40 protein-coding genes (2 of these 40 only partly in view) are annotated in these 57,671 nt (G+C 73.3%); 26 read left to right on the top strand and 14 right to left on the bottom strand.

Annotation, left to right across the window (positions count from 1 at the left end; all coding sequences use genetic code 11):
• From OG335_RS03420 to sucB, 3 genes are all read left to right on the top strand, one after another.
• On the top strand, positions 1–1,507 hold the 3' portion of the coding sequence (locus OG335_RS03420; RefSeq protein ID WP_405009472.1) for a transketolase-like TK C-terminal-containing protein. Its footprint begins 836 nt before the window's first position; only the last 1,507 of its 2,343 coding nucleotides appear in the window; its start codon lies beyond the left edge, outside the window; the stop codon is at positions 1,505–1,507.
• A 28-nt stretch (positions 1,508–1,535) separates the two neighbouring features.
• Positions 1,536–2,924 carry a dihydrolipoyl dehydrogenase gene (lpdA, locus tag OG335_RS03415; protein WP_405009471.1) on the top strand — a complete coding sequence of 463 codons (1,389 nt, stop codon included), beginning with the start codon at positions 1,536–1,538 and terminating at the stop codon, positions 2,922–2,924.
• Between the two features lie 63 nt (positions 2,925–2,987).
• The gene (gene sucB / locus OG335_RS03410) at positions 2,988–4,364 is read left to right on the top strand and encodes a 2-oxoglutarate dehydrogenase, E2 component, dihydrolipoamide succinyltransferase (RefSeq protein ID WP_405009470.1); all 1,377 of its coding nucleotides are present in this window, start codon (positions 2,988–2,990) and stop codon (positions 4,362–4,364) included.
• 108 nt (positions 4,365–4,472) lie between these two features.
• Here sucB and OG335_RS03405 read toward each other — a convergent pair whose 3' ends face one another.
• From OG335_RS03405 to OG335_RS03395, 3 genes are all read right to left on the bottom strand, one after another.
• Positions 4,473–5,579: a hypothetical protein gene (locus OG335_RS03405; RefSeq protein WP_405009469.1), complete on the bottom strand. Its 1,107-nt coding sequence runs from the start codon at positions 5,577–5,579 to the stop codon at positions 4,473–4,475.
• 484 nt (positions 5,580–6,063) lie between these two features.
• Positions 6,064–6,444, bottom strand: coding sequence for a hypothetical protein (locus OG335_RS03400; protein WP_405009468.1), 381 nt, complete (start codon positions 6,442–6,444; stop codon positions 6,064–6,066).
• A 176-nt stretch (positions 6,445–6,620) separates the two neighbouring features.
• On the bottom strand, positions 6,621–7,133 hold the full coding sequence (locus OG335_RS03395; protein ID WP_405009467.1) for an EndoU domain-containing protein: 513 nt from the start codon (positions 7,131–7,133) through the stop codon (positions 6,621–6,623).
• A gap of 54 nt (positions 7,134–7,187) precedes the next feature.
• On the opposite strand from OG335_RS03395, the gene OG335_RS03390 reads away from it, so the two are divergent.
• Positions 7,188–8,225 carry a hypothetical protein gene (locus OG335_RS03390; RefSeq protein WP_405009466.1) on the top strand — a complete coding sequence of 346 codons (1,038 nt, stop codon included), beginning with the start codon at positions 7,188–7,190 and terminating at the stop codon, positions 8,223–8,225.
• Positions 8,226–8,309: 84 nt separating this feature from the next.
• Here the strand turns inward: OG335_RS03390 and OG335_RS03385 are convergent, their stop codons facing one another.
• Positions 8,310–8,906, bottom strand: coding sequence for a TetR/AcrR family transcriptional regulator (locus OG335_RS03385; RefSeq protein ID WP_405009465.1), 597 nt, complete (start codon positions 8,904–8,906; stop codon positions 8,310–8,312).
• A gap of 181 nt (positions 8,907–9,087) precedes the next feature.
• On the opposite strand from OG335_RS03385, the gene OG335_RS03380 reads away from it, so the two are divergent.
• Positions 9,088–10,026 (top strand): SDR family NAD(P)-dependent oxidoreductase, encoded by a 939-nt coding sequence (locus OG335_RS03380; RefSeq protein WP_405009464.1) that lies wholly within the window; start codon positions 9,088–9,090, stop codon positions 10,024–10,026.
• 118 nt (positions 10,027–10,144) lie between these two features.
• Here OG335_RS03380 and OG335_RS03375 read toward each other — a convergent pair whose 3' ends face one another.
• From OG335_RS03375 to OG335_RS03365, 3 genes are all read right to left on the bottom strand, one after another.
• Positions 10,145–12,742: an alpha-amylase family glycosyl hydrolase gene (locus OG335_RS03375; protein WP_405009463.1), complete on the bottom strand. Its 2,598-nt coding sequence runs from the start codon at positions 12,740–12,742 to the stop codon at positions 10,145–10,147.
• Between the two features lie 861 nt (positions 12,743–13,603).
• Entirely contained in the window at positions 13,604–14,182 is a 579-nt protein-coding gene (locus tag OG335_RS03370; RefSeq protein ID WP_405009462.1) for a TetR/AcrR family transcriptional regulator, read from the bottom strand.
• Positions 14,183–14,191: 9 nt separating this feature from the next.
• Positions 14,192–15,082 carry an SDR family NAD(P)-dependent oxidoreductase gene (locus tag OG335_RS03365; protein ID WP_405009461.1) on the bottom strand — a complete coding sequence of 297 codons (891 nt, stop codon included), beginning with the start codon at positions 15,080–15,082 and terminating at the stop codon, positions 14,192–14,194.
• Between the two features lie 362 nt (positions 15,083–15,444).
• Here OG335_RS03365 and OG335_RS03360 point away from each other — a divergent pair, with 362 nt between their 5' ends.
• From OG335_RS03360 to pulA, 6 genes are all read left to right on the top strand, one after another.
• Positions 15,445–16,539, top strand: coding sequence for a LacI family DNA-binding transcriptional regulator (locus OG335_RS03360; protein WP_405009460.1), 1,095 nt, complete (start codon positions 15,445–15,447; stop codon positions 16,537–16,539).
• A 466-nt stretch (positions 16,540–17,005) separates the two neighbouring features.
• On the top strand, positions 17,006–18,283 hold the full coding sequence (locus OG335_RS03355; RefSeq protein ID WP_405009459.1) for an extracellular solute-binding protein: 1,278 nt from the start codon (positions 17,006–17,008) through the stop codon (positions 18,281–18,283).
• Positions 18,284–18,435: 152 nt separating this feature from the next.
• Positions 18,436–19,422 (top strand): carbohydrate ABC transporter permease, encoded by a 987-nt coding sequence (locus OG335_RS03350; RefSeq protein WP_405009458.1) that lies wholly within the window; start codon positions 18,436–18,438, stop codon positions 19,420–19,422.
• Complete coding sequence (locus OG335_RS03345; protein ID WP_405009457.1) at positions 19,419–20,360, top strand: sugar ABC transporter permease; 942 nt, start codon at positions 19,419–19,421, stop codon at positions 20,358–20,360. Before OG335_RS03350 ends, OG335_RS03345 begins: the two co-directional genes overlap by 4 nt.
• A gap of 91 nt (positions 20,361–20,451) precedes the next feature.
• Positions 20,452–22,191 (top strand): glycoside hydrolase family 13 protein, encoded by a 1,740-nt coding sequence (locus OG335_RS03340; RefSeq protein ID WP_405009456.1) that lies wholly within the window; start codon positions 20,452–20,454, stop codon positions 22,189–22,191.
• A 70-nt stretch (positions 22,192–22,261) separates the two neighbouring features.
• Positions 22,262–25,609, top strand: a complete 3,348-nt coding sequence (pulA, locus tag OG335_RS03335; RefSeq protein WP_405009455.1) for a pullulanase-type alpha-1,6-glucosidase — start codon at positions 22,262–22,264, stop codon at positions 25,607–25,609.
• 127 nt (positions 25,610–25,736) lie between these two features.
• Here pulA and OG335_RS03330 read toward each other — a convergent pair whose 3' ends face one another.
• Complete coding sequence (locus OG335_RS03330) at positions 25,737–27,143, bottom strand: AbfB domain-containing protein (RefSeq protein ID WP_405009454.1); 1,407 nt, start codon at positions 27,141–27,143, stop codon at positions 25,737–25,739.
• Between the two features lie 816 nt (positions 27,144–27,959).
• On the opposite strand from OG335_RS03330, the gene OG335_RS03325 reads away from it, so the two are divergent.
• From OG335_RS03325 to OG335_RS03305, 5 genes are all read left to right on the top strand, one after another.
• Positions 27,960–29,300, top strand: a complete 1,341-nt coding sequence (locus OG335_RS03325; RefSeq protein WP_405009453.1) for a glycoside hydrolase family 43 protein — start codon at positions 27,960–27,962, stop codon at positions 29,298–29,300.
• Positions 29,301–29,551: 251 nt separating this feature from the next.
• On the top strand, positions 29,552–30,136 hold the full coding sequence (locus tag OG335_RS03320) for an HdeD family acid-resistance protein (RefSeq protein WP_405009452.1): 585 nt from the start codon (positions 29,552–29,554) through the stop codon (positions 30,134–30,136).
• Positions 30,137–30,294: 158 nt separating this feature from the next.
• Entirely contained in the window at positions 30,295–31,299 is a 1,005-nt protein-coding gene (locus tag OG335_RS03315) for a 2-hydroxyacid dehydrogenase (protein ID WP_405009451.1), read from the top strand.
• A gap of 295 nt (positions 31,300–31,594) precedes the next feature.
• Entirely contained in the window at positions 31,595–33,400 is a 1,806-nt protein-coding gene (locus tag OG335_RS03310; protein ID WP_405009450.1) for a cation:proton antiporter, read from the top strand.
• A gap of 25 nt (positions 33,401–33,425) precedes the next feature.
• A complete protein-coding gene (locus OG335_RS03305) occupies positions 33,426–34,391 on the top strand; it encodes a DUF389 domain-containing protein (protein WP_405009449.1) in 966 nt (321 codons plus the stop codon).
• Here OG335_RS03305 and OG335_RS03300 read toward each other — a convergent pair.
• Positions 34,381–35,583 (bottom strand): hypothetical protein, encoded by a 1,203-nt coding sequence (locus OG335_RS03300; protein WP_405009448.1) that lies wholly within the window; start codon positions 35,581–35,583, stop codon positions 34,381–34,383. The genes OG335_RS03305 and OG335_RS03300 overlap by 11 nt on opposite strands.
• Positions 35,584–36,300: 717 nt before the next feature.
• On the opposite strand from OG335_RS03300, the gene OG335_RS03295 reads away from it, so the two are divergent.
• Both OG335_RS03295 and OG335_RS03290 read left to right on the top strand, forming a co-directional pair.
• Positions 36,301–37,734, top strand: coding sequence for a DUF2252 domain-containing protein (locus OG335_RS03295; RefSeq protein WP_405009447.1), 1,434 nt, complete (start codon positions 36,301–36,303; stop codon positions 37,732–37,734).
• Positions 37,735–37,946: 212 nt separating this feature from the next.
• Entirely contained in the window at positions 37,947–39,284 is a 1,338-nt protein-coding gene (locus tag OG335_RS03290; protein WP_405009446.1) for a chloride channel protein, read from the top strand.
• A gap of 196 nt (positions 39,285–39,480) precedes the next feature.
• Here OG335_RS03290 and OG335_RS03285 read toward each other — a convergent pair whose 3' ends face one another.
• Positions 39,481–39,864 (bottom strand): VOC family protein, encoded by a 384-nt coding sequence (locus OG335_RS03285; protein ID WP_405009445.1) that lies wholly within the window; start codon positions 39,862–39,864, stop codon positions 39,481–39,483.
• Positions 39,865–40,095: 231 nt separating this feature from the next.
• On the opposite strand from OG335_RS03285, the gene OG335_RS03280 reads away from it, so the two are divergent.
• The 5 genes from OG335_RS03280 to OG335_RS03260 all read left to right on the top strand — a co-directional run bounded on the left by OG335_RS03280 (position 40,096) and on the right by OG335_RS03260 (position 49,508).
• Positions 40,096–40,728 carry a hypothetical protein gene (locus OG335_RS03280; protein ID WP_405009444.1) on the top strand — a complete coding sequence of 211 codons (633 nt, stop codon included), beginning with the start codon at positions 40,096–40,098 and terminating at the stop codon, positions 40,726–40,728.
• Between the two features lie 139 nt (positions 40,729–40,867).
• Entirely contained in the window at positions 40,868–42,376 is a 1,509-nt protein-coding gene (locus tag OG335_RS03275; protein ID WP_405009443.1) for an MFS transporter, read from the top strand.
• A 450-nt stretch (positions 42,377–42,826) separates the two neighbouring features.
• Positions 42,827–44,242: a sulfatase gene (locus OG335_RS03270; protein WP_405009442.1), complete on the top strand. Its 1,416-nt coding sequence runs from the start codon at positions 42,827–42,829 to the stop codon at positions 44,240–44,242.
• Between the two features lie 161 nt (positions 44,243–44,403).
• Positions 44,404–45,456 carry a formylglycine-generating enzyme family protein gene (locus OG335_RS03265; protein WP_405009441.1) on the top strand — a complete coding sequence of 351 codons (1,053 nt, stop codon included), beginning with the start codon at positions 44,404–44,406 and terminating at the stop codon, positions 45,454–45,456.
• A 671-nt stretch (positions 45,457–46,127) separates the two neighbouring features.
• A complete protein-coding gene (locus OG335_RS03260; RefSeq protein ID WP_405009440.1) occupies positions 46,128–49,508 on the top strand; it encodes a glycoside hydrolase family 3 C-terminal domain-containing protein in 3,381 nt (1,126 codons plus the stop codon).
• A gap of 344 nt (positions 49,509–49,852) precedes the next feature.
• On the opposite strand, the gene OG335_RS03255 is transcribed toward OG335_RS03260, so the two are convergent.
• Positions 49,853–50,248 carry a transglycosylase family protein gene (locus OG335_RS03255; protein WP_405009439.1) on the bottom strand — a complete coding sequence of 132 codons (396 nt, stop codon included), beginning with the start codon at positions 50,246–50,248 and terminating at the stop codon, positions 49,853–49,855.
• Positions 50,249–50,653: 405 nt separating this feature from the next.
• Positions 50,654–51,796, bottom strand: coding sequence for an MFS transporter (locus OG335_RS03250; RefSeq protein ID WP_405009438.1), 1,143 nt, complete (start codon positions 51,794–51,796; stop codon positions 50,654–50,656).
• A gap of 238 nt (positions 51,797–52,034) precedes the next feature.
• On the opposite strand from OG335_RS03250, the gene OG335_RS03245 reads away from it, so the two are divergent.
• Positions 52,035–52,937, top strand: coding sequence for a helix-turn-helix domain-containing protein (locus OG335_RS03245; RefSeq protein WP_405009437.1), 903 nt, complete (start codon positions 52,035–52,037; stop codon positions 52,935–52,937).
• Here OG335_RS03245 and OG335_RS03240 read toward each other — a convergent pair.
• Positions 52,897–53,193 carry a hypothetical protein gene (locus OG335_RS03240; RefSeq protein ID WP_405009436.1) on the bottom strand — a complete coding sequence of 99 codons (297 nt, stop codon included), beginning with the start codon at positions 53,191–53,193 and terminating at the stop codon, positions 52,897–52,899. The genes OG335_RS03245 and OG335_RS03240 overlap by 41 nt on opposite strands.
• A 784-nt stretch (positions 53,194–53,977) precedes the next feature.
• Here OG335_RS03240 and OG335_RS03235 point away from each other — a divergent pair.
• The gene (locus OG335_RS03235; RefSeq protein ID WP_405009435.1) at positions 53,978–56,728 is read left to right on the top strand and encodes a beta-L-arabinofuranosidase domain-containing protein; all 2,751 of its coding nucleotides are present in this window, start codon (positions 53,978–53,980) and stop codon (positions 56,726–56,728) included.
• 106 nt (positions 56,729–56,834) lie between these two features.
• On the opposite strand, the gene OG335_RS03230 is transcribed toward OG335_RS03235, so the two are convergent.
• Complete coding sequence (locus OG335_RS03230) at positions 56,835–57,377, bottom strand: cupin domain-containing protein (RefSeq protein ID WP_405009434.1); 543 nt, start codon at positions 57,375–57,377, stop codon at positions 56,835–56,837.
• A gap of 233 nt (positions 57,378–57,610) precedes the next feature.
• Between OG335_RS03230 and OG335_RS03225 the strand changes: the two genes are divergently transcribed.
• On the top strand, positions 57,611–57,671 hold the beginning of the coding sequence (locus tag OG335_RS03225; protein ID WP_405009433.1) for an RrF2 family transcriptional regulator. The gene runs 380 nt beyond the window's last position; the window shows 61 of its 441 coding nt (coding positions 1–61); the start codon lies at positions 57,611–57,613; its stop codon lies beyond the right edge, outside the window.

The following is a 57,671-nucleotide window of genomic DNA, read 5'->3' as shown; positions in this document are numbered from 1 at the left end:
CGGCTCGACCCGCGAGCCGATCGGCCGCCTCGTCGCGGACCTGGACGACACCGAACTGCACACCGCGGTGCGCAACCTGGGCGGCCACGACCTCGGAGCGCTGCTGGACGCCTACGACGCCATCGACGACACGCGGCCGACCGTCATCTTCGCCTACACGGTCAAGGGCCGCGGGCTCGCCAACGAGGGCCACCCGCAGAACCACTCCTCCCTGCTGACCGAAGGACAGATGCGGGAGCTGGCCGCCCGCGTGGGGACGGACCTCGACGCCCCCTGGGGCCGCTTCCCGGACGGCAGTGCCGAAGCCGCACTGTGCCTCCGCGCGGCCGACCGGCTCCGGCGCGCAGACCTCCCCGCGCAGCCGTCCCCGTCCGTGCCCGCCGACATCGGACGCACCCCGTCCGGTACCGGCACCACCCAGCAGGCCCTCGGCAGGGTCCTGCTCGACCTCACCCGGCAGGCGCCCGAGGCGGCGGCGCGGATCGTGACCGTCAGCCCGGACGTCAGCTCCTCGACCAACCTGGGCGGCTGGATCAACAAGGTCGGCATCTGGTCGGCGGCCGAGCGCACCGACTGGTTCGCCGACGACGCGGAGACGATCCTGCACTGGCGGGAGCGCCCCACCGGCCAGCACCTCGAACTCGGCATCGCCGAGACCAACCTGGTCGGACTCCTCGGCGAGCTCGGCGCCACGTGGAGCCGCTGGGGACAGCCGCTGCTGCCCATCGGCGTCGTCTACGACCCGTTCGTCAACCGCGCCCTGGAGCCCTGGTCGTTCGGCATCTACGCCGGCGGCCGGTCCATCCTGGTCGGCACCCCGTCGGGCGTCACCCTCGCCCCGGAGGGCGGGGCCCACCAGTCGATCACCACCCCGTCCCTCGGCATCGAGCAGCCGGGCGTCACCAGCTACGAACCGGCCTTCGCCCTGGACACCGAGTGGTGCCTCCTGGAGGCCATGAACAGGCTCGGCGGCCCGGACGGCAGCTCGGCCTACCTGCGGCTGTCCACCCGGCCGGTGGACCAGACCCTGGCCGCCGTGCCGGCCGACCCGGTCGCCCGTGAGCGCCGCCGCCGCCAGGCGGTCGCCGGCGCGTACGCACTGCGACGGCACGAGGCCCCGGCGGTGACCGTCGCCGCGATGGGCGCGATGATCCCCGAGGCCCTCGCGGCCGCCGACCGGCTCGCCGCGCAGGGCATCGGCGCCGACGTCGTCTGCGTCACCAGCCCCGACCTGCTCTTCCGGGCCCTGCAGGCCCGGCGCGGGCTGGAGGACGGGTCGCACCGGATCCTGGACCAGGTCTTCCCCGCCGACCGGGCCACGCCCCTGGTCACCGTCCTCGACGGCCACCCCCACACCCTGGCGTTCCTGGCCACGATCAACAACGTGCCGGTCACCTCGCTCGGCGTCACCCGGTTCGGGCAGTCGGGGACCATCCAGGACGTCTACCGCTACCACGGCATCGACACGGACAGCATCGTCGCCGCCGCCCTCGACCTCACCGACTGACATCCCCTTCCCCCATGGAGGACGTGACGTGGCGAACGACGCCAGCACCGTTTTCGACGTAGTCATTCTCGGAGGCGGAAGCGGCGGTTACGCCGCGGCGCTTCGCGCCGCCCAGCTGGGTCTGAGCGTCGCACTGATCGAGAAGGGTGAGCTCGGCGGCACCTGCCTGCACCGCGGCTGCATCCCGACCAAGGCCCTGCTGCACGCGGCCGAGGTCGCCGACGAGACCCGCGAGGCCGCCGAGTTCGGTGTCCTCGCGACGTTCCAGGGCATCGACATCAAGGGCGTCCACAGGTACAAGGACGACGTCGTCAGCGGCCTCTACAAGGGCCTGCAGGGCCTGGTCGCCTCCCGCAAGGTCACCTTCGTCCAGGGCGAGGGCCGGCTCTCCTCGCCGACCTCGGTGGACGTCGACGGCCGGCGCATCGAGGGCCGCCACATCGTGCTGGCCACCGGCTCCGTCCCCAAGTCGCTGCCGGGCCTGACCATCGACGGCGACCGGGTCATCTCCTCGGACCACGCCCTCAAGCTCGACTACATCCCGAAGTCCGCCGTGATCCTGGGCGGCGGCGTGATCGGCGTGGAGTTCGCGTCGGTCTGGAAGTCCTTCGGCGTCGACGTCACCATCGTCGAGGGCCTGCCGCACCTGGTGCCGCTGGAGGACGACAACTCCTCCAAGCTGCTGGAGCGCGCCTTCCGCAAGCGCGGCATCAAGTTCGAGCTGAAGGCCCGCTTCTCGGGCGTGGAGTACACCGAGAACGGTGTCCGCGTCTCCACCGAGAACGGCAAGCAGATCGACGCCGACCTGCTGCTCGTCGCCATCGGCCGCGGTCCCGTCTCGGCCGGCCTGGGCTACGAGGAGCAGGGCATCGCGATGGACCGCGGCTACGTCCTGGTCGACGAGTACCTGCGCACCAGCGTGCCGACCGTCTCCGCCGTCGGCGACCTCGTGCCGACCCTGCAGCTCGCCCACGTCGGCTTCGCCGAGGGCATGCTCGTCGCCGAGCGCCTGGCCGGCCTGAAGACCGTCCCGATCGACTACGACGGCATCCCGCGGGTGACGTACTCCAACCCCGAGGTCGCCTCCGTGGGCCTCTCGGAGGCCAAGGCCGTCGAGCAGTACGGCAAGGACAAGATCGTCACGCTCAAGTACAACCTCGCCGGGAACGGCAAGAGCAAGATCCTCAAGACCGCCGGCGAGATCAAGCTCGTCCAGGTCAGGGACGGCGCCGTCGTGGGTGTCCACATGGTCGGCGCCCGCATGGGCGAGCAGGTCGGCGAAGCCCAGCTGATCTACAACTGGGAGGCGCTGCCCGCCGAGGTCGCGCAGCTCATCCACGCGCACCCCAGCCAGTCCGAGGCCCTCGGCGAGGCACACCTCGCACTGGCCGGCAAGCCGCTGCACGCGCACGACTGATCCGCGGGCCCCCCGCAGTCCATCCATTCCCGAACGCAAGACTTGATAGGAGTCGCTGACACCATGGCGGTCTCAGTAACACTGCCCGCACTGGGCGAGAGCGTGACCGAGGGCACCGTCACCCGCTGGCTGAAGGCCGAGGGTGAGCGCGTGGAGGTCGACGAGCCGCTGCTCGAGGTCTCCACCGACAAGGTCGACACCGAGATCCCGGCCCCCGTCGCCGGCATCCTCGCCTCGATCAAGGTCGGCGAGGACGAGACGGTCGAGGTCGGCGCCGAACTCGCCGTCATCGACGACGGCACCGGCACCCCCACCCCCGAACCCGCCCCCGCCGCCGAACCCGCCCCCGTCACGGAAACCGCCCCGGCCCCTGTGCCCGCCCCGGCCCCTGCGCCCGTACCGGCCCAGGCCCTCGCACCGGCCCCTGCGCCCGCTCGGACCGCGGCGCCGGCGCCGGTCCCGTTCACCCCACCGGCCCCGGCCGGTGACGGCGGCAAGGCCGCCTACGCCACCCCGCTGGTCCGCAAACTGGCCGCCGAACTGGGCGTCCCGCTGGCAGCCGTGCAGGGGACCGGCATCGGCGGCCGCATCCGCCGGCAGGACGTCCTCGCCGCCGCCGAGGCCCCGGCTCCCGCCGCTGCTCCCGCCTCCCCGTCCGCCGCCCCTTCCGCCGCACCGTCCCCGGTTCCGGCCGGGCCGTCCGCGGCGGCCGCCCCCTCGCCGCTGCGCGGGCAGACCGTGCCCATGACCCGGGTGCGGAAGGCCATCGCCAGGCACATGGTCCAGTCGCTCCAGGTGTCGGCCCAGCTGACCACCGTGGTCGAGGCCGACGTCACCCGGATCATCCGGCTGCGGGAGCTCGCCATGGCCGGGTTCCGGGAGCGTGAGGGCGTCAAGCTCTCCCCGCTGCCGTTCTTCGTCAAGGCCGCCGTCGAGGCGCTCAAGCTGCACCCGGTCCTCAACGCCCGGGTGAACGAGGACGACACCATCACCTACCACGACGTCGAGAACATCGGCATCGCGGTGGAGACCGACAGGGGCCTGTTCGTCCCGGTCATCCACGGGGCGGGCGACCTCAGCACCGCGGGCATCGCCCGGAGGACCGCCGACCTCGCGGCCCGGACCCGCGACGGCGGCCTCAAGCCGGACGAACTGGCCGGCGGCACCTTCACGGTGACCAACACCGGTTCGCGCGGTGCGCTGTTCGACACCCCGATCCTCAACCAGCCGCAGGTCGGCATGCTGGGCATCGGGGCGACCGTCCGGCGCCCGGTCGCGCTGGAGACCCCGGAGGGCACCGTCGTCGCCGTCCGCGACATGGTCTACCTGGCCCTGTCGTACGACCACCGGATCGTGGACGGTGCCGATGCCGCACGCTTCCTCGGCACGGTGAAGGCCCGACTGGAGGAGGGTGCGTTCGAGGCCGACCTCGGGCTCTGACCTCCGCCACGGCGGCCACGACGGGATGTCGTGGCCGCCGTGGCGTGCGTGTCGTGCCGTGGGCCCGGCCCGGCCTGCCGGACCGGGCCCACAGGGGTCGGGCGGGAGTCAGAAGGCCGAGGTGTAGGCCGTGAGGAACGGGGCCGCGACCGGGGTGCCGCCCGGGTTGAAGCAGAGGGTGTAGAGCTGCACCGTGCCGCTGGTGCGCGCCCAGGGCATGGCGAGGCCGCACCAGCCCGGTCCGGTGCCGTAGGCGGTGGCGTGGGCGGTGTCCGAGGGGACGGCCACGCCGGGCAGGGTGACGGTGAACGGCGCGGATCCGGCGAGGGTGTTGACCGCCCCTACGGAGTTGAAGTTCGTGTTCGCCGGTACGCCGCCGTTGAACCAGAGGTAGCCGAAGGACTTCGGCGGGAACGCCGGCCCGTGCACCGCCCGCTTGAGGGAGTAACTCAGCGTCCAGGTGGTGTCGTAGGGCGCGTTGGCGGCGTTGAAGCAGGCCACCACCACGGTCTGCCCGCTCGCGCCCGGTACCCAGTCGGCCACCTTGCAGCGGGCGCCCTGGATCCCGTTGACCGCCGTGACCTCGATGTTCCCGGCGGCGGTGGACACCCCCAGGCCGGGCAGCCACGCCTTCCAGATGCCGGTCGAGCCGTGGCTCACCGTGTTGACCGCCCCGGCCGAGTTGTACTGCGCGAGCACCGCCCCGCTGACCGCCGAGTAGGTGTACCCGTAGCTGCCGCCGGCCGGCGAGGGCGTCCCGCTGCTGGTGGTGTAGAGCACGGTGAACAGGGTGTTCGACGGGGCGCCGCTCGGCTGGTAGCAGTTGACCGCGACGTCCTGCCCGGTGCCCGCCGTGGACCAGCCCTTGATCTGGCACCAGTTGCCGGTGCGGCCGACGGCGGTGGCGTGGGCGATGCCGCCCGGGCCGGCGATCAACGGGAAGTGCACCACGTACGCGCCCACGCCGAGCTGGTCGACCTTGACCGGGTTGGCGGCCGGGGAGGGCCAACTGCCCCACTGCCGGGTGAGGTCGGGGACGTACCCCGCGGGCGGGGTCGGGTTGTCGAGGAACGCGAAGCCCCAGCGGTCCGGTACGGCGGCGTGGGCGGGCCCGGCGGCCGGCAGAGCGGCGGCCATGAGACCGGCCACCATGGCCAGGACGAGCAGGACGGCGCGGACGGGTCTGAACGACGGTGCGACGGTGCGGGCGTGCATGTGCGTACCCCCTGGGTGGTGAGGACGGGTGTGCTGCCTGCGCGGTGCAGCCTGCGCTGCGAGCCCGCTCCCGGGCTCCGGGGCGGGCGGCTCCGCCGGGACGGGCTGCTCTGGTGCGCCGGACGGTGTCCGGCGTCGGCCGCTCCCGGTGATCGGGCCCGGCGGCGCCTCACATCGTAGGATCGCCCAACGCCGTGGCACAGACCTCTGGCATGCTCCCGATGGTCGGTTGTCGGCCGTTCACGGGAACCGCCCCACCCGCCCCACCAGGGCCCGGCGGACGCTCCGGACCCGCCGCACGGGCCCGTGGCCCGCCACACCCTGCCCGGGAGCCCCGGTGCTCCCGCCCTCCCCGGCCGTCCCCGGTGCGGGTGCGGCCCCGACGGCCGGAACGGTGCACGGAACCGTGCCGCGGGCCGCGGCGCGGAAGGTGTCCCGGGGCCGCGGCCCCGGGACACCTCGATCAGCGGGGCCGGTCCGTCCGCTACGGGCAGGCGGGAACCGCCGACTGGTTGGTGACGTAGGAGGAGTGGACGTAGGCCCAGGTCGGCTGCGCGCCGCCGGAGTAGTTCACGTACGCGTAGAACCACCGGTTGCTGGAGTAGTTCCCCGTGGCCCAGCCCGCGTCCTTCCAGCAGGACACCCAGGAGGCCTGCCCGTTGGGGTTGCGCCAGCCGTCGGAGGTGACCCAGCCGATGAACGACCAGGACTCCGCGTACGGCGCGGTGCGCGCCGCGGCCCCGGCCTGGACGGTCATCGTCGCGTAGCCCGCCGCGTCGGCGGCCGGCGCGACCGCGACCGTCAGCCCGGCCAGGGGGACGCAGGCTGCCACGACCGCGGCAGCTCGCTGGAGGAGGGAATTCATGTCCTGACCCTTCGCTCGGTGTGCGGTGCTGATGGTCCGTCGGATCCGTCGAGCGGCAAGCTCGTTGACAGGCAGGCCCGGTGGCGGGACGCCCGGACCGGATCCGGCGGACCTGACCACCGTACGAAGGCTGCGGCGACGCTACGGCGATGGCCGCCGACCGTGCCCCGCAGCCCTCAACCCCCGTACGTGTAACCCGAGATGACACCCTCCCCGTAGGGCTCCACGATCACCCGGATCCGCACCGAGCGGTGCGTGCCGTCCACCCGGAACCGCGCGGGGATCGCCCACTCCACGTCCGGGAGCCGGTGCCAGGGGTTGAACAGCGTCCCCGGCTGTCCGCTCAGGTCGTCGTCCCCGCGGGTCCAGCGGGAGGAGGGGTCGGCGGCGACCGCCTGCACCGCTTCGAAGATCTGATCGTCCGTCCAGCCCGCGGGGAAGAGGCTCTTGCCGGAGCCCCGCGCCGCCGCCCTCGCCGAGTGCAGCTCCGCGATGTGGTCCATCCGGAAGGGCGACAGATAGCTTCCGGCCTTGCGGAGTTCGGGCGTGATCTCGGGACCGTCCGACTCGTCCGGCTCCTCCACCGGTACGTCCTCCCACCCGCCGAACCGTCCGGGCAGCGCCCCCCGACCACCGGCCTCGTGGCCGTAGACGTTCGCGGGACGGTAGGGCTCCTGCTCGGGCACCATCGGTTCGACCCCCGTGTCGTGGTGACGTTCGGCTCCTACCGTAAGGCGGCAGCATTGGCGGCGACCCCCACCGGACAGCAACCGCACGACCCGCGGACCCCTCGGCCCCGGCACCCCGGCCCGCCCCGACACCTCCGGACCGACCTGCCCCGCCCGGACGACGACCCGCAGGCACAGGGGGCCGCTGCCGCGGGCAGCGCGCTGCGCGGACTGCTCACCGGCCGCCCCGCCTACCGGAACCGCTGGCTGGCCCACGTCCGGCGGAAGCGCGGCGACGGGATCAGCTACTCCGCCGTCTCCCAGGTCGTCGCACTCCACGTCTGGGACAGCGGGTTGAGACCGGACACCGACCGGGACCTCCCACGCCGCCTGCGCGACCGGGTGCGCCAGGCCCTGCTCGGCGAACAGCTGACCCACGAGACCGTCACCTGGCTGACCGACTCCTTCGGGTTCTCCGCCGAGGACACCGCGCTGGTCTGGGAGGCCTTCTCCGGCCGCAGCGAACTCGACCTCGACGGCAGCGGCATCACGTTCACCCTGCGGCACCCGCCCGTTCCGCTGGTCCAGCCCCAGCGCCACCGCACCACCGCACTGTTCTCGCGCTACCACCTGGACGCGGACCGGATGCTGCGCCGGACGGAGCACAGCCACGTGCTGCTCGCACTGGAGGACGGCGTCGACTCCTACGCGTACAGCCCGCGCGACACCGTCACCGGTGTCGAGTCCGTCGTCGGCGGCACGTTCAGCGGCTTCCGGCCGAGCAGCCCGGGCTTCGTGGGGCTGAGGTTCGGCCTGGACCGACGGCTGCGCCGGGGCCAGCACGCCTCGCTGCACTACACGACCGTCCACCGGCCCACCCCCGGGCCGTGCGTCCAGCTGCGGCGGGCGGCACGCAAGCGGATCGACAACGTGGACATGCGGATCGTCTTCGACCGCGCCGTGCCCCGCCGGGCCTGGTGGTGCGCGTGGGACGACTACGACGCCGGCGAGCTGGTCCGTGAAGTCCCGCTCGCCGTGGGCGCGGACGGGGTGATGCACCAGTTCCTGCCCTACCTGGAGGAGGCCGTGGTCGGCTTCCGGTGGGAGTGGTGACCCGTCGGTGCCGGCAGCCGGCAGCCGGCGACGGAGCGAGACGAGGGGCGCGGTGAACCGTCCCGGTCCGGGAGGGAAGCCCGGTCAGGGGGTACCGGTGAGCAGGGTGGCGGCTGACGCGGTGGCACGGGCGAGCAGTCCGGGCAGGTCTGCGACGGCCACCTCGCCGCGGGCGTGGCGGCGGCCGGTGTGTTCCCAGCCGGCGAGGGCGGCCGCAGCGGCCATGGCGGGGCGGGTGTCGTCCGGGCCGGTGCCGAGGTCGGCGTGCAGTGCGGCGGTCAGCAGGTCCTGGTAGCGGGACACCTGGAGGCGGCCGCGGGCGGCGAGCGCGGGTGATCCGCCGATGATCCGGGCGAGCAGCCGTTCCGTCCCGGCGCCCCGTTCGGTGATCCAGCCGTGGACGACCTGCGCGGCGGTGTCGAGCGCGCCGGTCCCCGAGGTGCGGTCGGCGAGCCGGTCGGCAAGGTCGGCGCAGCGTCGGACGTCCAGGTCGAACAGCACGTCGTCCTTGCCGGGGAAGTGCAGGAAGAACGTGCGGGGTGCGATGCCGACCGCCGAGGCGATGTCCTGCACGGTCGTGTCCTCGAACCCCCGGTCGGCGAACAGCCGGAGCGCGGTGTCGGCGATGAGCCGGTGCCGTTGCTGCCGCTCGCGTTCGCGCAGGGTGGGTCGCTGGTCCATGCGTTCCATCCTAGCCCTTCCGGTGCAGTGACTGCATCGGATACGTGTGCTGCAGGAAGTGCAGGTGTTGCAGTCGGCCTCGGCTCGGCCTACCATCCGGGTGCGGCCATTCGGTGCAGTCAATGCACTGAATGCATTCGCTGCACCCATTGCTCTACCCGAATCATGGGAGGAGGCGGCCGTGAGCACGAGAGCTCCCGACCGTTCACTGTCCGGGCGGGTCGCCCTGGTGACCGGCGGTACCGGCGGCATCGGCCTGAGCACCGCCGTCGGGCTGGCCCGTCGCGGCGCCGAGGTCGTCGTCACCGGCCGGGACCCGGAGCGCGGGCACGCCGCGGTCCGGCGGATCGCCGAGGCCGCGGGCATCGCCCCCGAGGCCGTCCACCTGCGGATCGCCGACCTCGGCGTGCTCGGCGACGTCCGTCGGCTCGCCGACGGGATCCTCGCCGACCACCCCCGGCTGCACCTGCTGGTCAACAACGCCGGCGTCAACCACGGCTCCCGCCGGAGCACCCCGGACGGCCTGGAGGCGAACCTCGCCGTCAACGCCGTCGCACCTGTCCTGCTGACCCGGCTGCTCCTCGGCCGGCTGGCCGCGAGCGCGGAGCCGGGCCGGGCCCCCCGGGTCGTGCTGGTCAACTCCGGTGCGCACAAGATGGTGCGGCGGGCCGTCGACGCGCTCGACGACCCGCAGGCGGAGGCCGGGCCGTACGTCGCGATGACCGTCTACGCCCGCAGCAAGCTGCTCGTCCTGATGGCCGGCCTCGCGCTCGCCCGGGAGCCGGGCACCGGCCCGGTGACGGTCACCGCCGTCGACCCCGGCCCGGCGGACACCGGCATGACCCGCGCCATGGACCGCACCTTCCTGCCGCCCGCGATGCGGGCCGGCTGGGGCCTGTACTACCGGCTCGGCCCGGCTCGGCGCAGCGCCGACACGGCCGCCGCCTCCACGCTGGCCGCGGCGTCGTCGGCCGCGCTGGAAGGCCGGACCGGAATCTACCTGGACGCGAAAGGCCGGCCCGCCCGCACCTCGCCCGCCGCCCGCGACGAGGCGGCCCACGGCGCTGCCCTGGCGCTCCTGGACGACTTCGGGGCGGACACCCGCACCACCCGGCTCTGACCCGCCGGCCCGCGGCGGGCCGGCGGGTCGGAACCGGACGGGCGTCCGCGCCGCCACGGAGGGACGGCGGCGGCGCGGACGGACCCCGGCAGGGACGGGGGCTCCCGTGTGGCGCGGGTCAGTTCTTCCGGAAGACCGTCACGGCGAGCGGGTCGGCGACGCTCCCGGTCGCGCTGGTGGCGCCGTTGGTGCCGAAGACCTTGGTCCAGGAACCGGCGGGGAGGGTGGTGGTGTAGCTGCTGTCGGTGGGGTTGTAGACGACGACGGTGTCGTAGCCGGTGGGTGCGCCCGCGCTGGAGCTGATGGAGGAGACCACGACGGCGCCGTTCACCTGGGTGGACATCTGGTTCCTGACGGCGTCCCAGGTGGTGAGGCGCAGGGCGGGCGTGGCCTTCCGCAGGGCGATGGCGTCCCTGTAGTAGGCGAAGGTGGCGGCGTTGGCCGCCTTGTCGCCCCAGTGGATCGCGTTGACGTCGTCACCGGCGTTGTAGGAGTTCTTGGCGGTCTCGTAGTTGCCGCCGACGACCTTGGAGCGGAGGAACTCGTCGCCCTCGGCGAAGAACGGGATGCCCTGGGAGGTGAGGACCATGCCGGTGGCGAAGCGGTCGATCCGGCCGGCCCGTCCGGTGGCTCCGCCGGTCGCGCCGGAGTAGGTGATCTTGTCCCACAGGTTGAGGTCGTCGTGGACGGAGACGTAGTTGACGGTCTGCTCGGGGTCGTAGGCGAACGCCGGGTTCCAGGTGTCGGCGAGCCGGCCGGTGCTCTTGGCGGCGAGCGGTGAGCCGCGCATGCCGAGGGCGATCGAGGAGGCGGTGCCGCCGCCGTTCATGTACGCCATGACGGCGTCCTGCGTGCCGCCCTTGATCGCGTCGCGGTAGGCGCCGTTGAAGACGCCGACGTGGGCGTCGGCGAGCGTGGGGACGGCCGCGTAGCGGACCTTCTGCGCCTCGGCGGCGTCGGCGACGCCTCCGCTCCAGGGCTCGCCGTAGATCTGCAACTGCCGTTCCGGGAAGGTGGCGTTGAGGTAGCTGCCCCACTCGGCGGCGTTGGTCGAGTAGTGGACGCCGAGGAGGTCGAAGCGGAAGCCGTCGACGTTGTAGTCGCGCACCCAGTGCTCCAGGGAGTCGCGGATCATCCGGCTGACCATGGGGTTGCCGTCGTCGACGGAGTTGCCGGTGCCGGAGAGGTCGGTTCCGTTGTAGTACTTCCCGGTGATCCCGCCGAACACGTCCTTGCCGGCCGTGTGGTTGTAGACGACGTCCATGATCACGCGGATCCCGGCGCGGTGGAACGCGTCGACCATGTCCTTGTACTCGCGGATCCGGTCCTCGGGCGCGGTGTACTGGGAGAACTGCTCCTCGGGCACGTTGTAGTTCGCCGGGTCGTAGCCCCAGTTGGGCACGGTGCTGTTGAAGTCGAAGGACGGCAGGATCTGGACGTCGGTGACACCCAGCTCCTTGAGGTGGTCGATGCCCGTCTTCACGCCGTTGCCGGTCGTGCCGCCCTGGACGAGGCCGAGGAACTTGCCGCGCTTGGCCGGGTCGACGCCGGAGCTGGCGTCGACGGTGAAGTCCCGGACGTCCAGCTCGTAGACGACGGAGTCCTCGCGGTTGGTGCGGGCGGGCCGCGCGGCCCAGCTGCCGCCGGTCGGCAGCACCGAGCCGGAGTCGACGACGACGCCCTGGGTGGTGCCCGGGTTCACCATCTGGGCGTACGGGTCGCGGACGGCGTTGCCGCCGACGGAGAACTGGTACGGCTGGTTCTTGAGGTCGCCGGCGACGACGGCCTGGTAGACGCCGCTGTATCCGCCGAGGGTGACCGGGCTCAGCGGGTAGGTCCTGCCGCCGACGCCGACCGTGACGGCGGTGCTGTCCGGCGACCAGATCCGGAAGGTCGTGCCGGTGCTGGTCCAGATCGCACCGAGGGTGTTCCCGGTGCCGGGCGGGGTGGTCGTCGGGCCGGGGGAGGGCGTGGCGGTGGAGCCGGTGCCGCTCACGACGGTCAGCAGGTGGGTGGCGGCGGTGTAGCCGAAGGTGGTGGTCGCGCCGCCGGCCGGCACGGTGAACGGGATGTCGGCGCCGCCGGCCGTGCCGTTCTGGCCGTAGTTCTCCGCCCAGGAACGGTCGATGGCGGCCTTGACCGCCCAACTGCCCGCGGGGATCGCGGTGGTGGCCCAGGTGTAGGTGCCGTCGCCGTCGGTGTCCAGGAGTTTGGACAGCAGGCAGTCGGGGGCCCAGTCGCCGGGGCAGCCGATCTCGGACTGGAAGCTGCCGGCGGCGGTGACCGTCCTGCTGGCCGCGTCGTCGGTGATCCGGTGGGTCGCCGGGTCGTAGACGAAGGTGACGGGCTTTCCGCCGGCCGGCACGGTGAGCGGGATGTCCGCGCCGCCGGCCGTGCCGTTCTGGCCGTAGTTCTCGGTCCAGCTCCCGTCGATCGCCACCTTGTAGGCGTAGCTGCCGGCGGGGAGGTCGAAGGTCGCGGACCACAGCCCGTCGGCCCGCCGGGTGAGCTGGTCCTGCGCGCAGTCGGTGGCCCAGTCGCCGGCGCAGCCGATCTCGCTGTTGAACGTGCCGGGCACCGAGACGGTGCCGGGCGTGGCGGCGCCGGCGGGCGACGGGAGGAACGCGACGAGGGTGAGTCCGAGGGCTGCCGCTGCGGCGACGGCCGTGGCGGCGGCTGCTCGCTGCCGCCCGGGGCGGCGGTGGGTGCGGTGCATGTGGGGGACCTCTGCTGGGTGGGTGCCCTCGGCCGTGGCGGCGTCGGGCGTCGGGTGGGGGTGGGGGTGGGGGCGTGGTCCGGGGCTCCGGTGCGGAGGCCGGACCGGGTGTCCGGGGCGCGCGGGGGTCAGGTCCTGCGGGCCCCGGACGGCTCAGGTGCCGCGGAACCCCGCGACGGTGCGGGTGGCGGCGGGGAGGACGGCGGGTGCCACGCGGGCGGGCGCTCTTCGCGGCGTGGACGGGCCGGGTGCGGAGTGCACGGGTGGGACCTCCTGTGGAGCCCCGCGGCAGGCGGCACACGGGCGGGGCGGTGGGTGGGGAGGAGGAGCTGTGCGCCCGCCCGGCGGGTTCTGCCGGGGCCTGGACGCGTCCGGGACGCGACCCGGCGGGCGTTCGGCCGGCCGGCGCGGCAGCCGACCGCTGGGGGCAGTCGACCGGGACAGCCGACCGGGTGGGGCAACCGACCGGGTGGGGCAACCGACCGTTGGGGTCGCGCATTGGTCGGCAGGTTGCTAACTCATGTTAATAATGGGTGAACGGCGGCGCGGTCAAGGCGTCGGTCGAAACCCGCCGCGACCGGCGCACTCGGTGCGGCCTCCCCGCGCCGCCCCTCGGCGGGCCGGGCCGGTGACCCGTCCCGTCGGACTCTGACGAGTCTCGGCGAAGCTCGCGGCGAAGGGCCCCGGGTGCGAGCGTGCGCGCCGCAGAGGCGGTCTCCGCTGCCGTCATCGCGCTGCCCCAATCGCGTCCCGGGTCTCCGGATCGGCGACCGGCAGGACACGGTGGGCGTGGGCGACGGCGGGGTGGTCGGTGTCCGCGGCCGTGATCGGGGCGCCGGTCGGTCGGTGGCGGAGCGCGGGTCAGCCGGCCTGCGGGGTGGTGCGCAGGCCGCCGAGGAGGGTGGCCAGGTAGCGGTGGGCGGTGGCGGCGCGGTCGGCGGGGGCGCCGCCGTGGACGTCGACTGCGTGGGCGATGCCGCACATCAGGGGCACCAGGTCGGCGGCGGTCAGGTCGGGTCGGACCGCGCCCGCAGTGCGGGCGCGGTCGAGCAGCGCGGTGCCGGCCGTACGGAGTGCCGTCTTGAGTTCGGTGGTGCGTGGCAGGGCGTCGACGGGCGCGGCGGCGACCGGGGGCAGGGCGGCGTCGGTGACCTGGGCCTCGACGGTGCGCTGCAGGAAGCCTGCCAGCGCGGTCCACGGATCGGGCTCGGCGAGGGCCCGCTCCGCGTATGCGACCAGCGCCTCCAGGCAGGGCGCGGCCACCGTCTCCAGCAACGCCTCAGGGGTGGGGAAGTGCCGGTAGACGGTGGCCACGCCGAGCCCGGCGCGCCGGGCGACGTCGTTGAGCTGCAACGCGGCGCCTTGGTCGACCAGGGCGCGGGCGACGGAGACGATCCGGTCCCAGTTGCGGGCCGCATCCTTGCGCAGGGGCGTGGTCATCCGGACATGCTAATCGGATGGCCCATCCGCATGAGCGGGGACCGGCGCGTACTGCTCGCTGAGCCGCCGTACGGCCGCCGCGGTCCGGGGGTCGGTGGCCGCACGGAACGGCGCGTGCGGCTGCGCGTCGGCTCCGATGACCACGCCCGTCCGCCCGTCGAGGGCCGGGTCGGTGGCGGCGACGATCGACGGCCGGGCGGCGACGGACGCCGAACCCGACGTCGAGCGCTCGAACCGGCGGCGCACCAGGGGCCACAGCAGCCGCAGGGCGGGTGAGACGATCGCCGGGTCGGTCAGGGTGTTGTCGGTCATCTCCGTCGCGGCGCCGCCCGGGTCGGCGGCGAACACCGAGACGCCCGTACCGTCCAGGCGCCGGGCCAGGTCGAGGGTGTGGGCGAGGTGCGCCAGCTTGGCACGGCCGTACCAGTGGAACCCGTAGTAGCCGCCGGGCGGTTCGACCGAGTCGAACACCCGCTTGGCGACGCCGACCGCGCCCGAGGTGACGTTCACGATCCGGCTCGGCGCGCCGGCCTTCAGGGCGGGCAGCAGGAGTTCGGTCAGCAGGTACGGCGAGAGGTGGTTGACGACGAAGGACGCCTCGACGCCGTTCAGCTCCGTCTGCCGCGGGAACATCGCGCCGACGTTGTTGACCAGGACGGTCAGCGGATCATCGGCGAGCCGCGCGGCGAGCGCGCGGACCTGGCCGAGCGAGCCGAGGTCGGCCTGTACGAACCGGGCCGGACGCGACGGGTCCACGGCGCTGATCCGCTCCACCGCCCGGGCACCGCGATCCGGGTCTCGCCCGACCACCGTCACCGAGAACCCGGCGGCGGCCAGGCCCAGGGCCGTCTCCAGTCCGATGCCTCCGGTCCCCGCCGTCACCACAGCTGTCTTGCGCACACGCCCTCCAGGAATCGGATAGGTCATCCATTTGCGCCGACGCTAGCACATGCGGATTACTTATCCGCTTCGCTGGTGTCGGCGCTGCGCGGCCCGCAGGGTCGCGTCGGGGGTGCGGGCGGTCGCGCCGGGGTGCGGGCGGTCGCGGCGACGTCGAGCGGGATGGCTTCGAAGGCGACCACCTCTGAACCCGGTGGCCGAACTTCGACGGGACAAGCCGTTGCCGGTCAAACTTCGGCGAGACTCGTCAGACTTCGACGAGACAGGTCGGCCGGCTTCTGCGCCGACCGCGCATGACACGTTAGTAACATGCGTTATCGTTCCGAGAGCAGCCTGAACGCACCTACGAATGCGGGGACACGATGTCGGCGAGCACGCCAGGACCGGCCCCGGCCGGGCGGTCACGGCCCACCTCCACCGATGTGGCCAAGGCGGCGGGGGTGTCGCGCTCCGCGGTCTCCTTCGCGTTCAACAGCCCCGAGCGGCTCTCCGTGGCCACCCGTGACCGGATCCTCGCCGCCGCCAAGGAGCTCGGGTACTCCCCGAACACCCTGGCGCGGATGCTGCAGGCCGGGCAGACCCAGTCGCTCGGCGTCCTGCTCCCGCAGAACCTCGCCAAGATCATGGAGAACCCGTACTACGCCCGGTTCCTCACCGGGGTGGGCCAGGTCTGCGACGAACAGGGGTACACCCTGCTGCTCACCCCGCCGCTGCGCGACTCCATGCTGAAGGCGATCCCGTACGCGGCGGTCGACGGCTTCGTGGTGTGCGGGCTGGAGCACGACCGCGGCGAGGTCGCCGAGCTGCAGCGGCGCGGCATCCCGTTCGTCCTGGTGGACAGCAGCCCGTGGGCGGACGTGCCGAGCGTCGACGTCGACGACGAGAGCGGCGCGCGCGAGGTCACCCGGCACATCCTGGAGCTCGGCCACCGCAAGGTGGCGCTCCTCTCGATCGACCCGGGCCCGGAGCGGGCCGAGCGCGGCTACCGGGGGCCGCTGGCCCGCCGGATGGCCGGTGTCACGGACGCGCTCTCCCAGGTCGGCATGGATCTGCAGGACGTCACCCTGGTCGAGGTGCCCGCCACGCGGATGGACGGCTACCGCGCGGCGAAGGCCCTGATGGCCGCGCCGGGGACGGCGCCCACCGCGATCGTCGCGCTCTCCGACATCCTGGCCTTCGGCGCGGTCGACGCCCTGCACGACCTCGGCCTGCGGGTGCCCGACGACGTCTCGGTCACCGGCTTCGACGACCTGCCCGAATCGGCGTGGCTGAGGCCGCGACTCACGAGCGTCCGGCAGGCCATCGCCGCCAAGGGCCGCACCGCCGCGGACTTCCTCATCTCCGCGATCCGCGGGGAGGACCAGCACCCGCACCAGCTGCTCGGCACCAGTCTGATCGTGCGTGACTCCAGCGCCCGCGTGCGCGCCGCCCGGGACGCCGTCCTGCCCAACGGCTGACGGGCGCGGCAGGCGCGGCAGGCGCGCAGACACGGCGGACACGGCGGCTCGGCGGGCTCGGCAGACACGGCGAGCGCGCGGAACGGCGCCTTCCCTCCCGGTGGCAGCGGGCGGGAAGGCGCCGTTCCTGCGTTCCGGCGGCGCTGTCCATCGACTGGGTGGGGAACCGTCCGGGCCGTGTCCGCGGTGCGTCGAGCGTGTTACATAAACGTTAGCTAACTCCTGTTAGTTACCTGCTAACGTCATCGGCGTCAGAACACCGGCGCGACGGCCCGCCTCGCGGAATCCGGGCAGCACCTGCCCGCCGCGACCGGCGGAGCCCCGCCCACCACCCGGGCCCTCGGTGCAGCATCCGCCGTGCGCACCAAGGGACACCTCGCCCGCTTCCGCCGGACTCCTCCGGCGGCCCGGCGCGACCACCCCCGGATCTCTCCCACCGCACCCCCCACCTCCTCAAGGAGTCACCATGCGACGTGGCATCGCGGCCCTCACGCTGGCAGCGGCGATCACCGTCTCGCTGACCGCCTGCGGCTCGGACGGCAGCTCCGGCGCGGCCGGATCCGGTCCCGTCACCATCACCTGGTGGGACACCTCGGACGCGACCAACGAGGCGCCGACCTTCAAGGTCATGGTGGCCGACTTCGAGAAGGCCAACCCGGACGTCAAGGTCACCTACGTCAACGTCCCCTTCGCCGACGCCCAGAGCAAGTTCCAGACGGCGGCCGGCAGCAAGGGCGCCCCGGACGTCCTGCGGGCCGACGTCGGCTGGACCCCGGCCTTCGCCGAGGCGGGCTACCTGGCACCCCTGGACGGCACGGACGCCGCGAAGGACGCCGCCGCGTTCCAGCCCAACCTCGTCCGGCAGGCCGAGTACCAGGGCAAGCTCTACGGCATCCCCCAGGTCACCGACACCCTGGCGCTGATGTACAACAAGGAGCTCTTCGCCAAGGCCGGGATCACCGCGGCCCCCACCACCTGGGACGAGCTGAAGGCCGACGCCGCAGCGGTCAAGGAGAAGACCGGGGTGGACGGCTTCGCCTTCAACCCGCAGGGCTACTACGCGATGCCGTTCCTGTACGGCGAGGGCACCGACATGATCGACGTCGACGGCAAGAGGATCACCGTCAACTCGCCGGCCGCCGTCAAGGGCATCGACACCCTGAAGGCCCTGGTCGCCTCCCCGGGCGTCGCCAAGCTCGACACCACCAGCAACGGCTACGCCGACGTCATGGACGCCTTCGGCAGCGGCAAGGCCGCCTCCATCGTCCAGGGCCCCTGGGAGAGCGCGAACGTCTTCAAGAGCCAGGCGTTCCTGAAGAACGACAACCTCGGCATCGCCACCCTCCCGGCCGGCTCCGCGGGCAAGGCCGGCGCCCCGCTCGGCGGCCACAACCTCGTCGCCTACGCCGGTTCGGACGCCGCGCACCAGGCCGCCGCGCAGAAGTTCATCGCCTTCATGACCTCGGCCAACTCCCAGGTCTACACCGCGGGCAAGAACTCCACGCTGCCGACCCGCACCGACGCCTACACCCCCGAGGTCACCAGGAACCTCGGCATCGCCGGCTACCAGAAGGTCCTCGCCTCCGGGCAGCCGCGACCCGAACTCGCCCAGTACAGCTCCCTCTACGACCCGCTGGGCACCGAGCTCATCAAGATCCTCTCCGGGCAGGAGAGCACCAAGGCCGGGCTGGACAACGTCGCGGCCGCGGCCAAGAAGCTGATCCCGGACTACGCCACCCGGTGACCCGGGCCCGGCCGGCCGCCCTCTCTGCCGGGGCGGCCGGCCGGCACCGGTGCCACCCCGTCCCGGAGCCGCCCGCTCCGCCGGCCGCGCCCGCGCGGCGAACCGACCGGCGGAGCGGCGCGCAGCTCGCTCCCTGCCTCCCGAGGTGTCAGATGACCGTCGCCGTCCAGGGCGAGACCGCCCGCACCACGCCCCGTACGGGCCTGCTCCACCGCATCAAGCACTCCTACGACCGGTACTGGTACGCGTGGGCGATGTGCCTGCCGGTGGTGCTGGTCCTGGGCGCCGTCGTCGGCTACCCCCTGGTCCAGGGGATCCACCTGAGCTTCACCGACGCCACCAGCCGCAACGTCGGCCGCACCATCGGCGCCAACCACATCCCCGACACCTACCACTGGGTCGGGCTCCGGAACTACACCGACATCCTGACCGGTGCCAACAACCAGTTCTGGCCCCACCTGGTCTGGACGATCGGGTGGACCGTCGCCTGCGTCGCCCTCACCTACGCGATCGGCCTGGCCCTGGCCGTCGTGCTCAACCGCGACATGCGCGCCCGCGGCCTCTACCGGATGCTGCTGATCCTGCCCTGGGCGGTCCCGACCTTCGTGACGATCTTCGCCTGGCGGCTCGTCCTCGCCGACGACGGCGCCGTCAACCAACTGCTCGGCCTGGCCCACATCACCGGCCCGTCCTGGCTCAGCGACCCGCTCGCGCAGAAGGCCGCCGCCGTCGGCGTCAACATCTGGTGCGGCGTGCCGTTCATGATGGTCTCGCTCCTCGGCGGCCTGCAGGCCATCCCGGGCGAACTCCACGAGGCGGCCGAGATGGACGGCGCCACCCCCTGGCAGCGGTTCGTCCACGTCACCCTGCCGGGCCTGCGGCCCGTCAGCAGCACCGTGATCCTGCTCGGCGTCATCTGGACGTTCAACCAGTTCAACGTCATCTTCCTGCTGTTCGGCACCAACAGCGACAGCGTCCAGATCCTGGTGACGTACGCCTACAAGCTCTTCTTCGGCCGGCAACCCCAGGACTACGCCTCCTCGGCCGCCGTCGGCATCCTCTGCCTGTCCCTGCTCGTGGTCTTCACGAGCGTCTACCGCCGCTGGCTCAAGCGCAACGACGAGGGGGTCCTCGCATGACCACCGCGCCCGACACCACACCCACCACCGCGCCCGCCGCGCTCCCCACCACCGCGGCCCCCACCGCCGCGCCCGCCACCGGCCGTGCCGGTGCGGGGCCCCGGCTGCGCGGCCGGCGCCGGAGGTCGTCGTCCGTCACCCTGCACGGCGGCCTCACCGTCATGGCGTTCGTCGCGGCGTTCCCGGTGCTCTGGATCGCCTTCATCTCCCTGGGCGCAGGCAAGTTCGACTACCAGCACCCCGGCCGCATCCTCCACCACCCCTCGCTGGCGAACTACGGCCACGTCCTGACCGACACCGACTTCGGCACCTGGATGCTGAACTCGGTCGTCGTGGCGCTCGGCACCACCGCCGTCGGCGTCCTCATCGCGGCGAGCGCCGGCTACGCCGTCTCCCGGATGCGCTTCCCGGGCCGCGGCTCGCTGATGTACACCTTCCTGCTCACCCAGATGTTCCCCGTCGCCGTCCTGATGGTGCCGCTCTACAAGATCATGGCGGGCCTCCAACTGCTCGACACCTACAGCGGCCTGATCCTGATCTACTGCTCCACCGCGGTGCCGTACTGCGCCTGGCTGCTCAAGGGCTACTTCGACACCATCCCGCAGGAGATCGACGAGGCCGGCCGCATCGACGGGCTGTCGCCGTTCGGCACGTTCTGGCGCCTGGTCGTCCCGCTCGCCCGCCCCGGCCTCTCCGTCGCGGCGTTCTACACCTTCATCACCGCGTGGGGCGAAGTCGCCTACGCCTCGCACTTCATGCTCTCCGAGGACAAGTACACCCTCGCCGTCGGACTGCAGACCTACGTCAGCCAGTTCAACTCGCAGTGGAACTACATGGCCGCCACCTCGGTGCTCATCGCCGTACCCGCCGGCCTGGTCTTCTACGTCGTGCAGAAGCACCTGGTGGCCGGCCTGACCGCCGGCGGCACCAAGGGCTGAACCCCGCCCGCCCGGGCGGACGGTACGCCGCACCTCCTGATCGTCACCCACCGTTGCCGAGGCGCCACGCGCCGCCGTCGTGAGGACACCCATGACCCAGCATCCCGCCACAACCGACCGGCCAGTCGACGCCACCGCCGGGGCCGCCGACGCCACCGCCGGGGCCGCGCGCAGAGCCGACTGGTGGCGTGACGCGGTCATCTACCAGGTGTATCCGCGGAGTTTCGCCGACGCGAACGGCGACGGCATGGGGGACCTCCCGGGCGTCCGGGCCCGCCTTCCGCACCTGCGCGACCTCGGCGTCGACGCGGTCTGGCTGTCGCCGTTCTACGCCTCCCCGCAGGCCGACGCGGGCTACGACGTCGCCGACTACCGCGCCGTCGACCCGATGTTCGGCACCCTCACCGACGCGACTGACCTGATCCGCGACGCCCACGCCCTGGGCCTGCGGATCATCGTCGACCTGGTGCCCAACCACTCCTCCGACCGGCACGAGTGGTTCCGGCGTGCGCTGGACGAAGGACCGGGCTCGCCGCTGCGCGAGCGGTACCACTTCCGCCCCGGGCAGGGCGCCGACGGTGAACTGCCCCCCAACGACTGGGAGTCCGTCTTCGGCGGCCCGGCCTGGACCCGCACCACCGACCCGGACGGCACCCCCGGCGACTGGTACCTGCACCTCTTCGCCCCCGAGCAGCCCGACTTCAACTGGGAGAACCGGGCCGTCGCCGACGAGTTCCGATCCGTCCTGCGGTTCTGGCTCGACCAGGGCGTCGACGGCTTCCGCATCGACGTCGCCCACGGCCTCGTCAAGGCCCCTGGCCTGCCCGACCTCGGCACCCACGACCCGATGAAGCTGCTCGGCACCGGCGCCACCCCCTGCTTCGACCAGGACGGCGTGCACGCGATCTACCGCGAGTGGCGCCGGATCCTCGACGAGTACCCGGGCGAGCGGATCGGCGTCGCCGAGGCCTGGACGCCCACCGCCCGGCGCACCGCCAACTACGTCCGCCCGGACGAGCTGCACCAGGCGTTCAACTTCCAGTACCTCGCCTGCTCCTGGGAGGCCGAGGCGCTGCGCGAGGTCATCGACGAGTCGCTGGAGGCGATGCGCCCGGTCGGCGCGCCCACCACCTGGGTGCTCTCCAACCACGACGTCACCCGGCACGCCACCCGCTTCGCCAACGAGCCGGGCCTGGGCACCCAGATCCGCACCGCCGGCGACCGGGAGCTCGGCCTGCGCCGCGCCCGGGCCGCCAGCCTGCTGATGCTCGCGCTGCCCGGCTCCGCGTACATCTACCAGGGCGAGGAGCTCGGCCTGCCGGACGTCACCGACCTGCCCGACGAGGTCCGCCAGGACCCGTCGTACTTCCGGGCGGCCGGCCAGGACGGCTTCCGCGACGGCTGCCGCGTGCCGATCCCGTGGTCGGGCACCGAGGCCCCGTACGGCTTCGGTCCGACCCCCGGCGGGCCGTCCTGGCTGCCGCAGCCCGCCGAGTGGGCGCAGCTCAGCGTCGAGGCGCAGACCGGCGACCCCACCTCCACCCTGGAGCTCTACCGCTCCGCGATCGCCTACCGCCGCCGGCACACCGCACTCGGCGGCGCCGACAACCTCCGGTGGCTCGACTCGCCCGCGGGCGTCCTGAGCTTCGAGCGCACCGCCGCGGACGGCGCCGTCCTGCGCTGCACCGTCAACCTCACCGCCGAACCGGTCACCATCCCCACCCCGGGCGAACTCGCCCTCGCCAGCGCGCCGCTGGCCGCGGACGGCCCCCGCAGCGGCCCGCACACCGTGCTGCCCGCCGACACCACCGCCTGGTGGACCATCCGTTGAGCCCCCTTCCCGGCGGCGCCCGCCCAGCGCCCGCCGCCGCCCCACACCCGTCGCGACACGAAGAGGTGCCATGACCCCCCGCCCCGCCTCCGCGCACAGATCCCGCCGCGCCCGCCAGGCCGTCGCCACCGCCGTCGTCCTCACCGCCGCCGGCCTGGCCCCCGTCCCCGCCCTGGCCGCCGACCGGGCGGCCACGCCGTCCGCCGTCGCCGTGGCCGGCGACCTCGACCACCTGCTCGGCTGTCCCGGAGACTGGTCCCCCGACTGCGACCAGGCCCAGATGACCCGCCGCCCCGACGGCATCTGGCAGCTCTCGGCGCACCTGCCCGCCGGCGCCTACTCCTACAAGGCCGCCCTGGAGAAGAGCTGGGACGTCAACTACGGCCTGAACGCGGCACCGGGCGGTGCCAACATTCCGCTCGCAGTCCCGGCCGCGGGCGTGGACGTCACCTTCCTCTACGACCCCGCCACCCACTGGATCACCGACACGCTCAACACCGCCGTCGTCACCGCCACCGGCGACTTCCTGGACGAACTCGGCTGCACCGCCGACGCCGTGGACTGCCTGTCGGCCTGGCTCACCGACCCCGACGGTGACGGCCTGGCCACCTTCACCACCACCGCGCTGCCCGCGGGCGGCTACCACGCCAGGGCCGCCCTCGGACTGCCCGCCGCCCCCGTCGACGGCACCGACACCGCCTTCACCGTCGCGAAGACCGGCGACGCCACCACCTTCAGCTACACCGCGTCCTCCCGCGTCCTCAGCGTCTACGCCGGGCAGCCCAAGCCCAGCCTCGCACCCCGGTCCGCGTACTGGCTCACCCCCGACACCATCGCCTGGGACCTCGGCGCCACCGCCGCCACCGCCAGGACCTTCCAGCTCGCCACCGCCCCCGACGGCGGTCTCACCGCTGCGGGCACCGGCATCACCGGCGGCACCGGCATCCCGCTGACCCGCGACCCCAAGGGCCTGCCCGCCGCCCTCAAGGTGAAGTTTCCGCACCTCGCGAAGCTCACCGCACTACACGTCCCGCGCGAATGGGCCGCCAAGGCCAAGCAGTTGGTCAAAGGCCAGAGCGCGGTGGCCGCGCTCGACGCCACCGGGAACCTCACCACGGCGACCGGCCTGCAGACCGCCGGCGTACTCGACAGCCTCTACGCCGCCAAGGCCGCCCACGCCGAACTCGGCCCCGTCTTCCACGGAAAGAGGCCGACGCTCTCCCTGTGGGCACCCACCGCGCAGTCCGTCACCGTCGAGCTGTACGACACCGCCACCTCCGCCGCCGCCCGCACCGTCCCCCTGACCCTCGACGAGGCCACCGGGGTCTGGTCGGTGGAGGGCGACAGGAGCTGGAACGGCACGTACTACCGCTACCAGGTCAGGGTCTGGGCCCCCAGCGTGCTGAGGACCGTCACCAACACCGTCACCGACCCCTACTCCCTCGCCCTGTCGGCGGACTCCCGGCGCAGCCAGATCGTCGACCTCGACGACGCCACGCTGACGCCGCCCGGCTGGGACGACACCGCGTCGCCGAAGGCGATCACCGCCGGACAGCAGCAGATCCAGGAACTCCACATCCGTGACTTCTCGGCCGCGGACACCGCCCTGCCCGCCGACGAACGCGGCACCTACCTCGCCTTCACCGACCCGGATTCGGCCGGCATGAAGCACCTCGAGGACCTCGTCGCCGCCGGCGTCACCACCGTGCAGATCCTGCCGGCCTTCGACTTCGCCGGCACCGCCGAGAAGCGCGCCGACCAGACCACCCCCGGATGCGACCTGCCCGGCATGGCGCCCGACTCCGACCAGCAGCAGGCCTGCATCACCGGCACCCAGGCCGCCGACGCCTACAACTGGGGCTACAACCCCTTCCACTTCACCGTTCCCGAGGGCTCCTACGCCACCACCCCCGACGGCGGCGCCCGCACCGTCCAGTTCCGCGCGATGGTGCAGGCCCTCCACCAGGCCGGACTGCGCGTCGTCATGGACGTCGTCTACAACCACACCGCGGCCGCCGGCCAGGACCCCGACTCCGTACTCGACCGGGTCGTCCCCGGCTACTACCAGCGCCAGGACGCCAACGGCACCGTCACCCGCGACAGTTGCTGCGCCGACACCGCACCCGAGAACGCGATGATGAACAAGCTCGTCGTCGACTCCGTCACCACGTGGGCCAAGCAGTACCACGTCGACGGCTTCCGCTTCGACCTGATGGGCCTCGACCCCAAGCAGACCGTGCTCGACGTCAAGGACTCGCTGAGCGGACTGACCCTGCGCCGCGACGGCATCGACGGCAAGGCCACCACCCTCTACGGCGAGGGCTGGAACTACGGCGTCGTCGCGGACGACGCCCGCTTCGTGCAGGCCACCCAGGCCAACATGGCCGGCACCGGCATCGGCACCTTCAACGACCGCCTGCGCGACGGAGTCCGCGGCGGCGGCCCCTCCGACACCGACCCGCGCGAACAGGGCTTCGCCACCGGGCAGTTCACCGACCCCAACGGCGCACCCCTCAACGGCACCCCGCAGCAGCAGAAGGCCGACCTGCTCCACGACATGGACCTCGTCAAGCTCGGCCTCACCGGCAACCTCGCCGACTACACCTTCACCACCTCCGACGGCACCCGCCGCAAGGGCTCCGGCATCGACTACAACGGCACGCCCGCCGGCTACACCGCCGCCCCCGGCGAAGCCGTCACCTACGTCGACGCCCACGACAACCTCGCCCTGTACGACAGCCTCGCGCACAAGCTGCCCGCCGGCACCACCCCCGCCGAACGCGCCCGCCTGCAGGCCCTCGCCCTCGCCACCGGTACCCTCTCCCAGGGGCCCGGCATGGTGCAGGCCGGCACCGACCTGCTCCGCTCCAAGTCGCTGGACGGCAACTCCTACGACAGCGGCGACTGGTTCAACGCCATCCACTGGGACTGCAGTCAGGGCAACGGCTTCGGCCACGGCCTCCCGCTCGGCGGCCAGAGCGCCTGGAGCTACGCCAAGCCGCTGCTCGCCGATCCGGCGCTCGTCCCGAGCTGCACCGACACCGCGAGCACCAGCGCCCAGTACCAGCAGTTCCTGCGGATCAAGCGCTCCACCCCGCTGTTCTCCCTCACCACGGCCAGGGCCGTCCAGCAGCGCCTGACCTTCCCCCTCTCCGGCACCCCCGGCGAGGTCCCCGGCGTCATCACCGAACACCTCGACGGCCGCGGTCTGGGCACCTACACCTCCGTCACCGTCGTCTACAACGCCACCTCCACCTCCCGGACCCAGACCCTGCCCGGTCTCGCCGGCAGCCGCCAGACGCTCCACCCGGTGCAGCTGAACGGCACCGACCCGGTCGTCCGGCAGGCCGCGTACGACCGGGCCACCGGCACCTTCACCGTGCCGGCCCACACCGTCGCCGTCTTCGTCCAGCCGTAGCACCGGCCGCCCGGCCCCCCCCGGACGACCCGGCCGCGGGCCCGCCTCCGCCACCCGTACACGCGGGTGCGGAGGCGGGCCCGCGGCGTTCGGGCGGGGCCGGGCGGCGGCCGGCGGGCGCAGGCGGTCAGCTGGTGACCAGGAACGTCGCGTCCGCGCGGTCCGTGGCGGGGGACGCGGCGGACAGCGGGTCGATGCGCAGCTGGAAGTCGGCGTGGCGCAGGTACCGGTCGGGGTAGTTGTGCGAGTAGTACGACACCGCGCCGGAGCTCGCGAGGCCCGCCGTGCGGTGGAAGGTGGCGTCGGCGGCGAACTGCGCGGTGGAGTCGTTCGCGTTCAGCACGACGGCGAACCCGCTGTGCCGCAGGTAGCGTCCGGGGAAGTTGACCGACTCGAAGGAGACGCCCGTGCCGTCGGCCAGGCCGGGGACGATCTTCCACTCCGCGTCGAGGTACGGGTCGAACGGGAACGCGTCGATGCGGCCGGTGAAGTTGCTGTGCCGTACGAAGTCGCCCGGGTAGTTGTAGGACTTCAGCCGGTTCCAGGCGGGCGTGCCCCAGGTCGTCTTCAGCGCGGCCATCTCGGTGGCGGTGATCGGCGTGATGGTGCCGTGCTTGGAGTTGACCGGCTGGGTGTAGGTGCGCTGGTCGGCGGCGGTCCAGACGCCTCCGTCGATGGCGGAGGTCTGCCAGGCGTAGAAGAGGCCGTTGGGGGTGTAGGTGTCCCCCCAGAGCGTCCAGCCGTTGCCGGTCAGGGACTTCACGAGGATCGGCGCCTCGGTGCCGCCGTGGGCGATCGGACCGGTGTAGGTGGTGGTGTTGAACGAACCGGCCGCGAGCGAGGTGGACTTGGCCCCGTAGAGCTCGTTGCCCTTCTTGTAGTAGAGGTAGTTGGTGCCGCTGCCGCCCACCACGACGTCGGCGTCGATGATGCCGAAGCCCGGGTCGAAGTACGTCACCGGTGCGCTGAACGTGGTGAAGTCGGTGGTGTAGTCGGCCATGATGACGTCGCGCGTGCCGTTGTTGGCGGAGTAGATCAGCGCGTACTGGCCCCGGCCGGCGTCCCAGAACGCCTCCGGCGCCCAGGCGTGCGTGGTGGCCATCGAATGGACCTTCACCCGACGGTAGTTGGTGAAGCTCCGCAGGTCCGTGGAGTCCCAGACGTGGATGTACTGGTTGGTCTGGGAGAAGTCCGTGCCCGCGAGATCGGTGGCCATGACGGTGAAGGTGCCGTCCTGCTTGCGCAGGATGAACGGGTCGCGCAGGCCCTTCGTGCCCGCGGTCGGGGTGACGACCGGCGCGTTCTGGTTGAGCGGGGTCCATTCGAGGCCGTCGCTGCTCACCGCGAGGTGGAGGCCGTAGTTGTTGCCGAGCCCTTGGTTCGACTCGGTGAAGTACCCCATGACGTAACCGCTGTACGCCGTCGCGGCGTTGGCCGCGGGCACGGGGGTGGCGAGGGGGGCCGCGACGAGCGCGGCGACGAGGGCCGGGAGGAGTCGGGTGATGCGTGCGGTCGTGGGGCGGTATCGGTGCACGGGTGGGGTGTCCTCACTGCTGCGGCCGGTGGGGGCGTGCCGGCTCGGGGCGGGTGGTGTCGACGGTGGTGCCGCACGGTGCCGTTGCCGCCGCCGTCGGAGTGGTGGAGGGCATGCAGGTCAGGCGGGCCGAGTGTGCCCACAGGCCCGATCTTGCTTGCTGCACCGGGAGTTGGGGTGGCAGGTGCAGGCGGCGCCGGTCGGGGTGCGGCGCGCCGGGTCGTATTGTTAGCGCTCACAAACGGTGTGTCAAGACATTGCGCAGAGGTCGGGCCGCCCCGGACGGGCTGAGGTGGTGTGGCCGGCGCATGCGGCAACCACACAGTGGGGGAGTGGTGTTGGGAACCCCATGGGACTGGAGGAGTGGACCGCGGGGTGAGTCCCCTGGCCTGTGGCGGAGCCCGTTCCGGTGGTGCTCGACGGCCTGCGGTGGAGCGCCGGACCGTGCCCGCCGCAACGGGCGCGGGATGAACGAGACGTGTGGGCAAGCGCTTGACGCCGTCCGGTCGCCGGACCACACTCACTCACAGCCGTTTGTTAACGCAAACAGATCGTCGGTGCCGCCCGTACCCCCCGTACCCCCGCGCGGCCGGACATCGGACTCCCGTGCCCGACCGGACCGGGCCGGGCCGCAGCCTTGCCTTCACGCCCGGCCCGGCCGCATCCCCGCCGACTGCCCTTCCATCCAGCGCCGGTGATCGGAAGCGCCGTCGCGGGCACGGCGCCGAGCGGCCGTTCAGGCCCCGCCGCACACCCCCACCCCCAGGGAAGACCATGAACGCTCGTACCCCGTCCCGCCGGACCCTCCTCCGGGCGATGACAGTCCTGCCGGCCTCGGCCTTCCTGGCCGCCGAGCTGCCCGTGCTGGCCGGCACCGCCCGGGCCGCCGCCCCGGCGGCGGGTTCCGCCGACCGGTACACCGTCGTGGCGTTCACCAACGCCAGTGACGCGACGGTCAACGTCTACCAGTCGGACGACGCCACCGACTTCCGCCTGCTCAAGAGCGCCGCCTACACGCCGCCCGCCGACCGGATCCGCGACGCGAGCGTCTTCAGGCACACCGACGGCGCCTACTACCTCACCTACACCACCCACACCTGGCAGGACGCCAGCACCACCATCGGCTTCGCCCGCAGCACCGACCGGACCACCTGGACACACCTCTACGACCACACCGTGCCGATCGCCGACCTGTCGCGCGCCTGGGCGCCCGAGTGGTTCGTCGACACGGACGGCTCGGTCAACGTCGTGGTCTCCTGCTCGGTCACCAGCGACGAGTGGAACTTCACCCCCTACCTGCTGCGGGCCACCACCTCCGCCCTCACCGCCTGGACGGCGCCGACGGCGCTCGCGGGCATCGGCCCCAACCACATCGACACCTTCATCGTGAAGATCGGGTCGACCTACCACGCCTTCACCAAGAACGAGACGACCAAGTACATCGAGTACGCCACCGCGACGTCCCTCGCGGGGCCCTACACCATCAGGAAGACCGGCGACTGGGCGGGCTGGGGCAGCTACCGCGAAGGCCCCGCCCTGGTGAAGCTCGACAACGGCGGCTGGCGCCTCTTCTTCGACGGCTACGGAGCGGGCCAGTACTACTTCAGCGACAGCTACGACACCTTCACCACCTGGTCGGCGCCGCAGGCGCTGCCGGGCATCTCGGGCACGGCCCGCCACTTCACCGTCCTCCGGGAGCAGGTCACCGCGAGCGCCGTGCTCACCGCCGGCACCACGCGGTCGCTGCAGTCGGTGAACTTCCCGACCCGGCACTGGCAGAACCAGTCGGGCCTGCTGAACCTCCCGGTGGTCGGCTCGTCCAGCGCGGCCGCGGAGCGGCAGGCGTCGACGTTCTCCGTCGTGGCGGGCCTCGCCGACGGCAACGCCTTCTCCTTCCGGGACTCCGCCGGCAACTACCTGCGGCACTACGGCTTCCGCGCCCGGTTCGACCCGAACGACGGCACGTCCACCTTCGCCGGCGACGCCACCTTCGTTCCCCGCGCCGGCACCATCGTGGGCAGCGTGCGCCTGGAGTCCTACAACTACCCGGGCCGCTACCTGCGCCACAGCAGCTACCAACTGCGGGTCGACCCGGCCGACGGCAGCGACCTCTTCCGCAGCGACACCAGCTTCGCGCCCGTCACCGCGCTGGCCTGACACCCGCCGCCACCGGGCCGGCGCGGGGTCCGGCCCGTCGGCCGGATTTCGGGCAGCCCGGTCCGTACTCCGCCCGCCCGCGGCACCCCGACGCCCCGGGCGGGCGGCACCCCGCCCGGGTCCGTCCCCGCCCGGGCGTCCATCGCCCGAACGGGTGGTGATGCCCCACGGCGCCGGAGGGGCGACACTTCCTGTGAAGGGGTAGGGCGTTCCGCCCCCGGCAAGCCCCTGGCACGTGAGGGAGTCGAGCCGTGACAACACCTCTCGGAACCACCCCGGCGGACCCGCAGGACTGGCTCGCAGGACTCGGCAGGTCATGGTGGTGGGCGCTGGGATTCGGCGTGCTGACCATCGTCGCCGGCGTCGTCATGCTCAGCTGGCCCGAGGAGACCGCCCGGGTGGTCGCGATCATCATCGGCCTGCAGCTGCTCGTCGCCGGCGGGGTCCGCTTCGTGACCGCCTTCACCCAGGACGACTCGGCCGGCGCACGCGTGCTGCACGTCGTGCTCTCCCTGCTGGCCGTCCTCGCCGGTGTGCTCTGCCTCCGGCACCAGCTGCAGACGGTCGGTTTCCTCGCCCTCATCGTCGGCGCCTACTGGCTGCTGGCCGGCATCCTGACGCTGTTCGTCGCGCTCGGGTCCCGCGGGGCACCCGGCCGCGGCCTCGCCGTCTTCCTCGGCGCACTCGGGGTCATCGCCGGTATCGTCGTCCTCGCCTACCCGGTCGAGTCCGCGGTGGCCCTGGCCCGGCTTCTCGGGCTGTGGCTGCTCCTGCTGGGCCTCTTCGAGGTGGTGGCGTCCTTCGTCCTCCGCAGCGCCGTACGGCAGCGCACCTGACCGCCACCCCGAGTGCAGGGCGCCCGCGCGGTGCCCTGCACTCGGGCACCGCGCCCGGCAGGAAGGCCGCGCAGGGGCCGCGCAGGGCTCGGACAGAAGGCCGGGCAGGTCGGCGGCCGTCGATTGCCGTGGCGCCCGCAGGCTGATGAGATCACCTCATGAGCCCCGTGAGCCCGACGAACCCGACCGGCCCCGTCGACCCCGCAGGGTCCGGCGGTGCCGCCTCTGGCGGGGCGCCCGCCAGGATCCTGCTCCCGTACCCGCCCGACCGGCTCGGCGGCCTCCCCGGGCTGCGGGTGGAGGTCTGGGACGGTGCCACGGAGCCGCCACCCGCGTCGGTGCTCCGCGAGGTCGAGTTCTTCGTCGTCCCCTACACCCGGGCGGCCGCCGCGCTGCCGCTGCTGGAGCGGATGCCCCGGCTGCGGGTGCTGCAGAGCCTGTCGGCGGGCGTCGACGACCTCCGGCCGTTCGTCCCGCCCGGCGTGACGCTCTGCAACGCCCGGGGTGTCCACGACGCCAGCACCGCCGAACTCGCCGTGACGCTGCTGCTGGCGGCGCTCAGAGGGGTGCCCGGCTTCGTCCGGGCGCAGGACGCCGGTGAGTGGCGGGGCGGCTCGTTCCCGTCGCTCGCCGACCGTACCGTGCTGCTCGTCGGGCACGGTTCGATCGGCGCGGCCGTCGAGGAGCGACTCGTCCCGTTCGAGTGCGACATCCTGCGGGTGGCCCGCAGCGCCCGTACGGCCGCCCGGGGGCCGGTGCACGCGTTCTCCGAGCTGCCCGGCCTGCTGCCCCGGGCCGACGTGGTGGTGCTGACGGTGCCGCTCACCGCGGAGACCCGCGGTCTCGTGGACGCCCGGTTCCTCGCCGCGATGCGGGACGAGGCCCTGCTGGTCAACGTGGCGCGGGGCGCGGTGGTCGACACCGGGGCGCTGCTCGCCGAACTCGGCCGCGGCCGGCTCTCCGCGGCCCTCGACGTCACGGACCCGGAGCCGCTGCCCGCGGGGCATCCGCTCTGGAGCGCCCCGCGCACGCTGATCAGCCCGCACGTGGGCGGCAACAGCTCGGCGTTCCTCCCGCGGGCGCTGCGCCTGCTCCGCACCCAGCTGGACCGCTACGCGGCCGGCGAGGCGCTGGACAACGTGGTGGTCGGGCCCGGCGTCTGACCGGCCCGCACGCACGCCGCGCCACCTGGTCCCACCTGCCGCGTCGCGTCGCGCCGTGCCGTGCCGTGCCGCGCCGCGTTGCGCCGTCCGGGGGACATCGCCGCCCGGTGCGGGCGGGCCGGGCGAGCCGCCGCCCCGGTGGCGGCGGTTCCCGGCGATGGTGGTCCCCCGGTACCGGCCCTCGGCGTACGAGGGACGAGCGGCGACGGGAGACAGCAGTGACCGCAGGGGCGGGCTCGACGGCCGTCGGCACGGACGTGCCGGCCGGTGGACCGCATCCCGGGGAGGGACGCCCGTGACCGCCGACGACGTACTCGCCGGTGTGGGGATCATCGTCGTCCTGGCGGTCGGGTGCCAGCTGCTGGCGAGCCGTCTGCGCGTGCCGGCCCTGCTCCTCCTCCTGCCCGCGGGCTTCACCGCGGGCGCGCTCACCGACGACGTCAACCCGCAGCTGCTCCTCGGCGAGGCCTTCTCCCCGCTGGTCTCGCTGGCCGTGGCCGTGATCCTCTACGACGCCGGGCTCGGCCTCGACCTGAAGCGGCTCACCGGGCACAACCGGCGCGTCGTCATCAGGCTGCTCTGGCTCGGCACCCTGCTGACCTGGGCGTCGGCGGCGCTGTTCGCCGTGCCCGTGCTCGACATGTCGAAGCGGGCGGCCGTCATGCTGGGCGCGATCCTGGTGGTGTCGGGGCCCACGGTGGTGGGGCCGCTGCTCAACTTCGTCCGCCCGTCCGAGCGGCTGCAGCGCATCCTGATCTGGGAGGGCTCGCTCATCGACCCGGTCGGCGGCATCCTCGGTGCACTGGTCTTCCACGCGGTGACCAGCTCCGACCACGAGGGTCTGGCGCGGCAGGCCGGGGCGTTCTGGATCAGCGCCGGGGTGGGACTGGCCGGGGGAGCGGTGGGCGCGTGGGTGCTGTGGGAACTGCTCCGGCGGCTGCGGCTCGGTGAGGTGCTCGGCACGACGGTGCAGTTCGCCGCAGTGGTCGGGGTGGCGGCCGCGTGCGACGCCTTCCGCGACGACACGGGCCTGATCGCCGCCGTGGTGATGGGGATGGCGATGGCCAACCTCCCGGGAGTGGACATCCCCGCCCGCAGGCCGTTCTTCGAGACGCTGGTCTCGCTGATCATCGGCCTGCTGTTCGTCTCCATCTCGGCCACCGTCACCCCGGCCTCGCTGCGGCACGTGGTGCTGCCCACGCTCGCCCTGGTGGCCGTGCTCGTCCTCGTCACCAGGCCGCTGGTGGCGCACCTGGCGGCGCTCCGCACGGACGTCCCGCGCGGCGAGCGGTGGTTCGTCGGGTGGATGGCGCCGCGCGGCATCGTCGCCGCCGCCACGGCGTCGACGTTCTCCGTCACCCTCGTCGACCGGGGCATCGTCGGCGCCGAGCGGATCCTCCCGGCGACGTTCGTCGTGATCGTGGCCACCGTCATGCTGTACGGCCTCACGGCCTACCCGGCCGCCCGCCGGCTCGGGGTGCTCCGTCCTGCGCGGTCGCGGCCGCTGCTGGTGGGCGGCGACCCGTGGGTCGTCGACCTGGGCCGCGCGCTGCGTTCGGCCGGGCTGGACGTGCTGATGTGGGCGGGAGCCGACGACCAGCGCACGCAGATCGAGCAGGCCGGGCTGGAGCTCGCGGCCGGCGAGCTCCTCGCGGCCGCGTCCGGCGCCGGCGCCGAGCTGGAGGGCATCACCGGTGTCCTGCTCCTCACCCAGGAGGACGACTTCAACGCGCTCGCCGCGATGACGCTGCGGGAGAGCGTGGAGGGGCCCGTCCACCGCCTGGGCCCGCCCGCCGACAGCAAGGGCGTGGTGGCGCGCTTCACCGGGGGTGACGCGCTGTTCGACGCGGGACTGACCCGCCCCGAACTGGTCCGCCGGTACGCGTCCGGGGCGCGGATCGTCACCCACCGGGTCGACGGCGCCCTGCCGGCCCGGCACGAACTGCTGTTCCTCGTCCGCCCGGACGGCAGCCTCGTCCCGGTCACCGTGACCCGGGTGCCGACCCCGCAGGCCGGGGACACCGTGGTGCTGCTGAGCCCCGCCCCGGACGCCGCGCCCGTACCCACGCCCGGGGCGTCCGCAGGAGGGACGCCGTCGTGAGGGCCGGCTCGCGGGGAGGCTCCGTATGGACATGATCCACGTCCGTGCGGTGAGTCCGCCGGACCTCACCGACCGGGTGGTCGGCCTCCTCGCGGGTGATCCCTGCGTGCTCAACCTGATCGTGTCGCCCGGCGCCGCCCGCAACCCGGACGGTGACGCGATCGCCTGCGACGTCCTGACCGGCGCGGCGAACGAGGTGCTGAAGTCGCTGCGCGCGGTGCACCTGGACCGCCGCGGCTCCATCGTCATCGAGCCGGTGGACATCGCGTTCTCCGGGCGGGCCGCCGAGATCGGCTCGCGCCGCCTCGGACCGCTCACCCGCGCGCCGGTCTGGGAGCAGGTCGAGGCGAGGATCCGCGCCGAGGGCACGTACGCGCCGAGCTTCTTCCTCTACCTCGTCATCGCCGGGCTGATCGGATCGGTCGGCATCGTCACCAACTCCCAGATCCTCATCGTCGCCGCCATGGTCGTCGGCCCCGAGTACGGGGCGATCGTCAGCATCGCGCTGGGCATCGACCGCGGTGACCGTCCGCGGGTCCGGCGGGGCTTCCTCGCGCTGGGCCTCGGCTTCGCCCTGGCGATCACGGCCACGTTCGCCTTCAGCGTGCTGATCCGGGCCTTCGGGCTGCAGTCCCAGGCGTTCGACATCGGGCTGCGGCCCGTGTCCAACCTGATCAACACACCGAACTTCTTCTCCGTGGCGGTGGCGACCCTGGCCGGGATCGTCGGCATCGTGTCGCTCACCGAGGCCCGCACGAGCGCCCTGCTCGGCGTGTTCATCTCGGTCACGACGATCCCGGCCGCCGCGGACATCGGCGTGTCCGTCGCCTTCACCAGCTGGACGGAGGCCCGGGGCTCGCTGATCCAGCTGCTGCTCAACATCGTGGTGCTGATCGTGGTCGGCACCGGGACGCTCCGCTGCCAGCGGGCCATCTGGCGGCGGGTCGGAGCCCGGCGCGACCGCGAGGACCGGGCGAAGCTCAGCGGCTGACCGGAGCGGCGCCGCCCGGCCCCGTCGGCGGGCCCTGCGCGCCCTCCTCCGGTCCGGTGTCGAGGAACTCCCGGACGGCGAAGGCGATCAGCACGATCACGGCGATCCACGTCACCACCGCGGCGGTCGGGTAGCTCCAGGTGAACAGCACGATCGCCGCCACCGCGAGGATCAGGGCGCCGAACCACCGCTTGTAGCGGTGGACGAACCGGCCGGCCGCGCCCAGCCGGAGCCCGAACGAGTAGGCGACCTCCCGCAGCGCGGAGACCGCCCGGCGGCACGCCGTACGGACCGCGACCGCCACCCGCGACGGGCCGATCAGGAAGGCCCCGAGGGCGGTGATCACGGCCAGTGCGCCGACCGCGCGGACGCTCGCCCGCATGAACCGGATGAGCGTGTCGTACACGGTCCCGGCCGCGGCCTGGTTCGCGCCCGGCGGCAGGTGGTCGAGGTAGAACGCCCGGAACACCGTGAGGACGACCCCGACGAGCAGCATCGCGAGGGCCACGCCGACGGCGGCCCCGACGAGCGCCCGGCGCCGGTTGACGGCCAGGAAGACGCCCGCCGCGGCGACCAGCACCGTGATGATCGGCAGCCAGGTGCCGAGGATCTCCAGCAGGCGGAAGTACGACTTGACCTTGCCGATGTCCTTCGAGGCGAACACGACGAACTGGGTGTGCACCTCGGGGATCTTGGCCGCGACCCCGAGCCCGGAGCTCACCAGCTGGTCCTTCACCTGCGCCACCAGGGGGCCGATGTCGATGGCGACCTGGTTGTTCTCCAGCGAGACGACGCCGCCGCCCTCGCCGGTCAGCGCCTTGTCGACGGCGCTGTGCCCGGCGCGGTTCGCGTCGGTCCAGATCTTCTCGAAGGCGCTGCTGGAGACGACCTTGTGGACGGTGGAGTTCACCAGCTCGGTCAGGCCGCTGGTGATCGGGCCGCTCAGACCGTTGATCAGGGTGGAGGCCTCCGCCGGCACCCCCTGCTGCGCCGCGGCGTCGGACAACTGCTTGACCAGCGCCTTGACGTCGATCTGCTCCAGTACCGCGGAGGTGACGCGTGCGCTGACCGCGTCCTGCACGTCCGGGTCCGAGGCGAGCGGGGCGACCGTGGCGACGTACCGGTCGGTGTCGCCGACGAAGCTGCTCGTCCACACGGCGATGACGGACAGCAGCGCGAGGAGGGAGGCCACGACGATCAGGACGGTGGAGCCGGTGGTCCGCCAGAAGTGGTGACGCCGGTGGTGCGGGGCCGATTTCTCCAGCAGGGCGATCCGCTGCTTCAGTTCCTCGACCTCCCCCGGCCCGCCGGCCGGCGGCGGCGTCGGCGCCGCGGCCGGAACCGCCGGTGCCGCTGCCGCCGGTGCTGCTGCTGCGGCTGTCGGGGTCTCAGCTGTGGGGGCGGGCGTGGGTGTGGGTGGTGCCGGAGGCGGCGTCGGGGCCGGCGCCGGTGACGACCCGCCGGGCGGGGTCTTCGCGGGACCGCCCGTAGGCGGCCCGGAGGGCGAGGCGCCGTCGGGCGCCGACCCCTCTGCGGGGGGCGTGCCGTCCGGGTCGGCCGGCTCCGCCCCTGACTCGTTCGAGGCCATCGCGCTCTCCCTGGGTCGATGGCCGTCCGCCGCCACGACGGGCGGCGGACGGCTGATTCGCCTTCCCAGGAGATACTCCGGCGCGTCCGCCCACCACCGGGGCGGCGTGTCCGGGTGGTGCTGCCGCCGCCCGCCGACCGCTGCCGGGGCCACCCGTGTCGGCAATGCCGGAACCGGTGCCGTCCGTGATGATGGTGCTGCGAGCACCCCGCCCGTCCCGGCCACGACGTTCTCACGGCGGGCCGGTGCAGCGTCACCGACGGGCCCCGGCAGGTGCCCTGGAGGCCGCGGCCACGGCCGTGCGGCAGTCTGGAGACCCCGATGGCAGAGAAATCCGGTGCGGCGATCCGCGCGGTGCCCGGCGAGACCCCGGAGCAGCGGACGGCCCGCGGCAGGGCGGCCCGCCGCGCCGTACCCCGTTCGGCTCACGCCGAGTACCGGCCCCCGGCCGACCGCCCGGACCCGCTGGACATCCTCGAAGCCCAGTCGGCCACCCGGGTGCCCGAGCTGGTACCGATCCGCTACGGGCGGATGACCGAGTCGCCGTTCCGCTTCTACCGCGGCGCGGCGGCGATCATGGCCTCCGACCTGGCCGGCACCCCCGACTCCGGCATCCGCGCCCAACTCTGCGGCGACGCACACCTGCTGAACTTCCGCCTGCTGGCGTCACCCGAACGGAACCTGCTGTTCGACATCAACGACTTCGACGAGACGCTGCCCGGCCCCTGGGAGTGGGACGTCAAGCGGCTCGCGACCAGCTTCGTCATCGCCGGCCGGGCCAACGACTTCGACGACGCCGAACGCGCCGACATCGTGCAGGCCGCCGTACGGGCGTACCGCGAGGCGATGACCCGCTTCGCCGGGATGCGCAACCTCGACGTCTGGTACGCCCGGATCGACGCGGAGCGGCTCCAGGACCTGGCGGCCGGACGCCTCGCCAAGCGGGGCCGGAAGGCGCTGGCGAAGACGATGGCCAAGGCCCGTACCCGCGACAGCCTGCAGGCCTTCGAGAAGCTCACCGAGACGGTCGGCGGGCAGCTGCGGATCGCGGCGGACCCGCCGCTGCTCACACCGATCGGGGACCTGCTGCCCGACGTCGAACGCAGCGCGCTGGAGGGCGAGCTGAAGAAGCTCGTCACGCGCTACGGCCGCACGCTGGCCTCCGACCGGCGCACCCTCCTGGACGACTACCGCCTGGTCGACGTGGCGCGCAAGGTCGTCGGCGTCGGCAGCGTCGGCACCCGCTGCTGGATCTTCCTCATGCTGGGCCGTGACGGCGGCGACCCGCTCCTGCTGCAGGCCAAGGAGGCGGGCCCCTCGGTGCTCGCCCCCCACGTCGGCGCCAGCGTGTACAAGAACCAGGGCGAGCGCGTCGTCTCCGGCCAGCGGCTGATGCAGGCCGCCAGCGACATCTTCCTCGGCTGGGAGCACGTCGACGGCATCGACGGCAGGCGCCGCGACTTCTACGTCCGGCAGCTGCGCGACTGGAAGGGCATCGCCCAGCCCGAACTGATGGTGCCGCAGGGCATGCACGCGTTCGGCGAGATCTGCGGTGCCACGCTCGCCCGGGCGCACGCGCGCTCCGGCGACCGGATCGCCATCGCCGGGTACCTCGGCGGCGGCGAGGCCTTCGACCGGGCGCTCGCCGTCTTCGGGGAGAGCTACGCCGACCAGAACGAGCGCGACCACCGGACACTGGTCGACGCCGTCCGGGACGGCCGTCTGCCCGCCGTGGCCGACCCGGCCGCCTCCTGAGCGGCCCGCCCGGGTGGGCCTGCCCTGATGGCCCCCCGCCGGTCCGCCCGATCTCCGGTCCGCCCGATCTCCGGTCCGCCCGATCTCCGGGACGACGGCTGCCGCCTGGAACGACCGGTGATGGATCGGGACACCAGGCATGACACCACGGGCCGACGGCCCACCGGCGCCCGTGCGGCGCCCCGGATCGAGTGCTGAGGAGGCGGTGCGCAATGCCGGACGGACCCGGCGGACGGCCCGAGACGGCCGCCAAGGACCCGTACGCGCTCGTCCGGACCCGCGGCTACGTCATCGTGCTCGTGGTGGCGGCGGTGCTGGGCGTGCCGGTGTCGGCGGCGGCGTTCGGCTTCCTCGCCCTCGTCTCCGAACTCCAGTCGCTCGTCTACACCGACCTGCCGAAGGGCCTGGGCTTCGACGGCACCCCGTCGTGGTGGGCGGTGCCGCTGCTCGCCATCGCCGGACTACTGGTCGCCCTGACCATCCGCCACCTGCCCGGCACCGCCGGGCACAAGCCCGCGGAAGGACTGGTCGCCACCGGCCAGACCCGGCCGGTCGACCTCCCCGGCATCGCCCTGGCGGCACTGACCACCCTCAGCCTCGGCGCGGTGCTGGGGCCCGAGGCGCCGCTCATCGCCCTCGGCAGCGGGCTGGCCATCGGAGCCGTCCGCCTGGCCAAGCGCGACTTCCCGAAGGAAGGCGCCGAGGTCGTGGGCGTCGCCGGGAGCTTCGCCGCCGTCAGCACCCTGCTCGGCTCGCCCCTGATCGGAGCCTTCCTCCTCATGGAGGCGTCCGGTATCGGCGGCGCCATGCTCGGGATGGTCCTGGTGCCGGGCCTGCTCGCGGCCGGCATCGGCGCACTCATCTTCACCGGCCTCGGCTCGTGGACCGGGCTGGGCACCTACTCACTCGGCCTCGGCGACGTGCCCCACGCAAGCCGGCCCGACCTCGCCGGGTTCGGCTGGGCCCTCGTCATCGGCATCGCCGCCGCCCTCGTGGGTACGGCGATCCACCGGGTCGCCCTCGTCCTGCAGGACCGGGTCGATCGCCGACGCGTCGTGGGCACCGTGCTGGCCGGCGTGGTCGTCGGCCTGATCGCCCTCGTGTACGCGGAAGGCACCGGCAACGACATCTCCGAGGTGCTCTACTCCGGGCAGGACCAGCTCGCACCCCTGATCTCGGCGAGCACCGGCTACTCGGCCGTCACCCTCGCCGTGCTCACCGCCTGCAAGGCACTCGCCTACGCCGTCACGATGAGCGGATTCCGGGGCGGCCCCGTCTTCCCGGCGCTGTTCGCTGGCGCCGCCGGCGGACTCGCGCTCTCCCACCTGCCCGGCCTGGGCACCACGGCCGGACTGGCGATGGGCATCGGCGCGATGTGCGTGGCCATGCTGAAGCTCCCCCTGACCTCGGTGCTGCTCGCCACCCTCCTCATCGGGTCGGACGGCGTCACCGTCGTGCCGCTGGTCATCGTCGCCGTGGTGGTCTCGTACGTGCTCGTGCTGCGCCTCACTCCGAAGCCGGTCGCGGCCCGCGCCGAGCAACCGGCGTAGGAGCGCAGCGCCAATCCGACACCGACCGGCTCGGAGGCCGGATAGCTCGGATACCGGATGGCTCGGGCACCGACCGGCTCGGACACCGAGGTAAGTGGGCACCGAGGTAAGTGGACATCGAACGGCTCGGGCACCGAGGGAAGCCTGCACCGAACGGCTCGGGCACCGAACGGTTCGGTGCAGGCTCGTGCAGGGATCAGATGGGCTTGAGCCGGGTGCGCAGGAGGCAGAATTCGTTGCCTTCCGGGTCGGTCAGGACGTACCAGCTCTCGGTGCCGGTCTGGCCGACGTCGGCGTGCCTGGCGCCGAGGGCGAGCAGCCGCTCCAACTCGGCGTCCTGGTCGCGGTCGGTGGCGTTGACGTCGATGTGCAGCCGGAGCTTCCCGGCCCGCGGGTCGCTGCTGGGGCTGAGGATCAGGGTGGGCTGCGGGCCGCCGAAGCCGACGTCAGGTGGCCCGATCTCGATGCTTCCGTCGTCCTCCCGGCCGAGTTCGACGTAGCCGAGGACCCGGCTCCAGAACGCGGCGAGCCGGTCGGGGTCGGCGGCGTCGATGACCAGCTCACTGATGCGGCATGCCATGCCGGTCAGTGTACGTGGACAGCGGGGAGGTCCACCGGGCTCCCGCCGCAAGGTACTTGAGACGACTGCGCCGACCGTCCGCCGACGGCACTGTCGCCAGGTCGACATATTGACGGAGCCGACCGCCCGGAGCCGGGTCGATCCCGGCAGGTCGTCCGGGCCGGGACCACCGCGGGTGCGGCCGGTCCGGGCGCGCGGCAGGAGGGCTGTGGGCCGGGCTAGCCTGGCCGGATGGCGATCCACGGCTTCGCGACCACCGAGTTCCAGCTGGTGCTGCTGCGGCGGATGGCCGACTTCCGGCCCGAGCTGGTCGAGCAGGCGGTCGAGCGGCTCGGATCCTCCCGTGCCGCGATGCGGGAGGCGAACAAGCGGTGGCAGGCGATGCTCCGCTCGCCCCGCTTCCCGCACGGCGCGCGCCGCTTCGCCGCGGTGCTCGGCCCGCCGCCCGTCGTCCTGCCGCGCCGCATCGGTGACCTCGACTGCACGGCGCAGCAGTGGCCGTTGCCGCTCTGGCCGGACCTGCGCTTCGAGATCCTGCTCGGCCCGCAGGGCGGCGTCCCCCACGGCGGTGGCCCGCACAGCGGTGGCCCGGCCGGCGGCCCCGTCTGGAACGAGTGGCTGGTGCGCGCCGAGGATGTGCCGCCCCCCGCCGCCACGACGGTCGCCGACCTCGCCCCGTGGAGCCGCGTCGTCGGCGACGTCGCCCTGGCGTTCCCGCCCGCCGTGCTCCGGGAGGGCAGTGCGCCGACCCGGCGGCACCTCGACTTCACCGCGCCCGACTCGGCCGGCACTCCGCGGCCCTGGACGGCCGACTTCACCTGGGGCCTGCTGCAGGAGGTCCGCCCTGGCGGGCCTCCCGACTGACCCTCAGCCCGCGCCGTTCGCGCCGTTCGCGCCGCCCGCATCCGTCGCCGCGCGGGCGGTGTGCCCGCCGGTCCGCCGGGCAGACGCCGTGCAGCGCCGGGCCGACCCCGCCCGGCCCGACCCGGCTCGGGAGGCAGCCATGCAGGGGATCGCAGCGGGCGCACGGTCCGGCGGTGCCGCGAAGGACTACGGGCCACCCGTCCGAACGGACGTACCGGCCAGACTCGACCGGTTGCCGTGGTCGCGGTGGCACTGGCGGATCGTGATCGGTCTCGGCACCGTCTGGATCCTCGACGGCCTGGAAGTGACCATCGTCGGCAACATCGCCGGCCGCCTCGCGGAGCCCGGCAGCGGCATCGCCATCAGCACCGCCCAGGTCACCACCACCGCCGCCGCCCTCTACGTCGCCGGCGCCTGCGTCGGCGCGCTCTTCTTCGGACGGCTGACCGACCGGCTGGGCCGGAAGAAGCTCTTCATGATCACCCTGGCCGTCTACCTCGCCGCCACCGCGGTCACGGCCTTCTCGTGGACGGCGTGGTTCTTCTTCATCTGCCGCTTCCTCACCGGGTTCGGCATCGGCGGCGAGTACGCGGCCATCAACTCCGCGATCGACGAGCTCATCCCGGCCCGGGTCCGCGGCCGGATCGACCTGATCATCAACGGCAGCTTCTGGATCGGCGCAGCGGTCGGGGCCTTCGCCTCCATCGCCCTGCTCGACACGGCGCTCTTCGCCACCGACGTCGGCTGGCGGCTCGCCTTCGGCATCGGCGTCGTCCTCGGCCTGGTCATCCTGCTCGTCCGCCGCCACGTGCCGGAGAGCCCTCGCTGGCTGCTCACCCACGGCCGGGCCGCCGAGGCGGACCGCCTGGTGGCGGAGGCCGAACGGACCGTGGAACGCGAGGCCGGGAAGACCCTGGACAAGCCCGGGGAGAGCATCGTGATCCAGCCGCGCGGTGCGATCTCCTTCCTCGCGATCGCCCGCACGGTCACCCGCGACTACCCGCGCCGGACCGTCCTCGGACTCGCGCTCTTCGTCGGCCAGGCGTTCCTCTACAACGCGGTGACCTTCGGCTACGCGGTCATCCTCACGACGTTCTTCGACGTGCCCGAGGGGCACACCGGCTACTACTTCGCGGTCATCGCGATCGGCAACTTCCTCGGCCCGCTCCTGCTCGGTCACCTCTTCGACTCGGTGGGCCGCAAACCGATGATCGCGGGGACGTACATCGGCTCCGGTGTGCTGCTCTTCGGGACGGCCTACCTCTTCCAGCAGGGCTCCCTCGACGCGGTGAGCATGACGGCGTGCTGGACGGCCGTGCTCTTCCTCGCCTCGGCCGGTGCCAGCGCCGCGTACCTGACGGTGAGCGAGATCTTCCCGCTGGAGACCCGCGCGCTGTGCATCGCGTTCTTCTACGCCGTCGGCACGGCGCTCGGCGGCATCACGGGCCCGCTGCTCTTCAACGGGCTCGTCGGCAGCGGGGTGCCGGGCGACACCACGCTCGCGTTCTGCATCGGCGCCTCGCTGATGGCTCTCGCCGGCCTGGTGGAGGCCTTCATCGGGGTGCGGGCCGAACGCCGCAGCCTGGAATCGCTCGCCCGCCCGCTGTCGGCCGTGTCCCAGGAGGAACGGACCGGCACCCCGGCCTGACCGCGTACGGCCCGAGTGCGGCCCCGCGTACGGCCGAGTGCGGCCCGCGTACGGCGCCTCGGCCTCGGCGCACCCCCGCTCCGCCCGCTTGGCATGTACCGGCGGGCGGAGCGGTACGTCCGCTGACGGTGCGTCGGCGACCTTTGCGTGACGTCCCGCAACGGCACTGTGAAATCCGCATGGTGAACGCCCTGCCCGCATTGCGGGCCCTCTCCCGCGCCACCTACCTTCGCTTCCGGGGCTGCGGGAGATCGTTCCCGAAGCACCCAGCGCAGGCCGGGCGGTGCCCGGCCACCGTACCCACCCGTGCACCGCCGTCCGGCGGACGCACGGCCGCGTGCGGCAGCGCCGGACCGACCCGGGGGCGTGCACGCGCGCCGCCCGGCGGCCCCGGCGCGGTCCGCACGCGGCCGACCCGCGCCGCCCACCCGTTCACGAAGGGACCGCCTCATGAGCCGGAACGACCGGAACCGCGTCGGACGCCGGGGATTCCTCGCCGGAGCCGCCGCCGTCGCAGCCGCGGGCGCCGCACCCGCCCTCGGCACCCTGGCCGCCGCCACGCCCGCTGCCGCCGCACCCGCCGCAGGCCGCCCCAACATCCTGGTCATCCTCACCGACGACCAGCCCAAGCAGACCGAGTGGGCCACCCCGAAGACCGTCGGCTGGCTCGCCGACCACGGCGTACGCTTCAGCGGCGGCCACGTCGCCACCCCCCTCTGCGCCCCGTCCCGCTCCTCGATCTTCTCCGGCCGCCAGGCCCACAACCACGGCGTGCTCGACAACTCCTCGCCCTACAACCTCGACCAGCACACCACCGTGCAGCGCTACCTCAAGCAGGCCGGCTACCGTACCGGCCTCTTCGGCAAGTACCTGAACGCCTGGCACGCCGCCGACAACCCGCCGCACTTCGAGGAGTGGCTGCTGGAGAGCCCCGTCGTCTACAACGACGGCACCTGGAACGACAACGGCACGCTGCGCACCATCCCCGGCTACAGCACCACGGTCATCAAGAACCGCGCCCTCGCCTTCCTCGACAAGGCCGCCACCGACACCCGCCCGTGGTTCGCCTTCGTCGCCCCCAAGGCCTCGCACGAGCCCAACACGCCCGAGGCGAAGTACGCCGACACGGCCGTGCTGGCCTGGAACGGCCGCCCCGGCGTCACCGAGCCCGACCGCAGCGACAAGCCCGGCTTCATCCAGGAGGCCACCGGTACCCTCGCCGACGGCCAGGCGCTGCGCCGCCGTCAGCTCCGCACCCTGCTCTCCGTGGACGACGCGGTGCAGGCCTTCCACGACAAGCTCGCCGCACTCGGCCAGCTGGACAACACCCTGGTCATCTACCTCGGCGACAACGGCTACACCTGGGCCGACCACGGCTGGCTGAAGAAGTCGGTGCCCTACCGGCCGTCCATCGAGGTGCCGTTCTACGTCTCGTGGCCCGCCGGAGGCCTCGGTGCGGGCACCGTCGACGACCGGATCGTGGCCAACATCGACATCGCCCCGACCATCCTCGACGCGGCCGGCATCACGCCGGACACCCCGCACGACGGCCACTCCCTCCTCACCTCGTACCGGCGCGACCACCTGCTGGTCGAGTGGTGGAAGCACGGCACGGCCGCGGGCGGCCCGAACACGTGGTCCTCGTACGTGAGCGACAGCAAGCAGTACACCGAGTACTACAAGATCCACACGGACGCCGCGGGCAAGCCCGTCGGCACCGGCGAGGTGGTCTTCCGCGAGTACTACGACCTCGTCGCGGACCCGCACCAGCTGACCAACCTGCTCTACCAGGCCACGCCGCAGGACGAACAGCGGCTCGGCATACCCGCGCTGGCGTCCGCACTGGCCGCTGACCGGTCGGCCTGATCCGCCCGGGCGCCGGCCGCCCGGGACCGAAACGCCCCGGCCCCACCCGGGGTTCGCCGCAGGCCGCCCGGAGCACCCCACGCTCCGGGCGGCCCGGCCGGGCTCCCTCCCACGGCCGCTAGGCTCGACCACGCCCGCCCGACGACCCCCTGGAAGCACCGATGCGCGCCTGCTGCACCCCCGGAAACCCGCCGTCCGACGAGGACCCGGCGGGCCCCGTCCTGCTCGCGCTCGCCGCCCCCGCGGCCCGGACTCCCGCGGCCGGGGCCCCCGCGGACGCGCACCCCGCAGGCGTGCACCCCACGGACGTGCACCCCGCCGCGCCCGAGCGGCCCTCGCCGGCGGCGCTGCGGGCCGCCCGGGGTCTGGTCGACCTGCCCGGCGGGCGCTTCCTGATGGGCACCGACGATCCGGTGGGCTTCCCCGCGGACGGCGAGGGGCCGGTCCGCCCGGTGGAGATCGGGGCCTTCAGGATCGCCCCGGCCGCGGTCACCAACGCCGAGTTCGCGTCGTTCGTCAAGGACACCGGGTACGTCACCGACGCCGAGCGGTTCGGCTTCTCGTTCGTCTTCGCCGGGTTCCTGCCCGACGCGCTGCGGGCCGCGTCCCGTACGGTCGCCGGCACCCCGTGGTGGCACGCGGTGGAGGGTGCCGACTGGCGGCACCCCGAAGGCCCCGGCTCCGGCTTCGCCGCCCGGCAGAACCACCCGGTGGTGCACGTCTCCTGGAACGACGCCCGGGCCTACTGCGCGTGGTCGGGCACCCGGCTCCCCACGGAGGCCGAGTGGGAGTACGCCGCGCGTGGCGGCCTGGAGCAGCGCCGCTACCCGTGGGGCGACGAACTCGCGCCGGACGGAAGGGAGATGCTCAACATCTGGCAGGGCGTCTTCCCGACGTCGAACACCGGGCGGCACCGCGGCACGGCACCCGTCCGCTCGTACCGGCCGAACGGCTTCGGCCTCTACAACACGGTCGGCAACGTGTGGGAGTGGTGCGCCGACCGCTTCAGCGCCGACTTCCACCGCACGGGACCGCGCGTCGACCCGGTCGGGCCGCCCACCGGTACCGCCCACGTGATGCGCGGGGGCTCGCACATGTGCCACGACTCGTACTGCAACCGCTACCGGGTGGCGGCCCGCAGCTCCAACACGCCGGACAGCTCGACCGGGAACACCGGCTTCCGCGTCGCCGCGGCCGCACCCGTGCAGGCGTGAGCACCCGGGGGAGCGCCCGGGGGTGAGGGCTGACGACCGGGAGGGCGAGTGAGCGCTCTCCCGAGGTGTCGCCTTCCTGTGACCGTGCGGCGCCTCCGGCCTTGAGTCGGGGCCGAGCCGGGATTCGGCGCTGCGGAGTGACGTTCCGGCAGGTCCGGGCGGGTTTTCGAGCCGTGCGCGAGCTCCTGTGCTGCGATGGTCGACGCCGCCGGTGCGGTGCGATGTCTTGACAGGTCCCCGGAGTCCCAGCAGACTCCGGGAGAGCGCTCTCTGAGGCTGCGCGGTGCCCACCCACCCCACCGCACGCACCGGCGGCCTCTCCTCGCGCGACGGCACCCCCACCCGCCCGTACGGGCACGCGCACGTACGAGCACGCCGTCCCCACCGCCGAACCCCCCACCGAACCGCCGAGCCCCCACCAGAACCGCCGAACCCCCCACCGAACCGCCGAGCCCCCACCAGAACCGCCGAACCCCCACCCGCAGCGCCGGACCCCCACCACGGGCACCGGCCCCGCACCCACCCCCCGCGCGGCGACCCCAACGGTCCGCCGCCCCTCCGGGGCCGCCTCCCCACCCGGGGCGGCCCCGGACCGGTGCCCGGCGGCGGTCACCCCCCACTCGGCCGCGTGCCGTGCAGGCCCGCGGCCTCTCTTGTCGTCAGGAGTCCCCGTGCGTCGTCCGAAACCGCGATCCGCCCTGGCCGGGTCCGTCGCCGCGCTGCTGGTGGCCGGGGCGCTCGCCGTCCTCGGCGCCCCCGCGCAGGCCGCAGACCAGCCCTGGACCAACGCGGCCCAGACCCCCGAGCAGCGTGCCGACGAACTGCTCGCCGCGATGACCCAGGCCGAGAAGCTCACCATGCTGCACGGTGGCCCGTCCTGCGGCTACGCGGGCTGCGTGCCCGCCAACACCCGGCTGGGCATTCCCGCGCTGCACTTCCAGGACGGCCCGGTCGGTGCGGGCGACGGCCTGACCGGCGTGACCCAGCTGGCCGCGCCCGTGGCCGGGGCGGCGAGTTGGGACCCGGACCTGATGCGGCAGTACGGCCAGGTGCTCGGCTCCGAGCAGTGGGGCAAGGGCACCAACGTCGTGCTCGCCCCGACCGTCAACATCGTCCGTGACCCGCGCTGGGGCCGGGCCTTCGAGTCGTTCGGTGAAGACCCCTACCTCGCGGGCCAGTTGGCCGCGGCGGACATCACGGGCATCCAGAGCCAGGGCCCGATGGCGCAGGTGAAGCACTTCGCGGTCTACAATCAGGAGACCAATCGCAACTCGATCGCCGACAACGCGGTCGTCTCCGACCGGGCCGAGCACGAGGTCTACCTCCCGGCGTTCGAGACCGCCGTGCGGCAGGGCGGCGCGGACTCCGCGATGTGCTCGTACTCCGCCGTCAACGGCGCCTTCGCCTGCGAGAACGGACCGCTCCAGAACGGCATCCTCAAGGGTGAGTTCGGCTTCAAGGGCTTCATCACCGCCGACTGGGGCGCCACCCACTCCACCGTGGCCTCCGCCAACAACGGCCTCGACGTGGAGATGCCGGGCAGCGACTACTACGGCACCGCGCTGACGAACGCCGTCGCCGCCGGGCAGGTCACGCAGGCGACGGTCGACGACCACACCCGGCGGGTGCTCGTGTCGATGTTCCGCCGCGGCCTCTTCGACCGCACCCAGAACGGCAACCGGGACGCCGTCGTCACCTCCGCCGCCAACGCGGCCGTCTCCCGGAAGGTCGCCCAGGACGGCAGCGTCCTGCTGAAGAACAGCGCGTCCGTGCTGCCGGTGGCCCCGTCGGTCCGCTCGATCGCGGTGATCGGCGACAGCGCGGGTGCCGGGGCCATGACCCAGGGCGGCGGCAGTGCCGCGGTCAACGCCCCGTACGTCGTGACGCCCTACCAGGGCATCAAGGACCGGGCGGGATCGTCCGCCACCGTCACGTTCGCGCAGGGGGTGCCGTCGGCCGACGGCTCGCTGCCGCCCGTGCCGACGTCCGTCCTGAAGCCGTCCTCGGGCACCGGTACGGGCCTGTACGGCGAGTACCACAACAGCACCGACCTCTCCGGCGCCGTGGTGACGAGCCGGGTGGACTCCGCCGTCGACACCGTCTGGGGCGGCCGTTCGCCCGCGCCGGGCGTCAACACCACCAACTGGTCGGTGAAGTGGACGGGCACCCTGACGCCCCCCACCAGCGGCAGCTACCAGTTCTCGCTGAACAGCGACGACGGCTCCCGGCTGATCGTCAACGGCCAGCAGGTCATCAACAACTGGTACAACCAGGGCCCGACGACCCGCACCGGCAGCATCACGCTGACCGCCGGGCAGCCGGTGAGCATCGAGGTCGACTACTACCAGGCGGGCGGCGGCAGCAGTGCGGCCCTCGGCTGGCAGGTGCCGGGCCAGACGCCGCACGACCAGGCCGTGGCCACCGCCCGCACCTCCGACGTCGCCGTGGTCTTCGTCAGCGACTTCCAGTCCGAGGGCTCCGACCTGCGCGACATCGACCTCTCCGCCGCGCAGAACCAGCTCGTCGCCGATGTCGCCGCGGTCAACCCGCGGACGGTGGTGGTCGTCAACAGCGGCTCCGCGGTGACCATGCCGTGGGCCGACGCGGTGCAGGGCATCGTGGAGAACTGGTACCCCGGCCAGGAGGACGGCACGGCGATCGCCTCCCTGCTCTACGGCGACACCAACTTCTCCGGCAAACTGCCGGTGACCTTCCCGAAGTCGCTCGCCGACGTGCCGGCCGCGACGGCCGCCCAGTGGCCCGGCCAGAACGGCAGCGTGCAGTACACGGAGGGCATCAACGTCGGCTACCGCTGGTACGACGCGAAGAACAAGGCGCCGCTCTTCCCGTTCGGCTACGGCCTCTCGTACACCACCTTCGGCTACTCCGGCCTGACCGTCTCCGCGCCGGACGCCTCCGGCAGCGTCGCGGTGGGCTTCGACGTCACCAACACCGGCACCCGTGCCGGCTCCGAGGTCGCCCAGGTGTACGTGGGCCAGCCGGCCGCGAGCGGTGAGCCGCCGAAGAACCTGCGCGGCTTCCAGAAGGTCGCCCTCGACCCGGGACAGACCAAGCACGTGACCCTCACCCTGGACGCCCGCAGCTTCCAGTACTGGTCCGGCTCGTGGACGACCGCCGCCGGCACCCACACCGTCTCCGTCGGCTCCTCCTCCCGTGACCTCCGCCTGACCGGCCAGACCACCGTCACCACCGGCGGCGGCACCGGCGGCGGGCTCACCCTGCTGCCGCGGACGGGGTGGTCGGCGTCGGCGTCCTCGACCGGGGGCGGTGACGTGGCGGCGAACATGCTGGACGGTGTCGCGGGGACGCGCTGGTCGTCGGGTGCGCCGATGGTGTCGGGGCAGAGCATCACGGTGGACACCGGTGCGGTGCGGTCGTTGGCGCGGATCTCGATGGACTCGGGTGGCAGTGCGAACGACTACGCGCGGGGCTACCAGGTGTTCCTGTCCTCGGACGGGGTGTCGTGGGGGTCGGCGGTGGCGTCCGGCAGTGGTGCGGGGGCGCTGGTGACGGTCGACTTCCCGGCGCAGAGCGCCCGGTACGTGAAGGTCGTGCAGACCGGCACGGCCACCTCGTGGTGGTCGGTCACCGAGTTCAACGCGTACACCACCGGCGGCGGCACCGGCGGTTCGCCGACCGTCCTGCCGCGGACGGGGTGGTCGGCGTCGGCGTCCTCGACCGGGGGCGGTGACGTGGCGGCGAACATGCTGGACGGTGTCGCGGGGACGCGCTGGTCGTCGGGTGCGCCGATGGTGTCGGGGCAGAGCATCACGGTGGACACCGGTGCGGTGCGGTCGTTGGCGCGGATCTCGATGGACTCGGGTGGCAGTGCGAACGACTACGCGCGGGGCTACCAGGTGTTCCTGTCCTCGGACGGGGTGTCGTGGGGGTCGGCGGTGGCGTCCGGCAGTGGTGCGGGGGCGCTGGTGACGGTCGACTTCCCGGCGCAGAGCGCCCGGTACGTGAAGGTCGTGCAGACCGGCACGGCCACCTCCTGGTGGTCGGTCACCGAGTTCAACGCCTACGCCTGACGCCGCTGCCGGGCCGGGGCCGCCACCTGTACGCCGGTGGCGGCCCCGGCCCGTTCCGGCTCGGTCCCGCGCGCGGTGCGCGGATCGCTCGCCTGCTCGCCTACTCGTCCCGATCGACAGCCCGCAGGCCTTCACCCTGCGGGAGCCGTTCCCGCCGCCGGCGGTCGTCGTCCGTCCGTGATCCCGGAAAACGGCGAGCCCCCTGCCTCGCCGGGTCGCGGCGGTGCAGGGGGCGTCGGCGGCCGTGCTCCCGGGGTAGGGGTGCGGGCCGTTCGGGTGGCGCGGGCTACGCGCGGGGTCGGCCGGGTCCCGGCCGGGTGTTCAGCGGGTTCGGGTGCCAGGGCTCAGCGGGTGAGGCCGGCCTTGACGGAGCAGACCGGCCAGGCACCGGGGCCCTGCGCGGCCAGGACCTTCTCGGCGACGGCGATCTGCTGGGCCTTGCTGGCCTGGTGCGCGTTCGCGGCGTAGGCGTGGCCGCCGAAGGCGCCCCAGGTCTGCGAGGTGAACTGCAGACCGCCGTAGAAGCCGTTGCCCGAGTTGACCGCCCAGTTGCCGGTCGCCTCGCACTGCGCGACCTTGTCCCAGGTGGAGACCGGCGCGGCGGAGGCGGTGTTCGCCGTGACGAGCCCGGCCACCGGCAGGACGGCCAGCGCGCCGCCCATGACCGCCATCCGCACCCGGCGCTTGCCCGGGGTGGCGGTGGTGGTGCCGGCGGTGGTGGTCTCGCGACGGAAGATCATACGGTTCCTCTCGGTGTCCCGGGCGGTTCCGGGCGGGCCACGACCGTACGGCCGGACCCTGCGTCGACAGGCCCAGCGATGGGCCTTGCGTTCCTCGGTGCTGCGGAACCCGCTCCTTCGGCCCGGGGGCCGCGGTGGCTCGCTGCACTGGTTTCGAAGCTACGAGGCCGAACCGGACAAATCCAGCATTTCGGTTTCACCGCAGGCCAGAGCACCGTTACCACCGGTACGACACCCCACCCGCCCCCACCGTTGAGCCACCCACCACCCACCACCACCCCCCGATGTGGCCCCCGTCACCGAAAAACCCCCGTGACCCCGCCCACACCATCGACAGACCGTCACCACCACCCCACCCCCCGCCCACCACCCACCCCCGCACCACCACCCCCGACATGGCCCCCGTCACACCGGCGACGACGGACCCGCCTCCTGCCCCGGTTCCACCAGGAACGCACCCAGCGCCAGCCCGGCCACCGGCACCCCGCAGAGCACCGCGAGCACGCCCTGCGGCCCGTGCGCGTCCGCCACCAGGCCCAGCAGCGGTGCCACCAGCCCGCCGGCGCTCACGGCCAGGCCCAGCGTGACGCCGGCCGCCGTTCCCGGCCGGGTGGGCAGGTAGTCCTGCCCGAGCTTCACCAGCACCGCGAACGGCAGGTTCAGGGCGGCGCCGGTCAGCACCGCGAAGAGCAGCGGCACCAGTCGGCCCGGTGCCAGGCACAGCCCCGCGAGCGCGGGCACCGCCAGTGCCGTGCCCAGCTGCACCGTGCGCACCATGCCGATCCGGTCGGCGAGCCGCCCGCCGCCGAGCGTCCCGGCGACACCGCCGCCGAGGAAGCACGCCAGCGCGGTGCCCGCCAGGGCGTGCGAGGCGTGCAGGTCGCGCAGCCAGTACAGCTCGACGAAGGTGCTGACACCGAAGAAGACCACCGACCGCACCACCTCCACCGCCGTGAGCACCAGGAACGGCGGCCACCGGTCGGCGCCGTTCCGCACCTGTGCCGCCCGCGCCGCGGCGAGGGCGCGCTGCCGGTGGCGGCCGCGCAGCAGCACGTACGCCATCAGGAGGGCGGGCGGCATGAAGAGGAGGGTCGACCGCACGCCCCAGGCCGCCAGGGCGGGGGTGGCGAGCACCGGCGCCAGGAAGAAGCCGACACTGCCGCCCGCCGCGAAGACGCTCATCGCGGCGGTACTGTCCCCGGCGGCCTCCCGGGCGGCCTTGCCCGCGGACGGATGGAACATCGCCACGCCCAGCCCGGAGAGCAGCACCAGCGCCCACACGGCGGCGTACGAGTGCGCCAGGCCCGACAGGCCCAGCCCGATGCCGGCGAGGGCGAGTCCGGCCGCGGGCAGCCGGCCGAGCCGCATCCGGTCGACGGCCATCCCGATCGCGGGCTGCGGCACCGAGCTGCCCAGCGTGGCGGCCAGGGTGAGCCCGCCTGCGGCGACGTAGCCGTAACCGCGGTCGAGCACGAAGTACGGCACGACCGCGGGCACCAGCCCCTGGTAGAGGTCGTCGACGGCGTGCGCCAGGCCCCACAGCCGCATCCGCCGCCACACCCCCTGCCGGGTGTCCTGCCCGGCCGCCGTGGCTGCCGTCGCTTCCGTTGCCGCTGGTGGCGCTGGTGGCGTCGCGCCCGTGCCGTGCCCTTCGCGACGGTGCCGCTGTGGTTGCTGGTGCCGTGTGCCGGCCATGCGCCGTGCCCCCTGCCGTCCATGGTGTCCGCTGACGGCGACCAGCCTGGCGTCCGCGACCGGGTGCGGGCTTTCGGTATTCTGACATCTTGTGTCGACAACCCGCCGTGATCCGCAGGGCCCCAGCAGGGTGCCGCTGGCCGACCGCGAACGCATCGACTGGCACTTCCACAGCGTCAACCAGCTGATCTGCCCCGCCCGCGGCGTGCTCCAGGTCTCCACCGCGCGCGGCTCGTGGGCGGTGCCGGGCCACCGCGCGGTGTGGATCCCGGCCGGTGTGCCGCACGCGCACCGGGCGCACGGGCCCAGCGAGCTGCGCTGCCTGACCTTCGCCGCCGACGTCAACCCGCTCGCCCTCGACGCCCCCACCGTGCTGGCCGTGAGTCCGCTGCTGCGCGAGGTGATCGGCGTGCTCAGCGGGCCGCACGCGCCGACCGGCGGCCGCCGCGAGCGCCTGGAACTGGTCGCGCTCGACGAACTCGCCGAGGCGCCCTCCTTCGACCGGCGGCTGCCCACCCCGCAGGACCCCCGGCTGCGCGACGTCGCCGCCCTGCTCGGCGCCGACCCGGGTGATCCGCGGACGCTGGCCGAGCTGGGCACGGCCGTCGGGGCGTCCGAGCGCACGCTCAGCCGCCTCTTCCGGCGGGAGACCGGCATGAGCTTCCCGCAGTGGCGGGCCCAGCTGCGGCTGCAGCACGCGCTGACCCTGCTCGCGACCGGCCGCACGGTCACCGCGACGGCAGCGGCCTGCGGCTACGCCACGCCCAGCAGCTTCATCGAGGCGTTCCGGCTCGCCTTCGGCACGACGCCGGGCCGCCACGGACGGGCGGACGCCCCGGGCGGCCCGGACGGCCCCGTCGTGGAGCCCTCGGACTTCCCAGTCACCCCGGTCCTCCCGGTCACCCCGACCCTCCCCGCCGTCCCGAGCCGGGCGGAGTCGCCGGCGGAGCCCGTCACTCCGACCGCACCGGCCAGCGCGTACCCGGCGTCTTGACCACCCGGTCGCCGACGCCGAGCGCCTGGTACGTCCGGCCGTCCACCGCCACGGCGAGCTCCCGGCCCCCGTCGGTGCGGATCCGCACCATGCAGCGGGTCGTCGTGCCGTAGGTGCCGGACGACGTGCTGACCCACCGGTCGGTCACCTCCCCGGTGTACGCGTCGTCGACCTCGTTCGCCCGCTGTACGGCGATCAGCGCCAGGATCAGGGCGAGCGGGCCGAGGGACAGGAGCAGCAGAACGGTGTTCGACATGTGCGACCCCCCGCGTCGGCGACGGCACGGACCGCCTACGGCAGCGTACCGGCCTTCCGGACGGTCGCCCAGAAGGCCGGTACGGCAGGGGAGTTCGGGCCGCGCCGGGCGAGGGGCGGGAGCAGCCCGGGTGCGCCGGGCGGGGGGGCAGCCCCGCCCGGCGCGGTACGGGGCGTCGTCAGGGCGCCAGGGGGCCGCGGTCGGCCGGGTGGTGTCGGCGGCCCGGTCGGCGGAGGCGTCCGAGGGCCGAAGGCGAGGGCCGCTCCGAGGATGCCGGAGAGCAGTCGCCCGGAGTGCGCCATGGTGCCTCGATCCGGGGTCGACGGGTGGGTGGGGGAGGCGCTGGAAGGCGGCGTCTGTACCAGAGTTGAGTGTTAGCGCTCACAAATGACATGTCAATATGCGTGCGCGGCCGTGTTTCCGGGTCGCGCCGGAAGCCCTGGTCGCGCCAAGGCGCCCGAAAGAAGCGCGGCTTGGGAGTGTCCGCGGATCGGGCGGGGGTGGCCTCGATCGGCAGTCCCCGTCCCGTTGCGGGCGGGTGGGCGCTGGGCCCGCCTCGCCTGCCGGTCTCCTGCTCAAGCGGGTCGGGGTGGACCGCGACTCTGCCGGATGTCTTGACACTCAATCTGTGAGCGCTAACAATCCAGAGCGCCGATGACCCCGGCGCCGCTCCGAGCGGCGCGCCGCGCGGGCACCGGCTCCACCATCCCCGGACCGCGATCGCGCACCCGCCCCGACACCCGCGCGTCGCCAGGTTCCCCCGTCGAAGGGATGTCCCGGCACCATGTCCGAGATCAACCGCAGGCTCTTCCTCGCCGCCGCCGGGGGGACCGCCCTGGCCGGCGCCACCCCGTTCACGGCCGCCGCCGCAACACCTGCCGCAGCACCAGCCGTTGCACCCGCCGCAGCACCCGACGCCGCGGCTGCGGCTGCGGCCGCCGTCACCGTCCTACCGCAGGTCCGCACCGACATCGGCGCCGTCGTCCGGCCGTTCGAGCTGGGCCAGGTCCAACTGGGCGCCGGACGCTGGCGCGACAACATGAACCGCACCCTCGCCTACCTGCGCTTCGTCAACGCCGACCGGCTGCTCTACAACTTCCGCCTCAACCACCGGCTCTCCACCCTGGGGGCGGAGCAGTGCTACGGCTGGGAGGCCCCCACCTTCGAGTTCCGCACGCACAGCCAGGGCCACTTCCTCAGCGGGCTCGCACAGGCGTACGCCGTCACCGGGGAGACCGCCTTCCGTGACAAGGCCGCCTACATGGTGGCCGAGCTGGCGAAGTGTCAGGCCGCGGCGGCCGGGTTCAACTCCGGCTACCTGTCGGGCTTTCCGGAGTCCGACTTCGACACCGTGGAGACCGGCACCCGCAAGGGCGTGCCGTACTACTGCATCCACAAGACGCTGGCCGGCCTGCTCGACGTGTGGCGGCTGACCGGCAGCACCCAGGCCCGCGACGTGCTGCTCCGGCTGGCCGGATGGGTCGACTTCCGCACCGGCCGGCTGACCTACGCGCAGATGCAGACCACCATGCGCACCGAGTTCGGCGGCATGAACGCCGTGCTCACGGACCTGTACCAGTACACCGGCGACGCCCGGTGGCTCGCCGTCGCACAGCGCTTCGACCACGCCGCGGTGATCGACCCGCTGGCCGCCCGCGCCGACGAACTCTCCGGCCTGCACGCCAACACCCAGATCCCGAAGATCGTCGGCGCCGTCCGCGAGTACAAGGCCACCGGCACCACCCGCTACCGCGACATCGCCGTCAACTTCTGGGACATCGTCACCGGCGCCCACACGTACGCCTTCGGCGGCAACAGCGTCGGCGAGTTCTTCCAGCCGCCGAACGCCGTCGCCCGGTTCCTGACCGACAACACGTGCGAGAGCTGCAACACGTACAACATGCTCAAGCTCACCCGCGAGCTCTTCGCCCTCGACCCCGGCCGGGTGGCGTACGCCGACTACTACGAGAACGCGCTGACGAACCAGCTGCTCGGCCAGCAGGACCCGGCCGACGCGCACGGCCACGTCTGCTACTTCACCCCCACCGTGCCGGGCGGGCAGCGGTTCTACAGCCGCGACTACGACACCTTCACCTGCTGCCAGGGCACCGGTCTGGAGACCCAGACCAAGCTGATGGACTCGATCTACTTCTCCGACGACTCCTCGCTCCACGTCAACCTCTTCATCGCCTCCACGCTCACCTGGGCGGCCCGCGGCGTCACCGTCACCCAGGCCACGACGTTCCCCGCGTCGGACACCAGCACGCTCACCGTCACCGGCACCGCCGGCAGCTGGACGATGCGGATCCGCATCCCCGGCTGGACCACCGGCGCCACCGTCAGCGTCAACGGCACCGTGCAGAACATCGCCACCACACCCGGCAGTTACGCCGCCGTCACGCGCACCTGGGCCTCCGGCGACACCGTCACCGTGCGGCTGCCGATGAGCCTGGGCGTGCGCGCGGCCAACGACGACCCGTACGTGCAGGCCCTCACCTACGGGCCCGTGGTGCTGAGTGGTGCGTACGGCACGACCAACCTCGCGGGACGGCTGCCGGTGCTCACCTCGGGCTCGGTCAAGGCGGCCGGCACGCCGCTGACGTTCACCGCGACGGCCGACGGCGCGACCGTGAACCTCGTGCCGTTCTACGACAACCACCACCAGAACTACAGCGTCTACTGGAACGCCGACGGCCGCGCCGGCACGTCGGGCTTCCGACTCGTCAACGCCACCAGCGGCCTGGTGCTCGGCATCAAGGACATGTCGACCGCCGACGGCGGCCAGGCCCTGCAGTGGAACGACAGCGGCACCGCCGACCACGACTGGCAGCTCGTCGTCTCCGGCACCGCCCTCAAGCTGCGCAACGGCAACAGCGGCAAGGTGCTCGGCATCAGGGACATGTCCACCGCCGACGACGCCGACGCCCTCCAGTGGGGCGACACCGGCACCGCCGACCACCTGTGGACCCCGGTCGACGGGGGCGGCGGACGGCACCGCCTCCGCAACGGCGGCAGCGGCAAGGTGCTGGCCGTGCTCGGTGCCTCGACGGCGGCCGGCGCCAAGGTGGTGCAGGACACCGACGACGGCACCGCCGGACACGACTGGTGGTTCGTGCCGAACGGGCAGCGGCGCATCCAGAACCTCAACAGCGGACTGCTGCTGGGCGTTTCCGGCATGTCGACGGCGGCCGGCGGCCTCGCCGTGCAGTGGGGCGACAACGGCACCGCCGACCACCTCTGGGAGGCGGTGCGCGACGCCGACGGCGCGTTCAGGCTGCGCAACCTCAACAGCGCCAAGGTGCTCGGGGTCGAAGGGGCGTCGACCGCCGCCGGGGCCCGCGTGCTGCAGTGGGACGACAACGGCACCCGCGACCACCTGTGGCGGCTGCGCTACGGCGCCGACGGGTACTTCCGGATCGAGAACCTCAACAGCGGCAAGGTGCTCGGCGTCACCGGCGCGTCCACCGCGCAGGGCGCCCAGATCGTGCAGTGGGACGACAACGGCACCCGCGACCACCTCTGGCGCTTCGTCTGACCGTGCCGCCGACCTGCGGACCTGCGAACCTGCAGACCCGTGGACCTGCGGGGCTGCGGACCTGCGGGTTCGCGGGTCCGCAGGCCCAGGGACGGGCGGGGGCGGGTCAGCCTGCCGCGGGCGGGTACAGGCCGGGCAGGTTGACCACGATCGCCTCCTGCGTGCTGCGGGCGATCACCACCACGGCCTCCTCGGCGGGGTCGGGGTTCTCCTCGCGGTGCGGCACGAAGGGCGGCACGAAGATGTAGTCGCCCGGGCCGGTGCGCAGCCGCACCTCGACCGGTTCGCCGGAGGAGTCGTCGACGAAGACGAACTCCGGGTGCCCGCTGACCACGTGGATCGCCGTCTCGGAATCGCCGTGGTGGTGGTCGGAGGAGGCGGTGGAGGGGGCGACGTGGGTCTGGCCCATCCAGAGCTTCTCCGAGCCGACCGTGCCGCCGCTGATCGCGGCGAACCGGCGCATGCCGCCGGTCTGTGCGGTGTCGCCGTCCAGTGCGTCCGCGCGGATGTGGTGCAGCCGGGCGCGCAGCCCGCCGGACGCCGCGGCGCCCTCGCCGGGCAGGTGCGGGTGGAAGCCGGTGCCGGCCTCGGTGCAGGCCGCGCCCGCCGGGCCGGCGGCCGGTGCGGGGTGGCTGGAGGCTGTGGACATGGCGGTCTCCCGGTGCGGGGGCGAGGCTGGCGGAGGGCGTACGGGCGCGCGCTGCAGGGCGCCCCGGGGCCGTGGGCGTGCCGCGGCCGCCGGTCGGGCGCGGCGGCCGACGTACGGTGGACGCTAGGCGGGCGACCGAAAGGATGTCAAGAGGTGTCCTTTCGGCCGGCGTGCCAACCCGCCACGCCGGGAAGGGGCTTGAAGACGGCGCCGCGCAGTGGATACTCGTGCACATGCATATTTCCGCGAAGGCGGACTACGCCGCCCGCGCGCTGGTGGAACTCGCCTGCGACG

The sequence above is a fragment of the Kitasatospora sp. NBC_01539 genome (assembly GCF_045040525.1).
In the GTDB taxonomy this organism is placed as follows: domain Bacteria; phylum Actinomycetota; class Actinomycetes; order Streptomycetales; family Streptomycetaceae; genus Kitasatospora.
Note: the sequence above shows the minus strand (reverse complement) of the source record. Positions and strands in the feature narration are given on the sequence as shown.

Coding starts and splice junctions, on each gene's coding strand:
- OG335_RS03375 (WP_405009463.1), bottom strand. CDS start 12,742: ATGCACCGCACCCACCGCCGCCCCGGGCGGCAGCGAGCAGCCGCCGCC.
- OG335_RS03285 (WP_405009445.1), bottom strand. CDS start 39,864: ATGGCATGCCGCATCAGTGAGCTGGTCATCGACGCCGCCGACCCCGAC.
- OG335_RS03270 (WP_405009442.1), top strand. CDS start 42,827: ATGAGCCGGAACGACCGGAACCGCGTCGGACGCCGGGGATTCCTCGCC.
- OG335_RS03345 (WP_405009457.1), top strand. CDS start 19,419: ATGACCACCGCGCCCGACACCACACCCACCACCGCGCCCGCCGCGCTC.
- OG335_RS03315 (WP_405009451.1), top strand. CDS start 30,295: ATGAGCCCCGTGAGCCCGACGAACCCGACCGGCCCCGTCGACCCCGCA.
- OG335_RS03385 (WP_405009465.1), bottom strand. CDS start 8,906: ATGGACCAGCGACCCACCCTGCGCGAACGCGAGCGGCAGCAACGGCAC.
- OG335_RS03395 (WP_405009467.1), bottom strand. CDS start 7,133: ATGGTGCCCGAGCAGGAGCCCTACCGTCCCGCGAACGTCTACGGCCAC.
- OG335_RS03340 (WP_405009456.1), top strand. CDS start 20,452: ATGACCCAGCATCCCGCCACAACCGACCGGCCAGTCGACGCCACCGCC.
- OG335_RS03265 (WP_405009441.1), top strand. CDS start 44,404: ATGCGCGCCTGCTGCACCCCCGGAAACCCGCCGTCCGACGAGGACCCG.
- OG335_RS03355 (WP_405009459.1), top strand. CDS start 17,006: ATGCGACGTGGCATCGCGGCCCTCACGCTGGCAGCGGCGATCACCGTC.
- OG335_RS03280 (WP_405009444.1), top strand. CDS start 40,096: ATGGCGATCCACGGCTTCGCGACCACCGAGTTCCAGCTGGTGCTGCTG.
- sucB (WP_405009470.1), top strand. CDS start 2,988: ATGGCGGTCTCAGTAACACTGCCCGCACTGGGCGAGAGCGTGACCGAG.
- OG335_RS03255 (WP_405009439.1), bottom strand. CDS start 50,248: ATGATCTTCCGTCGCGAGACCACCACCGCCGGCACCACCACCGCCACC.
- OG335_RS03400 (WP_405009468.1), bottom strand. CDS start 6,444: ATGAATTCCCTCCTCCAGCGAGCTGCCGCGGTCGTGGCAGCCTGCGTC.
- OG335_RS03250 (WP_405009438.1), bottom strand. CDS start 51,796: ATGCGGCTGTGGGGCCTGGCGCACGCCGTCGACGACCTCTACCAGGGG.
- OG335_RS03230 (WP_405009434.1), bottom strand. CDS start 57,377: ATGTCCACAGCCTCCAGCCACCCCGCACCGGCCGCCGGCCCGGCGGGC.
- OG335_RS03350 (WP_405009458.1), top strand. CDS start 18,436: ATGACCGTCGCCGTCCAGGGCGAGACCGCCCGCACCACGCCCCGTACG.
- OG335_RS03325 (WP_405009453.1), top strand. CDS start 27,960: ATGACAGTCCTGCCGGCCTCGGCCTTCCTGGCCGCCGAGCTGCCCGTG.
- pulA (WP_405009455.1), top strand. CDS start 22,262: ATGACCCCCCGCCCCGCCTCCGCGCACAGATCCCGCCGCGCCCGCCAG.
- OG335_RS03290 (WP_405009446.1), top strand. CDS start 37,947: ATGCCGGACGGACCCGGCGGACGGCCCGAGACGGCCGCCAAGGACCCG.
- OG335_RS03275 (WP_405009443.1), top strand. CDS start 40,868: ATGCAGGGGATCGCAGCGGGCGCACGGTCCGGCGGTGCCGCGAAGGAC.
- OG335_RS03360 (WP_405009460.1), top strand. CDS start 15,445: ATGTCGGCGAGCACGCCAGGACCGGCCCCGGCCGGGCGGTCACGGCCC.
- OG335_RS03295 (WP_405009447.1), top strand. CDS start 36,301: ATGGCAGAGAAATCCGGTGCGGCGATCCGCGCGGTGCCCGGCGAGACC.
- OG335_RS03235 (WP_405009435.1), top strand. CDS start 53,978: ATGTCCGAGATCAACCGCAGGCTCTTCCTCGCCGCCGCCGGGGGGACC.
- OG335_RS03370 (WP_405009462.1), bottom strand. CDS start 14,182: ATGACCACGCCCCTGCGCAAGGATGCGGCCCGCAACTGGGACCGGATC.
- OG335_RS03405 (WP_405009469.1), bottom strand. CDS start 5,579: ATGCACGCCCGCACCGTCGCACCGTCGTTCAGACCCGTCCGCGCCGTC.
- OG335_RS03240 (WP_405009436.1), bottom strand. CDS start 53,193: ATGTCGAACACCGTTCTGCTGCTCCTGTCCCTCGGCCCGCTCGCCCTG.
- OG335_RS03305 (WP_405009449.1), top strand. CDS start 33,426: ATGGACATGATCCACGTCCGTGCGGTGAGTCCGCCGGACCTCACCGAC.